The sequence below is a fragment of the Bartonella sp. AA83SXKL genome (genome assembly GCF_042196965.1).
In the GTDB taxonomy this organism is placed as follows: Bacteria; Pseudomonadota; Alphaproteobacteria; order Rhizobiales; family Rhizobiaceae; genus Bartonella.
On sequence record NZ_JBHIRG010000004.1, the window covers coordinates 1 to 57,671 of the forward strand.

The 57,671-nt window shown below is 39.2% G+C and carries 56 protein-coding genes and 6 pseudogenes; 33 read left to right on the forward strand and 29 right to left on the reverse strand.

The window, feature by feature from the left end; translation table 11 throughout:
* Positions 1-340: 340 nt before the first annotated feature.
* Positions 341-919: a biopolymer transporter ExbD gene (locus tag ACFINO_RS02950; protein ID WP_375633394.1), complete on the reverse strand. Its 579-nt coding sequence runs from the start codon at positions 917-919 to the stop codon at positions 341-343.
* On the reverse strand, positions 916-1,800 hold the full coding sequence (locus tag ACFINO_RS02955; RefSeq protein ID WP_375617904.1) for a MotA/TolQ/ExbB proton channel family protein: 885 nt from the start codon (positions 1,798-1,800) through the stop codon (positions 916-918). Before ACFINO_RS02955 ends, ACFINO_RS02950 begins: the two co-directional genes overlap by 4 nt.
* A 997-nt stretch (positions 1,801-2,797) precedes the next feature.
* On the opposite strand from ACFINO_RS02955, the gene ACFINO_RS02960 reads away from it, so the two are divergent.
* Together ACFINO_RS02960 and ACFINO_RS02965 are read left to right on the forward strand one after the other, a co-directional pair.
* Entirely contained in the window at positions 2,798-3,136 is a 339-nt protein-coding gene (locus ACFINO_RS02960; RefSeq protein WP_375633396.1) for a YqjD family protein, read from the forward strand.
* Positions 3,137-3,139: 3 nt separating this feature from the next.
* Positions 3,140-3,583 carry a hypothetical protein gene (locus tag ACFINO_RS02965; RefSeq protein WP_375617902.1) on the forward strand — a complete coding sequence of 148 codons (444 nt, stop codon included), beginning with the start codon at positions 3,140-3,142 and terminating at the stop codon, positions 3,581-3,583.
* 574 nt (positions 3,584-4,157) lie between these two features.
* Here the strand turns inward: ACFINO_RS02965 and ACFINO_RS02970 are convergent.
* Entirely contained in the window at positions 4,158-4,901 is a 744-nt protein-coding gene (locus ACFINO_RS02970; protein ID WP_375642875.1) for a nuclease, read from the reverse strand.
* A 159-nt stretch (positions 4,902-5,060) separates the two neighbouring features.
* Here ACFINO_RS02970 and ACFINO_RS02975 point away from each other — a divergent pair, with 159 nt between their 5' ends.
* The 18 genes and pseudogenes from ACFINO_RS02975 to virB11 all read left to right on the forward strand — a co-directional run bounded on the left by ACFINO_RS02975 (position 5,061) and on the right by virB11 (position 17,097).
* Positions 5,061-5,408 carry a TrbC/VirB2 family protein gene (locus tag ACFINO_RS02975; protein ID WP_375633398.1) on the forward strand — a complete coding sequence of 116 codons (348 nt, stop codon included), beginning with the start codon at positions 5,061-5,063 and terminating at the stop codon, positions 5,406-5,408.
* 22 nt (positions 5,409-5,430) lie between these two features.
* Positions 5,431-5,754 (forward strand): type IV secretion system protein VirB3, encoded by a 324-nt coding sequence (locus tag ACFINO_RS02980; protein WP_375617900.1) that lies wholly within the window; start codon positions 5,431-5,433, stop codon positions 5,752-5,754.
* Positions 5,754-8,114 carry a VirB4 family type IV secretion/conjugal transfer ATPase gene (locus tag ACFINO_RS02985; protein WP_375642876.1) on the forward strand — a complete coding sequence of 787 codons (2,361 nt, stop codon included), beginning with the start codon at positions 5,754-5,756 and terminating at the stop codon, positions 8,112-8,114. The genes ACFINO_RS02980 and ACFINO_RS02985 overlap by 1 nt, the downstream gene beginning before the upstream one ends.
* Positions 8,111-8,875, forward strand: coding sequence for a type IV secretion system protein (locus ACFINO_RS02990; RefSeq protein WP_375655024.1), 765 nt, complete (start codon positions 8,111-8,113; stop codon positions 8,873-8,875). The genes ACFINO_RS02985 and ACFINO_RS02990 overlap by 4 nt, the downstream gene beginning before the upstream one ends.
* A 24-nt stretch (positions 8,876-8,899) precedes the next feature.
* Positions 8,900-9,205 (forward strand): annotated as a pseudogene (locus ACFINO_RS02995) (EexN family lipoprotein); the annotation flags it as partial.
* A 185-nt stretch (positions 9,206-9,390) separates the two neighbouring features.
* A pseudogene (locus ACFINO_RS11680) lies at positions 9,391-9,696 on the forward strand (EexN family lipoprotein); the annotation flags it as partial.
* Positions 9,697-9,884: 188 nt separating this feature from the next.
* Complete coding sequence (locus tag ACFINO_RS03005) at positions 9,885-10,286, forward strand: EexN family lipoprotein (protein WP_375655025.1); 402 nt, start codon at positions 9,885-9,887, stop codon at positions 10,284-10,286.
* Positions 10,286-10,690 carry an EexN family lipoprotein gene (locus tag ACFINO_RS03010; protein ID WP_375655026.1) on the forward strand — a complete coding sequence of 135 codons (405 nt, stop codon included), beginning with the start codon at positions 10,286-10,288 and terminating at the stop codon, positions 10,688-10,690. The genes ACFINO_RS03005 and ACFINO_RS03010 overlap by 1 nt, the downstream gene beginning before the upstream one ends.
* Positions 10,691-10,716: 26 nt before the next feature.
* Positions 10,717-10,890 carry a hypothetical protein gene (locus ACFINO_RS03015; RefSeq protein WP_375655027.1) on the forward strand — a complete coding sequence of 58 codons (174 nt, stop codon included), beginning with the start codon at positions 10,717-10,719 and terminating at the stop codon, positions 10,888-10,890.
* Positions 10,891-10,986: 96 nt separating this feature from the next.
* Positions 10,987-11,388 (forward strand): EexN family lipoprotein, encoded by a 402-nt coding sequence (locus ACFINO_RS03020; RefSeq protein WP_375625285.1) that lies wholly within the window; start codon positions 10,987-10,989, stop codon positions 11,386-11,388.
* Between the two features lie 36 nt (positions 11,389-11,424).
* Entirely contained in the window at positions 11,425-11,667 is a 243-nt protein-coding gene (locus tag ACFINO_RS03025; RefSeq protein ID WP_375655028.1) for a hypothetical protein, read from the forward strand.
* Positions 11,668-11,694: 27 nt separating this feature from the next.
* Positions 11,695-11,994 (forward strand): EexN family lipoprotein, encoded by a 300-nt coding sequence (locus tag ACFINO_RS03030; RefSeq protein WP_375635551.1) that lies wholly within the window; start codon positions 11,695-11,697, stop codon positions 11,992-11,994.
* 63 nt (positions 11,995-12,057) lie between these two features.
* A complete protein-coding gene (locus ACFINO_RS03035; RefSeq protein WP_375638288.1) occupies positions 12,058-13,008 on the forward strand; it encodes a type IV secretion system protein in 951 nt (316 codons plus the stop codon).
* 6 nt (positions 13,009-13,014) lie between these two features.
* Positions 13,015-13,299 carry a type IV secretion protein VblB7 gene (locus ACFINO_RS03040; protein WP_375620968.1) on the forward strand — a complete coding sequence of 95 codons (285 nt, stop codon included), beginning with the start codon at positions 13,015-13,017 and terminating at the stop codon, positions 13,297-13,299.
* Positions 13,296-13,967, forward strand: coding sequence for a virB8 family protein (locus ACFINO_RS03045; RefSeq protein ID WP_375613221.1), 672 nt, complete (start codon positions 13,296-13,298; stop codon positions 13,965-13,967). Before ACFINO_RS03040 ends, ACFINO_RS03045 begins: the two co-directional genes overlap by 4 nt.
* A gap of 2 nt (positions 13,968-13,969) precedes the next feature.
* Positions 13,970-14,821 (forward strand): P-type conjugative transfer protein VirB9, encoded by an 852-nt coding sequence (gene virB9, locus ACFINO_RS03050; protein WP_375655029.1) that lies wholly within the window; start codon positions 13,970-13,972, stop codon positions 14,819-14,821.
* Between the two features lie 27 nt (positions 14,822-14,848).
* On the forward strand, positions 14,849-16,027 hold the full coding sequence (gene virB10, locus ACFINO_RS03055) for a type IV secretion system protein VirB10 (RefSeq protein ID WP_375655030.1): 1,179 nt from the start codon (positions 14,849-14,851) through the stop codon (positions 16,025-16,027).
* 17 nt (positions 16,028-16,044) lie between these two features.
* Complete coding sequence (virB11, locus tag ACFINO_RS03060) at positions 16,045-17,097, forward strand: P-type DNA transfer ATPase VirB11 (protein ID WP_375655031.1); 1,053 nt, start codon at positions 16,045-16,047, stop codon at positions 17,095-17,097.
* Between the two features lie 340 nt (positions 17,098-17,437).
* Here virB11 and vbhT read toward each other — a convergent pair whose 3' ends face one another.
* From vbhT to ACFINO_RS03115, 11 genes and pseudogenes are all read right to left on the reverse strand, one after another.
* On the reverse strand, positions 17,438-18,955 hold the full coding sequence (gene vbhT, locus ACFINO_RS03065) for a type II toxin-antitoxin system protein adenylyltransferase VbhT (RefSeq protein ID WP_375655032.1): 1,518 nt from the start codon (positions 18,953-18,955) through the stop codon (positions 17,438-17,440).
* On the reverse strand, positions 18,942-19,130 hold the full coding sequence (locus ACFINO_RS03070) for an antitoxin VbhA family protein (protein ID WP_375655033.1): 189 nt from the start codon (positions 19,128-19,130) through the stop codon (positions 18,942-18,944). Before ACFINO_RS03070 ends, vbhT begins: the two co-directional genes overlap by 14 nt.
* Positions 19,131-19,300: 170 nt before the next feature.
* Positions 19,301-19,576: pseudogene (locus ACFINO_RS03075) on the reverse strand (HigA family addiction module antitoxin).
* The gene (locus tag ACFINO_RS03080) at positions 19,548-19,709 is read right to left on the reverse strand and encodes a type II toxin-antitoxin system RelE/ParE family toxin (RefSeq protein WP_375633487.1); all 162 of its coding nucleotides are present in this window, start codon (positions 19,707-19,709) and stop codon (positions 19,548-19,550) included. The pseudogene ACFINO_RS03075 and the gene ACFINO_RS03080 overlap by 29 nt, the downstream one beginning before the upstream one ends.
* Positions 19,710-20,491: 782 nt before the next feature.
* Positions 20,492-21,865: a phosphoglucosamine mutase gene (gene glmM, locus ACFINO_RS03085; RefSeq protein WP_375617881.1), complete on the reverse strand. Its 1,374-nt coding sequence runs from the start codon at positions 21,863-21,865 to the stop codon at positions 20,492-20,494.
* A gap of 552 nt (positions 21,866-22,417) precedes the next feature.
* The gene (gene ftsH / locus ACFINO_RS03090; protein WP_375633415.1) at positions 22,418-24,580 is read right to left on the reverse strand and encodes an ATP-dependent zinc metalloprotease FtsH; all 2,163 of its coding nucleotides are present in this window, start codon (positions 24,578-24,580) and stop codon (positions 22,418-22,420) included.
* Positions 24,581-24,694: 114 nt separating this feature from the next.
* Positions 24,695-26,179 carry a tRNA lysidine(34) synthetase TilS gene (tilS, locus tag ACFINO_RS03095; protein ID WP_375655034.1) on the reverse strand — a complete coding sequence of 495 codons (1,485 nt, stop codon included), beginning with the start codon at positions 26,177-26,179 and terminating at the stop codon, positions 24,695-24,697.
* An 18-nt stretch (positions 26,180-26,197) separates the two neighbouring features.
* Entirely contained in the window at positions 26,198-27,841 is a 1,644-nt protein-coding gene (locus ACFINO_RS03100) for a tol-pal system protein (RefSeq protein ID WP_375655035.1), read from the reverse strand.
* Between the two features lie 52 nt (positions 27,842-27,893).
* Entirely contained in the window at positions 27,894-28,415 is a 522-nt protein-coding gene (gene pal, locus ACFINO_RS03105; protein WP_375642889.1) for a peptidoglycan-associated lipoprotein Pal, read from the reverse strand.
* A 52-nt stretch (positions 28,416-28,467) separates the two neighbouring features.
* Positions 28,468-28,611: a hypothetical protein gene (locus ACFINO_RS03110; RefSeq protein WP_375613210.1), complete on the reverse strand. Its 144-nt coding sequence runs from the start codon at positions 28,609-28,611 to the stop codon at positions 28,468-28,470.
* A 6-nt stretch (positions 28,612-28,617) separates the two neighbouring features.
* Positions 28,618-29,313 carry a DUF1013 domain-containing protein gene (locus tag ACFINO_RS03115; RefSeq protein ID WP_375617877.1) on the reverse strand — a complete coding sequence of 232 codons (696 nt, stop codon included), beginning with the start codon at positions 29,311-29,313 and terminating at the stop codon, positions 28,618-28,620.
* 368 nt (positions 29,314-29,681) lie between these two features.
* Between ACFINO_RS03115 and ACFINO_RS03120 the strand changes: the two genes are divergently transcribed.
* Positions 29,682-30,428 (forward strand): YebC/PmpR family DNA-binding transcriptional regulator, encoded by a 747-nt coding sequence (locus ACFINO_RS03120; RefSeq protein WP_375655036.1) that lies wholly within the window; start codon positions 29,682-29,684, stop codon positions 30,426-30,428.
* A gap of 1,065 nt (positions 30,429-31,493) precedes the next feature.
* On the opposite strand, the gene tolB is transcribed toward ACFINO_RS03120, so the two are convergent.
* From tolB to ACFINO_RS03175, 11 genes and pseudogenes are all read right to left on the reverse strand, one after another.
* On the reverse strand, positions 31,494-32,819 hold the full coding sequence (tolB, locus tag ACFINO_RS03125) for a Tol-Pal system beta propeller repeat protein TolB (protein ID WP_375655037.1): 1,326 nt from the start codon (positions 32,817-32,819) through the stop codon (positions 31,494-31,496).
* Positions 32,820-32,857: 38 nt separating this feature from the next.
* Positions 32,858-34,186: a cell envelope biogenesis protein TolA gene (locus ACFINO_RS03130; protein ID WP_375655038.1), complete on the reverse strand. Its 1,329-nt coding sequence runs from the start codon at positions 34,184-34,186 to the stop codon at positions 32,858-32,860.
* A gap of 107 nt (positions 34,187-34,293) precedes the next feature.
* Positions 34,294-34,749, reverse strand: coding sequence for a protein TolR (tolR, locus tag ACFINO_RS03135; RefSeq protein ID WP_375634426.1), 456 nt, complete (start codon positions 34,747-34,749; stop codon positions 34,294-34,296).
* 15 nt (positions 34,750-34,764) lie between these two features.
* Complete coding sequence (gene tolQ, locus ACFINO_RS03140) at positions 34,765-35,478, reverse strand: protein TolQ (RefSeq protein WP_375634425.1); 714 nt, start codon at positions 35,476-35,478, stop codon at positions 34,765-34,767.
* A gap of 1,752 nt (positions 35,479-37,230) precedes the next feature.
* Entirely contained in the window at positions 37,231-37,671 is a 441-nt protein-coding gene (gene ybgC, locus ACFINO_RS03145) for a tol-pal system-associated acyl-CoA thioesterase (RefSeq protein ID WP_375611759.1), read from the reverse strand.
* Positions 37,672-37,882: 211 nt separating this feature from the next.
* Positions 37,883-38,977, reverse strand: coding sequence for a Holliday junction branch migration DNA helicase RuvB (gene ruvB / locus ACFINO_RS03150; RefSeq protein ID WP_375633422.1), 1,095 nt, complete (start codon positions 38,975-38,977; stop codon positions 37,883-37,885).
* A gap of 13 nt (positions 38,978-38,990) precedes the next feature.
* Positions 38,991-39,605: a Holliday junction branch migration protein RuvA gene (gene ruvA / locus ACFINO_RS03155; protein ID WP_375634424.1), complete on the reverse strand. Its 615-nt coding sequence runs from the start codon at positions 39,603-39,605 to the stop codon at positions 38,991-38,993.
* 13 nt (positions 39,606-39,618) lie between these two features.
* The gene (gene ruvC / locus ACFINO_RS03160) at positions 39,619-40,134 is read right to left on the reverse strand and encodes a crossover junction endodeoxyribonuclease RuvC (RefSeq protein ID WP_375633424.1); all 516 of its coding nucleotides are present in this window, start codon (positions 40,132-40,134) and stop codon (positions 39,619-39,621) included.
* Between the two features lie 1,317 nt (positions 40,135-41,451).
* A pseudogene (locus tag ACFINO_RS03165) lies at positions 41,452-41,703 on the reverse strand (DUF1465 family protein); the annotation flags it as partial.
* Between the two features lie 12 nt (positions 41,704-41,715).
* Complete coding sequence (locus ACFINO_RS03170; RefSeq protein WP_208439387.1) at positions 41,716-42,234, reverse strand: DUF1465 family protein; 519 nt, start codon at positions 42,232-42,234, stop codon at positions 41,716-41,718.
* 181 nt (positions 42,235-42,415) lie between these two features.
* Positions 42,416-43,558, reverse strand: coding sequence for an OpgC family protein (locus ACFINO_RS03175; protein WP_375655039.1), 1,143 nt, complete (start codon positions 43,556-43,558; stop codon positions 42,416-42,418).
* A gap of 366 nt (positions 43,559-43,924) precedes the next feature.
* Here ACFINO_RS03175 and ACFINO_RS03180 point away from each other — a divergent pair, with 366 nt between their 5' ends.
* On the forward strand, positions 43,925-44,587 hold the full coding sequence (locus tag ACFINO_RS03180) for a thiamine phosphate synthase (RefSeq protein WP_375655040.1): 663 nt from the start codon (positions 43,925-43,927) through the stop codon (positions 44,585-44,587).
* 310 nt (positions 44,588-44,897) lie between these two features.
* Complete coding sequence (locus ACFINO_RS03185; RefSeq protein ID WP_375655041.1) at positions 44,898-45,674, forward strand: TIR domain-containing protein; 777 nt, start codon at positions 44,898-44,900, stop codon at positions 45,672-45,674.
* 282 nt (positions 45,675-45,956) lie between these two features.
* Here the strand turns inward: ACFINO_RS03185 and ACFINO_RS03190 are convergent, their stop codons facing one another.
* Positions 45,957-46,244, reverse strand: coding sequence for a type II toxin-antitoxin system RelE/ParE family toxin (locus ACFINO_RS03190; RefSeq protein ID WP_375634420.1), 288 nt, complete (start codon positions 46,242-46,244; stop codon positions 45,957-45,959).
* On the reverse strand, positions 46,244-46,492 hold the full coding sequence (locus ACFINO_RS03195) for an antitoxin (protein WP_375636567.1): 249 nt from the start codon (positions 46,490-46,492) through the stop codon (positions 46,244-46,246). Before ACFINO_RS03195 ends, ACFINO_RS03190 begins: the two co-directional genes overlap by 1 nt.
* A 406-nt stretch (positions 46,493-46,898) precedes the next feature.
* Between ACFINO_RS03195 and ACFINO_RS03200 the strand changes: the two genes are divergently transcribed.
* The 10 genes and pseudogenes from ACFINO_RS03200 to ACFINO_RS03245 form a co-directional block, all read left to right on the forward strand.
* Positions 46,899-47,300: a helix-turn-helix domain-containing protein gene (locus tag ACFINO_RS03200; RefSeq protein WP_375634419.1), complete on the forward strand. Its 402-nt coding sequence runs from the start codon at positions 46,899-46,901 to the stop codon at positions 47,298-47,300.
* Positions 47,301-47,668: 368 nt separating this feature from the next.
* Complete coding sequence (locus ACFINO_RS03205) at positions 47,669-48,034, forward strand: helix-turn-helix domain-containing protein (protein ID WP_375633430.1); 366 nt, start codon at positions 47,669-47,671, stop codon at positions 48,032-48,034.
* 342 nt (positions 48,035-48,376) lie between these two features.
* Positions 48,377-49,420: a tetratricopeptide repeat protein gene (locus ACFINO_RS03210; RefSeq protein ID WP_375633431.1), complete on the forward strand. Its 1,044-nt coding sequence runs from the start codon at positions 48,377-48,379 to the stop codon at positions 49,418-49,420.
* 165 nt (positions 49,421-49,585) lie between these two features.
* A complete protein-coding gene (locus ACFINO_RS03215; protein WP_375655042.1) occupies positions 49,586-49,951 on the forward strand; it encodes a helix-turn-helix domain-containing protein in 366 nt (121 codons plus the stop codon).
* Positions 49,952-50,325: 374 nt separating this feature from the next.
* A complete protein-coding gene (locus ACFINO_RS03220; protein ID WP_375638272.1) occupies positions 50,326-50,694 on the forward strand; it encodes a helix-turn-helix domain-containing protein in 369 nt (122 codons plus the stop codon).
* Between the two features lie 631 nt (positions 50,695-51,325).
* Positions 51,326-51,724 carry a hypothetical protein gene (locus ACFINO_RS03225; protein WP_375633434.1) on the forward strand — a complete coding sequence of 133 codons (399 nt, stop codon included), beginning with the start codon at positions 51,326-51,328 and terminating at the stop codon, positions 51,722-51,724.
* 315 nt (positions 51,725-52,039) lie between these two features.
* Positions 52,040-52,458: pseudogene (locus ACFINO_RS03230) on the forward strand (helix-turn-helix domain-containing protein).
* A 430-nt stretch (positions 52,459-52,888) separates the two neighbouring features.
* Positions 52,889-53,464, forward strand: coding sequence for an elongation factor P (gene efp, locus ACFINO_RS03235; RefSeq protein ID WP_015856958.1), 576 nt, complete (start codon positions 52,889-52,891; stop codon positions 53,462-53,464).
* Between the two features lie 11 nt (positions 53,465-53,475).
* Entirely contained in the window at positions 53,476-54,267 is a 792-nt protein-coding gene (locus ACFINO_RS03240; RefSeq protein ID WP_375617860.1) for an inositol monophosphatase family protein, read from the forward strand.
* 8 nt (positions 54,268-54,275) lie between these two features.
* Positions 54,276-54,935, forward strand: a pseudogene (locus tag ACFINO_RS03245) (inositol monophosphatase family protein); the annotation flags it as partial.
* A 511-nt stretch (positions 54,936-55,446) separates the two neighbouring features.
* On the opposite strand, the gene ACFINO_RS03250 reads toward ACFINO_RS03245, so the two are convergent.
* Entirely contained in the window at positions 55,447-55,650 is a 204-nt protein-coding gene (locus ACFINO_RS03250) for a hypothetical protein (protein ID WP_375655043.1), read from the reverse strand.
* A gap of 101 nt (positions 55,651-55,751) precedes the next feature.
* Complete coding sequence (locus ACFINO_RS03255; RefSeq protein WP_375655044.1) at positions 55,752-56,513, reverse strand: hypothetical protein; 762 nt, start codon at positions 56,511-56,513, stop codon at positions 55,752-55,754.
* Positions 56,514-57,671: the final 1,158 nt, after the last annotated feature.

The window sequence follows — 57,671 nt, forward strand, 5'->3', positions numbered from 1 at the left end:
AAACTCAATAGAATCAAGATTCACCTATTCCCCCATATTAGACATAACTATTTTATTTTACTTGCTTTTTATATACCATTTATGAACACCGCCGCAAAAAAGGCTTTAAGATGTATTAAGACACACAACAATCGCCCTTGGCTATTTTTCTTGATCGCACCTCTTGCGGCAAGATGAGTAGAGCTTAATCCTAAAAAAAACGATTCAATATATGAACCCCCTGCATAATATCAAACCCATGCGTATTTGGTTTAATAAATCCACGGAACCCTCATCAATTTCACTCTACGACTTTGAGTAATATGCTTTGCTTCCTGCAACAAAGGCTGTTTTTTTATCACTAATCAGAGACATCGGCTGGAATATTAGCGTTTCCCGCAGGGCTCGTTGTTACGGCATCCACACGCCCCACAACGTTACCACCCGCTCCATCGACAGCAGCATCCGCTACCCCTGTTGTTTTATTATTGATCTCACCTCTTGAGACAAGATTGGTAGAGTTTTGCAATCCTACAAGACCGATTTTATTATATCCAGCCATGCGTATTTGATTTAATAAATCGATGACAGTACCATAATCAATTTCGCTATCCGCTTTGATTAAAATTTTTGCCTCTAAATTTTGCGTAGTTTCCCTCAACAAAGCTTCTCTCAAAGCTGCTTGTTCTACAAGATGATCACCAATGTAAAGAGAACGATCTTTTTGCAACGTAACATAAAGAGGTTCATCAGACTGAACCACTGAAGGTGCTTGAGTTATAGAAGGAAGCTGAACGGAAATGACAGACGTTGCCAAAGGCGCTGCAACCATAAAAACAATAAGCAACACCAATACAACATCAATAAAAGGGGTCACATTGATTTCACTTTGCAACCCACTCTCGTCTATATCCCAATCATTATTAAGGCTTGCTTTCATTTTTTATGACTTTTCTGTTGTCTTTGTCTATCAAGTTCACGGCTCAAGAGCCTTTCAAGAGCAGCAGCGATATCGCCTAAATCACTGCGATAACCACTCAAAGCACGCATAAGGCTATTATACATAACAACGGCGGGAATAGCCACAAAAAGCCCAACAGCCGTTGCGAATAAAGCTTCAGCAATTCCAGGCGCCACCACATCAAGTCGCGTTGTTTGAGACTGAGCAATCCCAATAAAAGAGTTCATAATTCCCCAAACAGTTGCAAAAAGACCAACAAAAGGAGCAATTGCGCCAATAGTTGCAAGAACAGCACTTCCACATGCAACACGGCGTGTAGCAGCCAGCAAGCAGCGTGACAAAAGTGAATGAACCCTTTCTTTTAAACCTTCATGAACATCGCGAACCCTAGCATCACGAACATCGCGGGAAACATCTTCATATTGATTGCTCTCCTCATAAAAGAGAATATCTTCAATCGTTTGTGCCCTTTCCCCTGTACTGGTTTTTTCACCAGAGCTTTCGTTTATCCCTTCAGGAGCAGAAAAATGAACCTGTTGTGCAGAAAGATACACCTCTTTAAGGACTTCTTTGAGAAAAAATACACCAGCCCCTTTGCTTTCTTTCAAGCTAGCTGCCAAACGCGTAAGAGTCTGAGCATTTAGAACCAATTGAAGTTCATGACGTACTCTTCGTTTTACCAAAGTGATCTCAACAATTTTCACAAAAGCAATTGTCCAAGACACAAGTGAAGCAAGTAACAAAATAATGATAACCGCTTTCACCACCCAATCAGCAGCCATAAACATAGAAAGAGGAGAAAAATCATGCGTTGTCACTACAGCAGACATATTATCTAAAGGTACTGTTTCAGATTCCATTTTTATCTCACATTCTTGTGCTCTTATCTTTATTTATGAGCTGGGTCGTCACCCCGCATAGCATCACTGTTCCAAAATGCCACGACCCTTTTAACGTCACTTGTGTATTCCTCTTAAGAAAGAAAACTTGATAAATCAAGTATAGTTTTATTCCACAAGCTCTCTCTTAATTCTAAAGAAATCACTCAAGAAATTTTTCTCTAACAATTCAACAAGTTTATCTTACTCAATCAATTTATTGCATAAATTAGGCAAAATGATAAAGTTACAAGAAATATCGCATATAATATTTTCATTTATAAGAATAATTTATCATCATTCCTGTTAAATGAATTCCTCATATCGCAAAGCTTCTTTCATTTCAGCGGCTCTTTTAAATCCAACAAAATATTTGCTTACATGAAACAAGCAGCAAAAATATCATAAAATCCTCGGAGAAAAGGATATGCACTTCTCTAACAACCAGTGCACTAAAGTACCTTCTATCCAAATAAAAATATACCTTTTTTAAAAAAAGAACTATCGCAATATCTTAAACTGACCAAAAGTATAATGGGAGAGCGCGTGTTGCCCCCAAATACATAGAGAACAAAGAGCCGCAATATCATTTCTTTTTCTTTGCTTCAAAAACATAAAAATGACATTATTTCTGCCGCAAACTCACAATAACCATGTTTTTTACCTGTCACAAGCCTAAAAAATAAACCTCAACACGCTTTTTAAAAACTTTTATAAAAACTGTGCCATGAGAAACTGAAGAATGGTGCTAAATTCTTGCAAAAGCATAAGACAATTTTTAACAAATGCGACCCTTTACAGACAGAGCATATCGTATAGGAAAGATTTATTTTATCAAAAACAGTTTTAAATTCGACAAAATGAAAGGAACCAAAAAAAGCTTTTGGCGTTACTCAAGCAGTGAAAATTTTCACTCCAATGCAAATGATCACTATGAACACACCAATACAAATATAATGAATCAAGAGGGAAAAATACCATGGCCCATAATAAAACAACACAGCACGATAAATCAGCCGTAGAAAAAGACCAACAAAAAGACCTACAAGGACAATTAGAAAAGTTACGCACTGAAATTTCAGGGATTACCTCAACCCTAACAGATCTTGGTGCAAACAAATTCAACGCCGCCAAAGACAAAGCAGAAAAACTATATCACTCAGCGAAAGAAAGTGGTGAAGACATGATGTCTCAAGCAAAAGATAAAATCAGTGATCTTGAACAAACCATGAATCAATGCGTTCGCAAAAATCCTGGCAAAAGCGTTTTGTTTGCCGCAGGGATTGGTTTTATTCTTTCTCAATTACTACGTCGTTAAGCAATGCATAAGTTTATCGCTCCTCTTTTAAACCATCTTGTCGGTGGAGGGCTTAAAAGCACAGTCAAGCAAGTACGCCTTCAAGCAATTTTCTATGGGTTTATTGGCATTTCATTCTTCATGTCTTTGCTTTTTTTATGTACCATCGGTTTTATTGCGTTATGTTCTGTTATGAAGCCTCTTGCCGCCGCTAGTATCATGTTTTTAATTTGTCTTTCTCTTGCGGGATTAGGTCTTATTATCAGTCGCATTCTCAAAACTTATCAACGCTATGACCAACAAAAAAAGACAGAAGAACAACGCCATAAACTCATGACAGATGCGACCGTTTCCAGCCTTGCAGCTCTCAGTCAACATCTCCCTTTTGCCAAATTGAGTGTTCCCATACTCGGACTTGCAACTTATTTTCTGTGGAAAAAAGATAAAAAAGACCGCTTTTCAGAGTAAAATATGTAAAACTGTCATTCTAAATCCCCCCCTCAATGTGCTTTCTTTTATAACAAAAGAAAGCACATTTTTTCCTCATAGCCTCTTTAGCTTCTTCAAAAGCCTGAAAAAATCCCCTTCATTTTGGATAAAAATTCCATAGAACCGCTTCCCTTTCAGATGTCCCCATGTTTCATGAACATAGCAACATGAGGCAAAGCTTGCATTAAAAGTTCTGGTTTGATTTGAAGCAATTGGTTGTTTTTTGAAGGCAAGGTATTTTCAGTTTTACCTTTTCTCTATTTTTTCATAAGCCTTTTTTCATGACCAAAGGTCACATCAGTAGTTTGCATGTGTTCATATTTTCTGAACACTCATGTTTGTTACAATGACTATTTTGTTTAGGGGAAAAAACGCGCTCTCCCATAGCGCTGTAGTGAGCAACCTATATGCGTAAGCGAGCTTTAAACACAACAAATTTCCATAACGAACGTTGTCCACCAAGGAGTGCGTGGATTATAATTAACTTTTTTCTGATAAGATTTGCAGTAGAATATTGTCTTGATTTTTAAATAGCGCTTAAGAGGACGCTTTATCAATAATGGTCAATGGGATTATAGCTCCCATGATCTCTTCGCCAATCTTCTGGTTGTTGAAATTGGCTCGACCATAAACCGTTTTGTGCTTTTTGAGCAGCAGATTGTAGAATTTTATAGTCTGCTGGGGATGGAAAATGATGCTGATCTTTTGTCAACACCATCAACCCTTCTGCCAGCCCCAAACGTGCCAGATCAACCCCATCTACAAAACATTGTGCATAATGAACCTGTTGAATGACACGTGCTTGCCGACAAGTAACATTTTTATCGATTGTTTTTGAGACAAGCCAAGCAGTAACAAAAGCACCACATGGCCACTTAACTCCGTTGCGTGAGGCAAATTGTCGTGTTTCACAGCTTTCCACACCATATAAGCGGATATCACGGATAATCTTTTTTCTCCATCCATCATCCACGAGCGTGATCATTTTAAAGGTCACACCACTTGTGACCTGTATAGCACCGGAATAGACCGGCACATTTTCTTCATAAAATTGTGATGCGATTGGTTCTGGATGCAATACCACATTTTGTTGGCTTGCGTCTTGTTGGTTTGCATAATCTATCAATTGTGACTTCGGATTTTGAACGGGGTTTTCTATTGTCTTTTCTGTTCCTTTTAAAAAAGAATTTTGAGTAAGTTGTTCATTATTTTTAATTAAATAAAAGTATCCTAAAATAATAATAAAAATTAAGACAATATATTTAGGCGCTTCTCGAAGATATTTTAAAAGTATCATTTTGAATATTACTATATTTTTTGTTCATTAAATTAATAAAAGATTAAATATTATTAATTTATCGATAGAAAAATTTATTTTTTTCATTTATATGATTCCTAAATAATATTTTGAATATTAATTTTTCTATCAACTTAAACATAAAGCGGGGAATTTTTCATGAAAAACATGAATAATTTGTTCAGTTGTGAACATACCTTACAAAAAACTATTCTATCCAACACCCAAAAGAAATGGTTAACAACAGCATTGATGCTGTTTATTGCCTTCATCGCACTGAGTGAGCCAGCATTTGCCGCAGGTGACTTTGGTAAAGTTGACGATGCGCTTAAAAAAATAATTGAAGCTTTAACAGGAAACATTGCAAAATCGATTGCGACGATTGCGGTTGCTGGTATTGGGCTTGCATGGATTGCTGGTTATGTTGAAATGCGTAAAGCTTTTTTTGTTTGTGTTGGCATCGGCATTGTTATGGGTGCATCGCAAATCGTATCAATGCTTTCCTAATTAAACTTTGCCTTTCAAAGCCATGAAAGAGCACGATAAGCTAACAGAAGATACGTTATTTCTTGCTTGCACGCGCCCTGCAATGATTGCGGGCGTGACGGTGGAAGCTATGGGATTAAATGGGATAGGAACGATGATATTGTTCATTATGGCGGGCAATATTTTTCTTCTAACCTTTGGTGTGATGCTGCATTTCATATTCAAGGAAATCCTAAAGCATGACCATAACAAATTTCGTATTCTTCTGACATGGCAAAAGACATCTATTTTTGCCAGAAATTCGAGTCTATGGGGTGGGGGAAGTATTTCTCCATTACGATTAATTCGTAATTATGAGGAATTATAATGAATAGAACAGAGCGCAAACGTGAAAAGCAGCCAGAGGCGATCATTCCTTACGTGCGCCATGTCAATAAACACATCATTGCGCTGGATTCACGCGCTCTCATGAGCGTTATTAAACTTGAAGGCATTAACTTTGAGACAGCGGATATTATTGATCTGAATGTGCTTCACGAACAACTCAATAATCTTTTTAAAAACATAGCGGATGAACGGATAGCGCTTTATAGCCATATTATCAGAAAGCGTGAAACGATTTATCCGGATGGGACTTTCAGATCGGCATTTGCCAAGCAATTAGATGATAAATATCGCGAGCGGATGGTTTCACAGGAGCTTTATCGCAATGATCTTTATCTTTCGATTTTGTGGAATCCACACGTTGATCAAACGGATAAATTAGTGGAATTTTTCAAACGTTTAGGCAAAGCCAAGCAAGAAAAGACAGAAGTTGATGCAGAGTCCATTCGCAAGCTTGAAGATATTACCACAGATCTTATTCAAAATTTAGAGCGTTATGGTGCAAAAAGACTGAGCCTTTATGAACATGAAGGTAATATTTATTCGCAGCAAAGTGAGTTTATCCACCAATTGGTGGGAGGTCGTCGTGAACGGATCCCTCTCACATGGGGGACGATAGCTTCGACTGTTTACTCAGACCGTCTCATTTTTGGGAAAGAGATCATAGAAATACGCACCGAGGCGGCACAGCGGTTTGCGGGCATGTTTGGTTGGAAAGAATATCCAGCAAAAACCAGGGTAGGCATGGCGGATGGTTTGCTCACCCTTCCCTTTGAGTTTATTTTCACCCAATCTTTTGTTTTCAAGAGCAAAAACATTGCCAAGCAAATTATGGGGCGCAAACAAAACCAAATGGTCAATGCAGGAGATCGAGCAGGTTCACAAATTATGGAACTGGATGATGCGCTTGATGATCTTGAATCCAATCGTTTTGTTTTAGGGGAGCATCATTTATCATTGGCAGTTTTTGCTGATACGCCGCAAGAGTTAGCGGATAATCTTGCCAAAGCGCGTTCTCGTCTTACAGATGGTGGGGCTGTGATTGCGCGGGAAGACTTAGGGTTAGCAGCAGCTTGGTGGGCACAATTGCCTGGCAATTATGCTTATCGCACCCGCTCTGGTGCAATAACAAGCCGTAATTATGCAGCGCTTTCTCCTTTTCATTCTTTTCCGGTTGGAAAAATAGATGGCAATGTGTGGGGACCAGCGGTAGCCTTGATGAAAACCTCTGCTGGTTCACCGTTTTATTTTAACTTTCACTTTGGAGATTTAGGCAATACGTTTGTTTGTGGTCCCTCTGGTTCTGGGAAAACGGTTATTGTTAATTTTCTTTTAGCACAACTTCAAAAGCATGATCCCAATATGGTCTTTTTTGACAAAGATCGGGGCGCAGAACTTTTTGTCAGAGCGGGTGGCGGCACTTATATGCCCTTGAAGAATGGTAGACCGACAGGCATAGCACCGCTAAAAGGCTTAGACTATAACAATCCAGCAGATAGAGTTTTTTTACGCCAATGGATTATAAAGCTTGTTTCGTCTGAAGATCAAAAGATCAGTGAATCAGAAAGACAAGATATTTCTGCTGCTGTTGACCAACTTGCCTTGTTGCCAAAAGAACAACGGACGATCTCCGCCTTACAAATGTTTTTTGACACCACGCACAGGGAGGGGATAGCGGGTCGTTTAGAAAGATGGTGTAAAGGCAATGCCTTAGGGTGGGTTTTTGACAATCCTGATGACGACATTGGCATTGATGCAAAATTTATTGGTTATGACATGACGGATTTTTTAGATAATAATGAAATTCGTCCACCATTGATGATGTATCTTTTTCATAGGATTTTGTCTCTGATTGATGGGCGTCGTATTATCATTGTCATTGATGAGTTTTGGAAAGCCTTAGAGGATGATTCCTTTAAAGCCTTTGCGCAAGACAGGCTGAAAACTATCCGTAAACAAAATGGTTTGATGTTGTTTGCAACGCAATCTCCCAAAGATGCGATCAATTCGACCATTGCTCACACCATTATAGAGCAATGCCCCACACAAATTTATTTTCCTAATCAAAAGGGCAATCATGGGGATTATGTAGAAGGTTTTAAATTATCGGACAGAGAATTTAACCTGATACAATCAGAATTAAGCCGTGAGTCACGGCGTTTTCTCATCAAACAAGGACAAAGTTCAGTTGTAGCAGAACTAAATTTACGCGGCTTTGATGATGAAATAGCCATTTTAAGTGGCACCACCAAGAATATTGAACTCCTAGAGACCATTATGGATGAAGTTGGACAATCTCCAGAAAAATGGCTTCCTATTTTTCAAGAAAGGTCAAAGCAATGAAAAAACTTTTATTGGCAACAGCCGTCTATGCAGCTTCATTTGGCTTTCAAACAAATGCCTTTGCCATCGTGGTATTTGATCCCACAGCTGTTGGACAAATAATGAAACAAGTCCAGCAAGGCACACAACAACTTAACAAATTGCAAGAACAAATTCAACAAGGCAAACAACAGCTTGACCAATTAAAGAGCCAACTCGATCAAGCGAAACAATTATATAACTCCCTAAATGTCAAGCCTGACATTTCGGGATTGAAAGACATGTTTAACAAGCAAGGGAGCAGTGGCGCCCTCCCTTCTGACTTTAACCACTTTCAACAATCGATGGGCAGCGGTGGCGGCGGCGGCGGCGGCAGCAAAAACACGCAAAAATGGCAAGAAGAACTTAAATACAAAGAGCCCGCGGGGGGCGCAGGATCAAAAGAAGCAGTAGATGCTTTTTACGCACAGGAAGTGAAAAAAGCCGAACAGCGCGTAGTAGGACAAGCAGCCAAAGGACAAGACGTCTACGAAGAAGCCAGTGAAACACAAAAAAACATTACCAAGCTCCTTGACGAACTTGGAAGTACTAAAGATGCGGGTAAAATTCAAGGCATTCAAGCACAATTATCAGCGGTACAAGCAGACCTCCAAGCAAAAATACTCCAAATGCAAGCCGCCATGATGATTCAACAAGCAGAAGAAAAAGCGGCAGAACAACGTGGCTACGAAGAATTTACAGCACGATATAAAGATTTTGCCAAAAAACTCCGTGGTCAATAAACGGGAGAAAAGAGGGGCTTAAATATGAACAAGATCATCATAACAACATTGCTACTTTGCACAGGGCTGATCACCACTGGATGTGAAAAAACCCATAGCGTAGAAGAATTTAAAAAAGATAAAAAATTATTTGAAGAATGGGCTGTGAGATGTGGATGGTCAGGAACTTCAAAAAATTGTGAAAATGTAAGAGTAGCCGATCACGAACTTGCGGCAGAACGCAGGAAAAAGGCTGAAGAAGAAAACCGTAAACGTAGAGAAGAATGGGAAAAAAAGCAAAAAGAAGAAGAAGCTAAAAGAAAAGCTGAACGTGAAAAATGGGAAGCCGAAGCTGGAAAACGGGCAGCTGAATATGAAAAACGGAGAGCTGAAAATGAAGCTAAAGGACGCGCTTATCTTGAAAAACTACAGCGAGAAATAGACGAGAATCTCCGTAAATTATCTGAAGCTGAAGAAAAAGCCGAACGAGAAGCAGAAGAGCGCGCTAAAGCTAAACAACAACAGGACAATAAATAATGAATAAAGTTCTCATAACAACATTGCTACTTTGTACAGGGCTCATCACAGCTGGATGTGAAAAAACCTATAGCGTCGCAGAATTTAAAAAAGATAAAAAATTATTTGAAGAATGGGCTGTGAGATGTGGATGGTCAGGAACTTCAAAAAATTGTGAAAATGTAAGAGTAGCCGATCACGAACTTGCGGCAGAACGCAGGAAAAAGGCTGAAGAAGAAAACCGTAAACGTAGAGAAGAATGGGAAAAAAAGCAAAAAGAAGAAGAAGCTAAAAGAAAAGCTGAACGTGAAAAATGGGAAGCCGAAGCTGGAAAACGGGCAGCTGAATATGAAAAACGGAGAGCTGAAAATGAAGCTAAAGGACGCGCTTATCTTGAAAAACTACAGCGAGAAATAGACGAGAATCTCCGTAAATTATCTGAAGCTGAAGAAAAAGCCGAAAGAGAAGCAGAAGAGCGCGCTAAAGCAAAACAACAACAGGACAGTCATTAATCATGAATAAAGTTCTCATAACAACATTGCTACTTTGCACTGGGCTCATCACAGCTGGTTGTGAAAAAACCTACAGCGTAGAAGAATTTAAAAAAGATGAAAAATTACGCCTAGAGTGGGATGCTAAATGTGGATTTGCAGGAACTTCAAAAAATTGTGAAAACATGCGGTTAGCATTTTTAGAACTTCAAAAAGAATATGAAGCAAAAGCAGCAGAAAGAGAGCGTCAAGCGGAAGAGAACCTTCATGAAGCATTAAAAAAAGCTAGAGCTAAAATAATGTCCGATCTTGAAAAAAGAGAAGCTGAATATCAAAAAAGGCAAGCTGAAGAAGAACAAAAAGCAAAAGAACAAGCCGAAAGAGAAGCAGAAGAGCGCGCTAAACAACAACAGGACAATAAATAATGAATAAAGTTCTCATAACAACATTGCTACTTTGCACAGGGCTCATCACAGCTGGCTGTGAAAAAACTTACAGCGTCGCAGAATTTAAAAAAGATAAAAATTTACACTTCAAGTGGGATGCTAGATGTGGATTTGCAGGAACTTCAAAGAATTGTGAAAACATGCGGTTAGCATTTTTAGAACTTGATAAGGAACGTCAGGCACAAGCAGCAGAAAGAAGTCGTAAAATTGCAGAAGAAAATCGTAAAAGAGAAGAAGAAGATATAGCTGAAATGAGAGCCAGACTAAAAAAAATGGAAGCTAACACTAAAAAAAAATTAGCTGAACAAGAAGCAAAGCGACGTGCTGAGGAAGAACGAAGAGCAAAAGAGCGCGCGGCAGAAGAACAACAGAATAATAATTAAGACATAATGAAGAGCGGAGCATCTCAATGGCAATAGTAACCAAAGGTGTATTTACTTGGATAGATAATACTGTAATGCATTCCCTTACAAAGACAATGGATAGCACCATTACACATCGCTATTGCGCTTTAGCTGCTCAACTTTATAGAACCTTACAGACTATACAATATATTTATGGCAACATTATGTCTGTGCTCTAGATTTATCATCACTGGTTATAAAAACCGATAACACAAGCATAATTTAAAGATTGTGCTCAAAACTTGTAAAACTGAAAGGAAAAAGGGGAAATATCTATGAATAAAGTTCTCATAACAACATTGCTACTTGGCACTGGAATTATCGCTGCTGGATGTGAAAAAACCTATAGCGTCGCAGAATTTAAAAAAGATGAAAAATTACGCCTAGAATGGGATGCTAAATGTGGATTTGCAGGGACTTCAAAAAATTGTGAAAACATGCGGTTAGCATTTTTAGAACTTCAGAAAGAGTATGAAGCAAAAGCAGCAGAAAGAAGTCGTAAAATTGACGAAGAAAATCGCAAATCAATGGAAAAATTGAAAGCTGAAATGAGAGCCAGAATTAAAAAAATGAGAGAAGAGAATCAAAAATTCCTTGCTGAACAAAGAGCAAAAGAGCGTGCTGAGGAAGAACGAAGAGCGAAAGAGCGCGCGGCAGAAGAACAAAATAACAATTAAATTATAAAAATATACAATGAAGAGTGGAGCATCTCAATGGCAGTAGAAAGTAAAGGCATATTTTCTTATATCGACAATATGTTGATAGAGTCCCTTACAAAGACAATGGATAGCACCATTACACATCGCTATTGCGCTTTAGCTGCTCAACTTAAAGAACATTACAGACTATACAATAGATTTATGGCAAGATTATGTCGCTGCCCTAGATTTATCATCACTGGTTATAAAAAACCGATAACACAAGCAGAATTTAAAGATTGTGCTCAAACCTTGTAAAACTGAAAGAAAGAAGGGGAAATATCTATGAATAAAGTTCTCATAACAACATTGCTACTTTGCACAGGGCTCATCACGGCTGGATGTGAAAAAACCTACAGCGTAGCAGAATTTAAAAAAGACGAAAAATTACGTAATGAGTGGACACCTAAATGTATGTGGAAAAAGCCTTCTAAAACAGAATCTCCTCAAAATTGTGAAAACTTAGGAAAAGCACTAGACGAACTTCGTGAAGAATCCTTTCAAAACTATCTAAATAAATATCGTAAAAATGACGATAAGAAAAAAATGAAAGAACAATCTGAAAAGAAAGAGGACAGTAATTAAATCATAAAAATTTGACTCCGTATGGAACACGAACCCCATATGATAAGGAGCGGAGGAAAGACAATGGCAGCGTATGATATATTTACCAAGATAGACAACGGATTGATGGAGCCCCTTACAAGGGTAATGGATAACACCATTGGAAATCTCTCATCGTCTTTATCTACTCCGCTTAAAGCATCTTGTACAATCTACATTATATTTATAGGGTACAATATTATCTATGGGCGTTCTTCCATGCCTTTGTGGGACTTTATAGCAACAATTTTCAAACTTGGCATCATTGTTTCACTCGCCACAAACGCCGCTCTTTATAATGCGTGGGTTAGGGATATATTTTTCAATGATCTGCCGAATGCCATTGCAAATGTCACCCAAGGAGCACACTCGGATAAAAATGTATGGGATAATATGATACAAACTGCTGCTGGACACGTTTTTGATGCAGCAAACAACGAAAATGGATTTACGTTTGTTGTTTACTGGCTTGCTGGCCTTGTCTGCTTAGTAATTTCTGCTTTCTTTTGTGCTATTGGTTTTTTCGTCTCAATATTTGCTAAAATTGGTTTATTTCTCGTTATATCAGTGGGGCCCCTCTTTATAAGCCTTTATATGTTTTCCTCAACAAGAAGGTTTACAGAGGCATGGTTAAATCAAACAGCAAACTTCATCATTTTGCAGGTATTAGTAGTTATAGTTGGTGGTCTATATGTTGATCTTTCAACAACCATCCTTTCAGGTAGTGTTCTAGATATGATAATTTCCTTAGTCCAATTCTTCTCTATTGCCAGTTGCGGCATTTTGATTTTCCTCAAATTACCTGATATAGCATCAGCTTTAGCTTCTGGTGGAGCTTCCCTCACAGGCTCAACAAAATTAGGTGTAGGTGCAGGACAAATTGCTGGAAAAGGAGCTTTCCGTGCCGCTAAAGAAGCTGGTCACCTTGCTAATGTAGGTGGTAAAGCCGCTCTTCATGGTCTACAAAAACTCATCTCGAAAATAAGGGAGCACTAAGTTCAAATGCGGGAATTTAAAAAAATTGGGATTATCTTGCCGTTTCTCTTTCTCAGTGGCTGTGTGTCTTCACCAAACACACTGAAGTCACTCCCAAAGTGTGATGGATATTCTAAACGTCCACTCAACAGATCAATGTGGAATTGGGAAGGGAAAAAACCCACGCCCACACCCATTATCATCAGTAACAACACCCCTTCACCCGTAGAAGGTAAGCTGGAAATGCTTCTGGCACAAAAATTAACGGATGAAGAAATCAAATCTTACAAAAATTGCGGGCAAAAAGCATGAAAGAAAAAGACATAGAACAATACATTGCTGAAGCGCGCTCGTTTGATCAAGATCGCATGCTCGCCTCACGCCGCACCACCCGCGTCTCGCTTGCCATTGCCGGCATCGCCGTTGCTGTTGCAATACTGTCTTCTCTCGCGGTCATCACCCTCACGCCCCTTAAAACCGTGGAACCTTTTGTCATCCGTGTAGACAATTCAACCGGCATCACTGAAGTTGTGGAAGCCTTAAAAGAAGGTCCCACCAATGTCGACGAAGCAATCACACGCTACTTTGCTGCAAAATATGTCCGCTCCCGTGAAGGCTTCACCACAGAAGAAACACAACACAACTTCCAAACCGTCTCCCTCCTCTCTTCTTCTGAAGAACAGGAAAGATTTGCCAGCTGGTATGGAGCAAGAAATCCCCAAAGTCCTCAAATTCTCTATAAACACGCCGCTGTTACAATAACAATAAAATCAATCTCCTTTATCAATGACGATGTTGCCCAAGTGCGTTACTACAGAACCATTCATGACAACGACAACAACAAAGAATTCATCACCCACTGGGTTGCAACACTTACCTTTGAATACATCAATGCCCCTATCTCTGTCCAAAACCGTTTGATAAATCCTCTAGGGTTTATTGTTAGTGAATATAGAACCGATCCGGAAGTGGTCAACTGATCATGACAAAAAAAATTCTTTTTTTCATTCTTAACATCGCTATTACCCTTTCTTTAACGCCTAGCCATGCCAGTATTTTTCCCACTCGTGCGCCAAGCGATAGCCGCATTCGCTTTATCAACTATGATGCCTATAATGTCACAAAAATTATTGGCTCCATACGCTCATCGGTACAAATAGAATTTTCTCCCAATGAAGAAATTGCCCATGTGGCGATTGGCAACAGCGTTGCATGGGAAGTCGCCCCCGCTGGTAATATTCTTTTCCTCAAAGCGCGAGAAGTCCAACCCATTACCAATCTCCAAGTCGTCACCACAAAGCTTGATGGCTCAAAGCGCTCTTATCAATTTGAACTCATGGTCAAAGATGGAGAAATTTCCTCTGGACAAGAAACATATTTCCTTGTGAAATTTCGCTACCCACAAGAGGAAGCAGAACAAAGAAGACTCGCAGCCCTTATGCGACAAGAAAAACAACAAGCCCAGCGTATCGATAATGTCTTCAACGCTTCTGAAACCTATGGACCACGCAATTGGGCTTACACCGCTCAAGGCTCTATCACTCTTGAACCCTCCTCTGTTTATGACAATGGCAAAACAACAACATTTACATTTCCCGACAACCAAGAAATCCCTGCCATTTATATTGTCAGCAATGACGGTACAGAATCACTGGTTCCCAAAACCACAAGAGGCAACATGGTGATTGTCCATGCCATTAGCGCACGCTTCACCCTAAGACAGGGAAAAAATGTCCTATGCGTCTTTAATGAAGCCTACCAACCCAAAGGCGTTAATCCAGAAACCGGAACCACCTCACCATCTGTTGAACGTAAAATTGCATCAGATCTTTAAATAAGCGGGAATTGAAGGGGACAACACATGAGTGATAAATCAATCATCGAAGATCGCGGATCTATTGGGGATGGCAAAAACAATAGCGCCAAAAGCGCTGGCAAAAAAATAGTTGTCGCAATAGCCTGTATAGGAATCTGCGGCTATGTGCTCTGGAACATCTTATCCTCCCCCACAGAACAAAAAGACACCGCAAAAGCTCATAAAAAACAAGAAAAAAGCTTTCACAATTCCCTCGCCCCTTTAGAGCTTGCGCCCTCTGACCCGCGTGCCAACATAGCACCAATAACCTTACCACCCCCACAACCACTCGCACAAGAACCCAAAAAAGATGACCCACTACTTGATGCCGCAAGACGCGCCCCTGTTTTAGCTTTTGCCAAAGGTTCTAAATCTCAATTAAAAGACATCGTCAACACGACTCTCAACCCCCTTGAAAAATTCCATGCCCTTGAAAATCTCGCGAATGCGCAAAATTCTCCTGCCCTTCAAGACACACAAAATTTTGCAACCCTATTAAAGCCTACCAAAACAGAAGAAGCAAAAGCAAAAGCAAAACTCATCGGCAATAGAAACTTTATCATCGCCATGGGAACCTCTATTCCCTGTATCTTAGAAACCGCATTAAACAGTGAGCAACCAGGCTTTGCAAGCTGCATCATCAACCGTGATATCCTCTCTGACAATGGGCGCGTTGTTTTGCTTGATAAAGGAACCCAAGTGATTGGCGAATACCGCGGAGGAATAAAACAAGGTCAATCTCGCCTCTTTGTACTCTGGACAAGAGCAAAAACCCCAACCGGTGTCATCATCGACCTTGCCTCACCCGCAACCGACAGTTTAGGCAGAGCCGGTTTTGATGGCAACATCAACACCCATTGGTGGGAACGCTTTGGCTCTTCCCTTTTACTCACCGTTATTGATGGTGCCACAACAGTTTTAACAAATAAAATAGTAGGCAATTCCAATAAAGAAGGTTCAAACAACTCTGGAGGCGGCGGTTTTGAAGGCGCAAACAACACTGGAAAAGATGCCGCCAGTATTGCTCTTGAAAATCAAATCAACATCCCTCCTACCCTAGAAAAATTTCAAGGCGAACTCGTCAACATCTTTGTAGCAAGAGATCTCGATTTTTCATCTGTCTATAAACTAGTCGTAAAGAGCAAAAGAAACCGCTCTACTCCCAGCTATTCCTTTTTTCATTAAGCCAATAAAGTCACATTATGCCATCAGCAAAAAATGCAGAACGCGCCTCCATCGTCTTAACAAAATTAAAGATCTTAGATGACTTCCTCAATGATGAAAATTTATTTGAAATTGTTATCAATCGCCCTGGCGAAGTAATCGTTGAGGGTCCCAATGGTTGGCAAACCCACATCTTAAAAGAACTAACCTACAGCGAACTAGAAGGGATTGCAAAAGTTGTTGCTGCCTACACAACACAAAAAATCAGTGTAGAAAACCCCGTTCTCTCCGCAACACTGCCAAACAACGAACGCATACAAATTGTTATGCCTCCAGCAGTTGCAGCCAATACCATTAGCATGACCATTCGTAAACCTTCATCACGCACTTTTTCTCTTGAAAGTTTACATGAAAACAATCTGTTTTCTGTCGCCCAAAACACCAGTTTCACACCTACGCAACAAATGACAGAACGGTTATCCGAACTCTCTGATACAGACAAAGAGCTAACAGATCTCTTTATCGCCAAAGATTTTTGCACCTTTTTAGAAAGAGCCGTTATTACACAACAAAATATCTTAATATCGGGCAAAACCGGTTCTGGTAAAACAACCCTCTCCAAAGCTTTGATTGCAAAAATCCCTGACTATGAACGAATTCTCACCATTGAAGACACGCCAGAACTTGTCGTTCCGCACGCCAACAAAGTCCAACTTTTTTATTCAAAAGATAACCAAGGCTTAGCAAAAGCAGGCGCAAAAGAACTGCTTGAATCTGGCTTACGCATGCGCCCCGACAGAATCCTTCTACAAGAGCTGCGTGATGGTACAGCCTTTTACTACATCCGTAATGTCAATTCTGGTCACCCCGGCTCCATTACCACCGTCCACGCCTCAACAGCACTTGCAGCCTTCGAACAAATGACCCTTTTAGTCAAAGAAAGTGACGGTGGTGGTAATTTAGCGCGCGATGATATCCGCGGCTTATTAATCTCGATGATAGATGTCATCATCCAATGCAAACGCCTTGAAGGAAAATTTCGTGTAACAGAAATCTATTACGACCCCTTCAAACGCCGTGATGCCTTTTAAAAACTATCGAAATCACTTAAATAAATCATTCATATCTTTCGCAAAATATACATCTTATCCTTTTGCACTCTTTTCAAAAGTTTTAAGCGTTTCCGCATTAGAAATAGACATATCAAACGGCAATCCTCTTTCATCAACAACTTTTGTCAAAGCAATCCGGATAAATCAGACACCGTAAGTCCTAAACTTGCTAATATTTCACCAGCTTCTTTTTTAATGTCCTATCTATGCGGGCTCGTACAACGTCTTTTGTCACACTCATATTAAACCTCTTTTGATTACCTCTCTTTTACCATATGGCTTAATAGGGCTTATACAGCATAAGGCTTTATTCTTGCCCTTACCGTATCATATCTATTGATCTTGCACGCGCTATTGCGTTGATTTTCTCCTGTTGTCTCTGTTGCAAAAACTTAACTGCCATTTGAAATTCTTTTATGTGTTCTTTATTATAAGACTGTTCTTTGGGGATTGCTTTTGATAAATCAAAGTCTTGTTTATGAATGGCATCCTGTCCAAAACGTTTATCTAAAGCACTTTGTAGCTTTAAAAACTCTTGATTAACCTGCTCTGGTATCTTTGAATAACTATCACGACCAGCTTCAACATTTTTCATAAAAGTCACTGCTTCTTGTGAAAGCGAAGGTACTTCAACTTTCAATCGCTCACGCTCCCGTACAACCCTATTTACATGTGTCTCATAAGAATTCTTATAAAAGGCTTGAAGCTTTTTAATAGAAGAAAGTGCACGAGGAACATGAGAAAGCGCTTCTTTTCGTTCTTTTCCTGTAGATTTGAGTTTATCGATTAAACGATCTGACCCACGCAGTTCACCCGCTCTATCAGGTTCCCTTTCCAAAATATCAGGCAATTTATCGCCTTTACCTGCTAAAATCGTCTGCTCAATCTTGAGTGCGGCAGCTTGCGGATCTTTATAAATAGATGCTAAACGACTGTTTAACTCCTTAAACATATTAACATAAGATTTTTCATTCCTAAGAGCGCTAAGCGCTTTCTGTTCTAAATTAGAATTATCTATATAAGCCGCAAGGTATGGCTCTCGTTCTATTGCTTTTGCAACAACATTCAAATCATTTTGTAATTGTTCAAGTTCTTCTTTTTGACGTTTAGCAAAACTTGTCTTTTCTCTATCCCAAGGAGTTTCAATCTTCTCTTTTTGTTGTTCGAAGCACTCTTTATTAAGATCAACGCCAAAAGCAATATTTTTGCCAATACCTTGAGAAACATCATCCCTTTTATTTTCTGTAAACTTGGTAAGGTTCTTATAGATGAGTGCAGACAGATATTCTGAATTACCAAAATGTGCTTCAATTGACGCACGTGTCATTTCTTGTCGCTCAATACCCTTCCAGTTGATATGATAACCAGCTTCACGAGCCAGTTGCACCATAAATTCACGCTGAGTACGCCCATTCCCCTCTCGAAACGGATGCAACGCATTCAACTCGCCCATGTAATATCCAGCCCTTTGGCTAAAGTCATAAGCGCCAAGACCACGCAGATACTGTTCTTTTGCAAGCTTTTGTGTAATCTTCGGTGCATAACTTTCAATCTGATTATAACTAGCAAATATACTATTACCTTTGGCAATATCCACTAAACGAATTTGTCCCGCCCATTCATATATGTCGCCAAACAGTCTTCTATGGATCTCTTTCATGTAATCCAGATCAAACTTACCACCAATAGGAGTATGTACAAATTCGAAAGATTTTACATAAGTAATAGTAGATTCTACACGCTGCAGTGTGGCTTTGTCTTTAATACCAAGCCGATTATACATCACACCAGTTTCAGGATCAGTATAAGAATCGCCGCTCCCCTTATACTTCTCCACGTTTTACACGCTCCATATAATCTTTGATGATATCACTTATTTCAAGTTCACCTATAATATAACGCTCTACTTGAGCAACAACCAGCGGATCTGGTTCTAATCCCTCTAAACGTTGGCTTGCCAATGCATTTTCAGCAGCAATGCGACGCAGCTTAATTTCCTCTTCACTCAACATATAAAACCCTCATTTGCTTACATTTATTATAGCCAAACAGACTATAGAAACAAGATTTTATTCCTTGTCTTACCCCGCCGTCACATCTTTTGACCTTGTACGCTCATACGCATGATTTAGCTCTTGTATACGTCTCTGTTGCAAAAACTTAACCGCCGTTTGAAACTCTTTTATGCAATCTTTATCATAAGACTGTTGTTAAGGAATTTTTTTGATAGATCATAATTTGTTTGCATAACAAGCCAAGCACGTGCTGTGCTTACACCAAACATTTCAAGCCTAATAGCAAAGATTAACTCTCATAGCGCGGCTTTTTCATTTAAAACTCTAGAAAGTGCTACACGAGATATACCAAGCCACTCTGCTGCTTCATTAAAGGATAAACCAAGCTCTTTGATCACATCTTCACGCAATAATTCACCGGGATGTGAAGGATTCTTCATCATTGTTTAGATCTCCTTTTTGATGATAATCCAGATAATCAACCATTTCGACATCTATGCTATCAAAGCGAAATATTACGCGACAATTTCCATTTACAGTAATTGACCAATAATCCTTGAAATCACCCTTTAGCAGATGTAATCAAAAGGATGGATAACTCAAAATCTTTTGGCGATACATCTACTTCAAGAGCACTTAGAATACGCTTTAATTTTTGAGCATGGGCGGTTCTAATCCCTTCAGTCGTACCAGTATTATAGAAGGCTTCAATCCTTTTATGTTTAAATCTTAAAATGATAAATGAATATAGAGTGTACCCCTCCAAGATACAAAAAATGTTCATTATTTTTACATCACATAGCTTTTTTTACTTTATAAACATTAGAACTATCGTGAAAAAAATTGATCATTCCCATCTCTTTCTCATTATTCTACTAATTATTGGAAAAGTATAAGTTCATAATTAGGAGGAGCTAAACGTAATAGGAGCGTATCATATCTCCAATTGGCAGCGGCACTTAGAAACATCAAGATGATATAACCACAATGACCATTGCTGTTTGATGTTCATGGGGCGCTGCACCCGCTGGATATCCAGTAAAAAGAATGAATAATACTAATAAACTCTCCCCCCTACAAACTCTGTTAAACTAATAACCGGTTTACGAATAAGTAAAAGAAAAAGGAAAATCAAAAAAAGGCATATTTTTCATATCTTACGAAATATAGAGAAATCTATACGCATTGTAGTTATTAGAATTGGACTTTTCCCTTTTTTATTTAATTTGTTCGTAGATAGAGTATCCATTACCGTTATTACATCACTGAGTTAATAATCATACCTTTTGTAATTGCCAAAATCCCACATTATAATAATATCTTTATCAAAAGATGATCTGATAATTTTCTCAAAAAATTCAAGATTCCTCAAGTGCAGTACCCATGCGTACATCATGATGAATAATAACATCCATCAACTCTGTCACAACAGTGTCCAATACTTCTCGTGCATCGCCTTCAGCCATAAGGCGGATAACCGGTTCCGTTCCAGAAGCGCGGATCACCAGCCGTGCCTCTTTTCCCAACCGTTTCTCTGCTTGATCAATGGCCGTTTTGACGGGATTTTTTTTCAGGACATTTTTATTTTTAATCGTTACATTTTTTAAAATTTGCGGTACAGGTTCAAACCGTTTACACAATTGGCTCATAGGGCTTTGACTTTCCTTCATACAGGCTAAAATCTGCAATGCAGCCACCAAACCATCACCCGTTGTACCAAAATCACTGAGCACGATATGGCCAGAAGCCTCACCACCAACATTATATCCCTTTTGGCGCATGGCATCGACAACATAACGATCTCCAACTTTTGTCCTTACAAGGTGCAATCCTTTGCTATTCAAGAAACGCTCTAGTCCAAGATTTGACATAATCGTTGTGACAACACCATTGCACCGTAATCGTCCCATTTTATGCCAATTTTCAGCAATTACAGCAATCAACTGATCTCCATCAACCGTTTGTGCTTTTTCATCAACAATGAGAACACGATCTCCATCTCCATCAAGAGCAATCCCCACATCAGCACGCACTTCATGCACTTTTCGTTTTAAAGAGCTTAAATCGGTTGATCCACATTTTTGATTAATATTGGTCCCATTGGGCTCATCATGAATAGCAAAAACCTCAGCCCCCAATTCCCATAAAGCACGGGGAGCCGCTTTATAAGCAGCCCCATTGGCACAATCCACAACAATACGCACAGTATCTAAGCGAACATCACGCGGCAAAGTTCGTTTGGCATATTCAATATAACGATAAATATCTCCCTCAACCCGTTTTGCATAACCAATTTCGGCAGAACTTGCTAAAGACTTTGAAAGATCTGTATCGATCAATTGTTCAATTTTCGCTTCCATATCATCTGAAAGTTTAAAACCATCAGGACCAAAAAGTTTAATTCCATTATCATAGAACGGATTATGAGAAGCAGAAATCATCACCCCAAGATCTGCGCGCAAAGAGCGGCAAAGCATTGCAACAGCAGGTGTTGGCACTGGACCCAATAAAAAAGCTTCCATCCCCGCAGCAGTCAATCCTGAAACCAAAGCGTTTTCCAACATATAGCCAGATAATCGTGTATCCTTGCCAATCACCACACGATGAGATTGATGTTGTGAGCGAAATAAAACCCCTACCGCCATCCCCACCTTCATGGCAAAATCGGGTGTCATAGGAAATGAATTGGCTTTCCCCCGAATTCCATCTGTACCAAAATATTTTTGCACCATGCCTCTTTCCTTTAATATATAATTCTTCCCTTGGCTTTTCCTTAAAACCCTAACAAGCCCCCTTGGTACAATAGTCCTCCTCTCCCCGTATAAAATCAGATCATTGATCTTAAACCTTCATGCATTTAGACAATCAAGCCCCCTATTCACCATCTACACATCTAAACCACTCTCAAGCAATTATGTTTACACCCTTACACATAAAAGCAATATTATCTCCTCAAAATGCTCTATACATCCCTTTAACACAACCAACGGATAATCTCACACACTTGCTAAATCCGTAAAGAAACCCAGCACCAAACCTCATACCCTACCAAATCAGCAAGGAAATCTATCGCCTAACCTTACAACCCCTACCACATTAGAAAAGCAACAGTCCACCTCGCCTTGTAGCATGCTAAAGCCGTCATCATACAACGGCTTTGCTTAATTTTTTGCTTCCATATTTTTGCAAATATTACAAGAAAAGCGCAAACAAAACTTGCGCCTTTCTCAAAGAATTTAGAAGTTTTCCTAAAACATCGTCACTCAAGCGATATTAAACAGTTCTTATTTTTCTTTATCATGTCCCGCAGTATTGGACTTCTTTTCAGCATTACTTTTAGAGCGGTTGACTGATTTTGTGGTACCTTTTGTGCTTTGCGCTTTTTTCTCAGTCTCATCCGATTGCACTTCTTTAGACTGAGCCTCCTTAGGCTCAACATTACCGGATTTTGCTGTTTTTTTCCCAACAGCTACCTCTGCTTTACCTGCCTTGCCTTTATCGGTCTCTTCTTTATGAGGCACTGTTTTAGGGGCTGCTTCAGCATCTTTTTCATCTACCACTGTTATCTCTGCTCTGACCGTTCCAGTTTTTGGAACAGAAGCCCCCCGTGGCGCAGCACCCTCATCTTTCTGTGTGCGTGAAGGAGGCTTTCCTGCAATAACTTCGTTAATTTCAGCTCCCGTTAAAGTCTCATATTCCAACAAACCTTGTGCCAAAGCAAACCATTCTTTTCTTTTTGTTTTCAAAATGTTTGTCGCATTTTTATAGGCATCATCAATAAGCTTACGCACTTCCATATCAATCATGCGCGCTGTTTCTTCAGAAACATTTTGTGTTCGCGCAACAGAATGACCCAAAAAGACTTCATCTTGGTTATCGCCATAAGCTACATTTCCAAGCAGATCAGAAAATCCCCACCGTGTGATCATCGCGCGTGCTAATTTCGTCGCTTGCTCAATATCAGAAGAAGCACCGGAGGTGATATTTTCCTTTCCAAACTTTAATTCTTCAGCCACACGTCCACCCATCATAATGGCCAGACGAGAAATCATCCAGCGATAACTCATAGAATAGCGATCGCCTTCAGGCAATTGCATCACCATTCCCAATGCTCTTCCCCTTGGAACGATTGTTGCTTTGTGGACAGGATCAGCAACCGGCACATTAAGAGCCACAATAGCATGTCCTGCTTCATGATAAGCAGTGAGTTCTTTTTCCTCTTGTGTCATAGCGGTTGAACGACGTTCAGCCCCCATCATCACCTTATCTTTGGCATCTTCAAATTCTTGCATCGTGACAACTCTTTTATTACGGCTTGCAGCCATAAGAGCAGCTTCATTGACCAGATTCATCAGGTCCGCACCAGAAAATCCTGGTGTTCCTCTTGCCAAAATTTTCAAATCAACGTTGGGGGCTAAAGGCACATTGCGCACATGCACTTTCAAGATTTGTTCACGCCCAGAAACATCAGGGTTTGGCACAACAACTTGTCGGTCAAAACGCCCTGGTCTTAACAAAGCGGGATCAAGCACATCGGGACGGTTTGTTGCGGCAATAAGAATAATACTTTCATTGGGCTCAAACCCATCCATTTCGACAAGCAACTGGTTTAAGGTCTGTTCACGTTCATCGTTTCCACCGCCAAGACCAGCCCCCCTATGGCGTCCAACAGCATCAATTTCATCGATAAAGATAATACAAGGTGCATTTTTTTTAGCCTGTTCGAACATATCGCGCACACGGCTTGCCCCAACACCAACGAACATTTCAACAAAATCAGACCCTGAAATGGTAAAGAATGGCACATTGGCTTCACCGGCCACAGAACGTGCTAGCAAAGTTTTACCGGTTCCTGGAGGACCAACAAGCAAAACACCGCGTGGGATACGCCCCCCTAAGCGTTGAAATTTTTGTGGTTCGCGTAAAAATTCAACAATTTCTTGAAGATCTTGCTTTGCTTCTTCAACGCCAGCAACATCTTTAAAGGTAATACGTCCTTGCGCTTCATTAAGCAATCTTGCTTTCGATTTCCCAAATCCCATTGCACCGCGTGACCCATTTTGCATTTGCCGCATAAAAAAGACCCACGCCCCCACGATAATAATAACAGGCAATAAGGAAAAGAGGAGATTGAGGAAAATGCTATTTCCAGAGCTTTCAGGAATAGCTTTAACATTAACGTTTTTGCTTTCCAATTTTTGTATCAAACCTGGATCGCGAGGAGCATAGGTTGAAATAGCTCTATGTTCAATGGTTTTTCCTGTTAATTTTTGACCTTGAATGGTCACAGATTTCAACTCATTATTCTCAACTTTTTGCAAAAATTCAGAATAGGAGACTTCTCCACCACCAGAACGTTGGCTATCTCCATTAAAGAGAGAAAACGACACAATCAAAATCAAGGCAATAACTCCCCAAATAAGGAGAGAGCGGTAATTGGAATTCATATTCAGCCCACTTAATCAAATATAGATTTCAAACAGTTCCCCTTAACATATAACCTTGTCAGCCCCTTGCCAAGGGATGAGAAGCTGTTTATTTTCTTTTAAAGTAATTTTCCTTTATCTTTTCACCTCAATATTAAAAAAAGGTTCCACAACATTCACCAAGGCAGCATCTTCTCGTGAGGAAAGCCAATCGAAAGGTGCCATAATCCGCTTGACGATAACATGTTTATGAACAACTGCTTGAGAAAGCAACTCTGGAATATCATACCCTTTATGATTTGAGATCATCAGCAGCGATTGTAAAGAGGGAAAATGAGGCTTTTCAAGCTCAAAATCGCTATTTTTTAATAAAAATTTCAGCTGTTCTAAATTTGCGGCTCCAACCTTTATAGCCTCATATCCATGATTTGTGATATGATAGCGCCCATCCCATATAAAAGTTTTATCTGGCTCAATGATAGCCTCTTTCATATTTCGCCCTTCACGCCACAAAGAAATTCCCTGCTTGTTATATTCAATAACAGAGCCCGCATAAGTAAAACGCTTCTTTTCTGGAGAATCGAGACAGAGTTTTTGAACAAGCATGCTTAATTTCTGATTGGGGAGCAAATAAAATCCCCCTCCCATCAGCACAGCAAAGAGCCCCACCACGAAAGGAAAACTGGAATGTTTCTGTAAAAATAGCGCAGGCTTTGCTATGAAACAACGCCCATGTTGGACAGTAATATCCAGCGCTAAGATCAAATCAGCAATATTTTTTGCTTGTTGACGACGCTGCAATGCGGCTTCATTTATTTTTTGAACAATATAAGCCAATTTTTGTGAAGAAAGAGATTGACGCACGCGCACACGTTCAAAATTGCGATCTTCATTGGTTGGATCATCAATCCATGTTTGTCCTTGTAAACGTAAATAATTCCGTAATGTTTGGCGTTTTACACCAAGGAGTGGACGAATCAAACGCACTTTTCTATGCAACAACGCCTCACGCGGAATACAAGATAAACCACGTTCATAGAGGGGACCATAGTTTTTTTCGGCAATATTTTTTCTTGTTTGTCTGGTATGATCCTCATCACGTATACCCTCGGCTTCACCGCGCAAAAAACCGGCAAAACCGCCCGCAGAAACTCCATCACGCATAACAGCTTCACTATATAAAGCACCTCTATTCTTTTGGAGACGTTGATACCGCATTTGATAGGTTTCAACCTGATCATTGAGTGTATGGCCCGTCATAATAACTGATGCGCCATGTTTTTGTGCTTCTTTAACCAAGAGATTATAGCGTGCAACACGCGCGCTAGAAGCAATATGCGTCTTTGGCTTTTCGCCTTCCCATCGCACAGTGATATGTTGAATATCATGGACACGACAAATTTTCGCAACAGTTTCTGCCTCACGCATCGATTCTTTACGCAATTGATGATCAACCGTGACAACAATCATTTCTGGAGGAAATACGAGAGTTTCCAAATGCTCTTTGACCAAAAACATCAAAGCCAAAGAATCACTTCCCCCTGAGACGGCAAGAATCAACTTCTGACATTGAATAAAATCCGATGTTTTAAAGAGATTTCTTGCCAGTCTAACGCACACCGAAAACGACCTCGCTGTTTATTTTGCAGGTTTACAAAAAACAGATGCTAATGTTTGTTGACGTTTTGATTTTTTCACAAAATGAGCACAATCGTCTTTATTTGGCTCAAGAGCGACCATACTTCTTGCTAATTTCAGCAAAATCTCGGAGGTATAGAGCTTCTTTTTATCTGCATACCATGCGGTAAGATAAACTTGTGCTGCTTCATGATAGCGTTTTTGCCCCAACAAAGATTCAGCCAACCAAAATAAAGCGTCATCACTCAAAGAATCTTTTTTGTAACGATTTTGAAAAGCGCAAAAGCTTTTTTCAGCATCAACATAGTTAGCAGAACGAATAAAATCATACCCTTCCTTATACAAAGCTTTAGAAGAAGAAAGATTGTCACTCTGATGTGCTTCAATTGGAGCACTTACTTCATGCGCTTTGTTAAAAGGTTGACTGTTTTCATGGTCATGGCTCTCCACCTTAGCTTCTACAGCAGCAACCTTTGTCTGATCACCTGTACTATGGTCCTGCTCCATCTCTTCTTTTACAGTCTGAGATTTTTCATCTACAGCAGACTTTTCAAAAGAACAAGAATAAACAGAAGAGGCTTCTGTATCAAAAAGCTCGTGAAACTGCTTGTTAACATTTTTTAAACTGTTATGCTCAAGCACCATTCGTATCTTATGCAAAAGCTTATCTAAATCATAATCTTTAAATAAAGCCTGTTGATTCTCTAAAATAATCCCTTGGTGCTCCGCAACACTAGTAGCTTTTTCCACCACATCAGATGCTTCTTTATCGGCTGCTTCAGGTGCTTTCTTCATAGCATCGACAGCCTTATTAACAGCGTCAGTGGCTTTTTCCGCTGCATCAGATGCTGCTTTATCGGCTGCTTCAGGTGCTTCCTTCACAGCATCGACAGCCTTATTAACAGCGTCAGTGGCTTTTTCCGCTGCATCAGATGCTGCTTTATCAGCTGCTTCAGGTGCTTCCTTCACAGCATCGACAGCCTTATTAACAGCGTCAGTGGCTTTTTCCGCTGCATCAGATGCTGCTTTATCGGCTGCTTCAGGTGCTTTCTTCACAGCATCGACAGCCTTATTAACAGCGTCAGTGGCTTTTTCCGCTGCATCAGATGCTGCTTTATCAGCTGCTTCAGGTGCTTCCTTCACAGCATCGACAGCCTTATTAACAGCGTCAGTGGCTTTTTCCGCTGCATCAGATGCTGCTTTATCAGCTGCTTCAGGTGCTTCCTTCACAGCATCGACAGCCTTATTAACAGCGTCAGTGGCTTTTTCCGCTGCATCAGATGCTGCTTTATCGGCTGCTTCAGGTGCTTTCTTCACAGCATCGACAGCCTTATTAACAGCGTCAGTGGCTTTTTCCGCTGCATCAGATGCTGCTTTATCAGCTGCTTCAGGTGCTTCCTTCACAGCATCGACAGCCTTATCAACAGCGTCAGTGGCTTTTTCCACCACGCTAGACGCTGCTTTATCGGCTGCTTCAGGTGCTTTCTTCACGTCATCAGTTGCCTTATCAACTGCATCAACTTTATCCGTATCATGTGTAGGATATTCGGAAGCCTTTCGTGCCGCACTTTGAACAAGTGAAGTAGAACAAGCTATGAAAACCCCCATATAAAAGAGTGTTTTCCAATTGATTTTACGATACATTCTTTTTTCCCCTTAAGAGCTTATTGAATAGTTGAAACAAACAATCTTCTTTTTAATGACTATTCATGTCACTCAACGTTGTCACAGCACGTCGATTTTGATTCCAACAGGAAATATCATCACATACTGCTACAGGTCTTTCTTTTCCGTAAGAAATTGTTTGAATCCGTTGTGCGGACACACCAAGAGACACCAAATAGTTTCGCACAGCAACAGCACGGCGCTGTCCAAGTGCCAAGTTATATTCACGTGTTCCCCTCTCATCAGCATGACCTTCGATCATAATAGAATAATAAGGATAATGAAGCAACCATTCTGCTTGGCGCGTTAAAATACGTTCAGCATCAGCATCAAGTGAAGAAGAATCGAGACTAAAAAACACGCGATCACCCACATTAACCGTAAATTCTTGTCCTGAGCCTGGTGACACCTGATTCAAACCAGCATCATTCATATAAGCGCCATTCATACCGTTAAGTGCACCAACATTTTTTTTGCCACACCCACCCAGGCATAGTGAGAAAAGAAAGAGGATAGCTAAGGAATGAGAGATGGTTTTTTTGGTAGAGCGCATAATCCGTTTCTCCTTGAATTTCGTAAAGAAGGGTCAATTCTTAAAAATATTTTTAAGAATAACCGTTAATTCCTAATGAAGAAGAAATTTTTTCTGTTTTTTCGTCCTCATTTTTACTTTTAAGTCTCTGCCAATTTTTCTTCTCTTCAGCCATTCCTCTAACATTTCCATAAGAAATGTTTCCCTTATGCGTCATGGCTTTTTATGCATCATCTTGATCTTGACGATTTTTTTGCAGCGCGTTCAGCTTTGCAAAAACTTTATCAGCGTCAAAAGTCTTATGCAGATTGTCTTCACTCTCATTTTCCTCTAGAGCAGCGTTTTCCGTCACAGAAGCGGGAAGCAACGACCTATCTTCTTCTGCAGCAACAGGGCGATTTTTCGCCGCACGCTGGAGCTCAAAATCTAAATCGATTTGCGAACACAAACCAAGCCCTACAGGATCAAGAGGAACCAAATTTGCACTATTCCAATGGGTTCTAAGGCGGATTTGTTCAATTGTCGCTTTTGTTGTCCCAATCAACCGTGCAATTTGTGCATCTTTCAACTCGGGATGGTTTGTAACCAACCATAGGATACCATTGGGACGATCTTGGCGTCGAGAAAGAGGGATATAGCGCGCCCCTTTACGTTTTTTTTCAGGAATATGCACCCTCGATTGAGAAATTTTCAAGCGTGCGTTTTGATCAGCCTCCACCCGTGCAATTTCACTGCGCGTCAATTGCCCAGAACTAATCGGATCTAAACCTTTAATACCATAAGCCGCATCACCATCGGCAATAGCTTTTACTTCCAAGACATGCAATTTACAAAATTCTGCAATCTGATCAAAAGAAAGAGCTGTATTATCAACCAACCAAACAGCTGTTGCTTTGGGCATCAAAAGTTGCGTTGCCATTTTTATAAATCCTCTTCTGCGCCTCTTCTATGAGGCAGGTTACCGCCCACTCAAGAGCACTGGAACTTTTTTATATATTTAGGTCTCTCCAACCACTCCTAAAACAAAGCGCGGCATGGAATAAACCATTTTGCTATGAGCTTACATTCTGTTATAGCGTTATTTTTGCTTAACGACAAGAGATCTCTCTTGTAATGATCCTCAACTAAGGTGTCTTTACCTTTAAGATGAATTTTCTTATAAAGGGTTTATTCGATTATTTCACCTCATGCTGTGGCACATTTATTCTGGTGGGATGCGTGCTTTATCGCCTTAAATTCTAAAGAGTATCCAACTGGCAAAAAAGCCCTCAAATAGGAAGGAAAACTATGGCAGGACATTCACAATTTAAAAATATTATGCACCGTAAAGGGCGTCAAGATGCAATGCGCTCGAAAATATTTTCTAAGCTTGCGCGCGAAATTACCGTAGCAGCAAAACAAGGTGCTCCTGATCCAGCCATGAATCCACGTTTAAGGCTGGCTGTTCAAAATGCCAAAGCACAATCGATGCCGAAAGATAATATTGAACGCGCAATTAAAAAAGCGTCAGGCGCCGATGTCGAAAATTATGATGAAGTACGCTATGAGGGCTATGGACCAGGCGGCGTTGCCGTCATTGTTGAAGCTTTAACTGATAACCGCAACCGCACCGCTTCAAATGTGCGCGCCGCCTTCACAAAATCAGGAGGAGCCTTAGGGGAAACAGGATCGGTCAGTTTCATGTTTAATCGGATTGGTGAAATAATCTATAAGCCAGAAGCAGGAAAAGCCGATAACATCATGGATGCAGCAATTGAAGCCGGTGCCGAAGATGTGCAATCAGAAGAAACCGGACATCATATTACCTGCGCATTTGAAGATATTGGTGAAGTTTCCAAAACACTTGAAGCAAAACTTGGTGAAGCAGAATCGATTAAAACGATTTGGAAAGCCACCACCCTTGCACCAATAGATGAAGAAAAAGCTTTGTCCGTTTTACGACTAATTTCAACATTAGAAGAAGATGATGATGTGCAAAATGTTTATGCAAATTTTGATGTCAGTGATGAGATTTTGGCAAAATTGTCTGTATAATTCCCATCATTTGCATAAGCCCTCTCTTCATTCATGAGGGCTTCAAAAGCATCTGTCACCCCTCCTCTTTATCCGCACATATAAAAGCCCCGCATCAATCGCGGGGTAAGCCATTGATGCAACAAAAAACCACAATCAATCGCAGAAAACATAATCCCAAAAAGAAAGCATACAAAACTCTGTAGCCTTACGCCTTTCTTACATGCCCCAAAGATTATCCCTATATTCCTCTCTATTTGATCTTTTTGTTCTTTAAGATTAACCTCCTCTCCCCACCCTCAAGTAATGAAATGATCTAGCCTCTAAACAATTGGGGTTTTCTTGACGTATTCCTATGACGAATCACTCATGAAATTCACTTGAAACTTAAGGCTCAACAAACATGCATTCCCCTAAATATTCGCTACGCACTTAAAAAACACTTAGAATATATCAAGGAGGTTTATACGCCCTATATCCCCACACCTCAAAGGGCAGTGTTTTTACAACATCACAGAATAAAAATAAGCAAATGGAAAGCCAGAGCTGATTTTTTAGCAAAGTATTGTACAAAAAGCCGGTACATCTCTCTAATCCGTTGCAGATAAATTTTTGACTTTATGGCATTAACTTTATGGCATCGTATATTTCTAAAATAACGTCATTTATCTTAAAAATCTGTCCTTTTGCTCTTACCGATCAATCAATATTCAGACCTAAAACAACCGCGTACTTGAATAAAACACATCAGAGAGCAACAGCCCCCCCTGACAAGAGTCCGGACTCTTCACAAACAAAATCGAAGAGGAAGTTTAAAAAAATATAGCGACACTTTGAATAAAAAGTTGAACTCTAGAGACCTCAGAATTTTCGACTCTATTTTTCAAGGTCTTATTTTGAATTTTTTTAAGCATTTTCCCCAAGGAAATTCCATTATCGATCAACAACCATAGATGATAGATGAAATCTACATAACTCCCCATGCCCATTATAATCAATTCCTTCTTTTAAATAATTTAAAAACTATTGAGATTGTGTAAACTTGAGACTGTATTCCTTCTATATTCTGTTTTTAAGCATTTTGTTTTACTGTACATTGAGCAAAGGCGACCATGCTGGATCTGAAGCATCATTGGGGGTAGGGAGTTGTCGTTCATTGCGTCCCGTAATATCAATCGTATAAATTTTTGGTCCCATACCGGGATTTTTGCGAAAGAACATCAGTACACGACCATTGGGGGCCCACGTTGGTCCTTCATTGTGAAACCCTGTGGTTAAAATTCGTTCTCCTTGTCCATCAGGGCGCATAACACCGATAGAAAATTGTCCGCTTAATTGTTTTGTAAAGGCGATATAGTCACCCCGTGGAGACCAAATAGGTGTTGAATAACTCCCATCGTTTGAAGAAATACGTTGAATATCACTCCCATCCGCATTCATTTTATAGATTTGCGGCTTTCCACTACGATCTGAAGAAAAGACAATTTGTTTTCCATCCGGTGAATAAGAAGCAGAAGTATCAATAGCAGAAGTTGTTGTAAGTCGCGTCATCGTACGGGTTCGTAAATCCATAGTGTAAAGATTGGCACTCCCATCATTTTGTAACAAACTCATGATAACTTTTTGTCCATCAGAAGAAAAACGTGGAGCAATTGTCATGTTATTAAACGTTCCGATCAACTCTCTTTGCCCCATTTCAATTTGTTGGAGATAAACATGAGGTACTTGATTGTCCTCATAAGCCATATAGGTCATTTCTTGTCTTTTTGGGGAAAAACGCGGTGTAAGCACCAATTCACTTCCATCAGACATATAAATCAAATTTGCGCCATCTTGATCCATCATTGCTAAGCGTTTAATGCGTGCATTTTGGGGGCCTGTTTCATCGATAAAAACAATTCGTGTATCAAAATAACCACTTTCTCCTGTCATTTCACTATAGATCTCATCTGCGATCATATGTGCCACACGCCGCCAACGTTCTGTCGCGGTATAAAAACGCCGTCCTTTCAATTGTCTTTGTCCAAACACATCCCATAAACGAAAATCGACCCTCAAACGTCCATCGATTTCTCTCATGACTTGCCCAGTAACTAAACCTTGTGCTTTTATTTTCTGCCAAGAAGCAAAATGCGGTTGTTTATTAGGATTAGAAATGTTTTCAAAAAAATTTGCTTTATCAAGCGGTAAAAAAAGCCCCGACCGTTCAAGATCGGCTGTCACCACAGCAGATATTTTCAACCCAATCGAATCATTGGAAATAAAGTCTGTAATTGCAATGGGAATGGGATTAAAATCAGCGCTCGAAATAGTTCCTTTCAATTGCGCATAACCCGATGAAATATTTGAAAGCCACAACCCACAAGTGACAATAAACCAAGCAAAAACTTTATGTCTCGTTATAGTCATCATGGAATGTGTCCTTTCGTTAAGCGCTTTTTTCTCGTTTATCATCTTATTTCTTGGAGGGGATCAACATTAAAGTCAAAACCTTGCCCCCATAGATCATATTGATCACGTGGGAGATCTGCATAAGGTTGGCATGAAAAGACAGCAGCATACACCTGCCTTATCATAATAGCTTGTTGACTCTCAAGGCCGCTTACGGGATCAATGATAGGGTCGCCCACAACCATCCCTTCACGGTCTAAGTAAAATCGCAACCGCACGACCGGACGATTTTTTAAATCGCCGCCAAGCGCCACAAGTTTAAGCTTCTGTTGAATACATCCCCCCGCAATATTGACCAATGTTTGTGCCATTTTTGTGGTATCATTAATATTTTTTCTTGCACCCAAAGCTTCTGGTATATGAGAACGTTTTGCTCCCCCTCCTTGTGACCGCGCACGATTGAGCAAATTATTTTCCTCCAGAGCTAAAATATCTTCAATGGTCTGTTTCTCTTGGTTTTTCTTGTTAAGCTTTGGCGTCTTTTGATTCAGTGCAGCCTCATTCTTCTTTGGAAATTCTCCGTCAAACTTTGGTTTAAACTGTGGAAGAAGAGATTTTTCTGGAAGTACAATTTTGGGCGCTTGATGAACAATCTGCTCTGCTGGTACTTTTGGGACCGTTGGAGCCAATTCTTTTGGCGATATCATTTCTTCATTTTTGTGCGCAGGCTTGAGCGCAACCTTAGAGGCATCCTCCGGTGCCTCCAAAGGCATCTCAGGCACAACCTTGGGCGCATCCTCCGGTGCCTCCAAAGGCATCTCAGGCGCAACCTTAGGCGCATCCTCCGGCGCTCTCAAAGGCGTCTCAGGCACAACCTTGGGTGCATCCTCCGGTGCCTCCAAAGGCATCTCAGGCACAACCTTGGGTGCATCCTCCGGTGCCTCCAAAGGCATCTCAGGTGCAACCTTGGGTGCATCCTCTGTTTTTGCTTCTAATAATTCTGGTTTTGTAAGTTCGGGTGCAAATGTTTCTGATGTGTTCTCGCTTGATGGTGGCGATGCTGTTTCAACGGGACGCAGCTTTTCCTTTGGTTGAAACGGTGCCAGACTATCTATTTGTCCCTCTCCAATATGGCGTGCATCTTCTTTCTCTTGTGGTTGCATAGTTGGTTTTATGGCAGGGATTGCACGGATAGGAGCCTTCACGGCTCCTTGTTGAGAAGAAAACTCGCCCACTAAAGGAGCAAGAGTGATGGGAATTGCTTCCAATGGTTGTGGTAAAGAGACAGAGCTTGTAAACTGAATAGCTCCCCAACTGAGAAAAATGACATGGACCACAAGGGATAAAGCCAAGCCTCGTTTCATACTATGATAAGAGTCTTTGTTCATTCTTTATGCCTTACTTATGCCTTACATTTTTTCATTTTTAATCACTCTATGCTCTTTTAAAAACATCTTAAAAACAACCGTTTATGCACAATTTTATTACTTATTATTTATTGTTCTAAACTTGCTAACGCAACTTGAGAAAACCCCGCTTTTTGAATATCCGCCAGCAGTTTTAATACTTGTTGATATTCAACAGTTTTGGCAACCCGCACAAAAACCCGTTGATCTTTTTGTGTAGCATCTGCTTCCAGAAGAGTTTTCAGGTGTGCAATCAGTGCCTGTGACGTTTCATAATAATCTTGATTAATGGCAAAGCGCCCTTGCGCGTCAAGTGAAACCGTAAGGGGTGTTTTTTGAGCTCGTACGGGACCCGCTTGACTACGAGGCAAATCTAGAGGAACACCGTTCACTAAAAGGGGAGCAGAGACCATAAAAATAATCAACAAGACCAGCATGACATCCACAAAAGGAGTGACATTGATCTCACTCATCAGTTGGCTTCGTGAATGATGCCGCCTACGTGTATTTTTGCGAGAAGAAGAAGAAGCAACAGAAACGCCCATGGGATAAGATCCTTTTTATAAAGAGGAAGGTGCTGTGCGTGTTTCATCAATACGCCGCGATACAATTGTTGAAAATTCATCGGCAAAATTTTCTATTTGTGCAATGATGCGCGCACTTTCATGAGTCAACTTGTTATAAGCAATAACAGCTGGAATTGCTGCAAACAAACCAATAGCGGTTGCCAAAAGCGCTTCTGCAATCCCTGGCGCGACAATAGCAAGTGATGTATTTTGAGAAGCTGAAATAGAAAGAAAAGACTCCATAATACCAATAACTGTTCCAAAAAGTCCGATAAAAGGTCCCGCAGATCCTAGTGTCGCAAGAAAACTTAATTTTGATTCTATTTTTTCACTTTCACGTCCCAGCGTCAAATCCATAGCCTTATCAATTCTGCTCTGCAAACTTTTCGATGTATGGGTCCCTTTTTCAAGAGATTTTTTCCATTCAACCATTGCTGCCATAAAAACTGCGGATATACTATTGGTACGTTGACTTTTGCATGATGCATAAAGATCTTCTAGCGCTTTGCCAGACCAAAATGTGCGTTCAAACTGCTTTATTTCACGCCGTATTCTCCGATACGTAAAAATTTTATCAAAAATAATTGCCCAACTCCAGATAGAAGCGAGCAGCAACCCGATCATAACACCTTTCACGATCCAACTCGCTTGCATAAACAAATGCAACATTCCAATTGTTTCTGGATTCGTTAGTTCTACATGCGGCATAATTTTTGTCCCTCTAAATGAAAGATGCATTTTTTAAAATTTTATAAAACAGATTATTTTATAGTTTCTAAATTTAAGTAAAGACTCTAGTCTCACATAAATCCATGCGCTAAAACAAGACTTGTTTCTTAAATTTCCTTAAAAAGTGATGACGAGAGACATCCCTCAATGCACGCCCCCCTCATTTCACAACAGCATTTATGAAAAATATAACGATAAGGACTTATCCATAAATGCTATAAAAATAAAAGATATAAAAATGCATAATATAAAATCTATTATGCACCACCATCTTTACGTTTCTGAAAAGAACGCTAAATCATCATACGCGTTTCTAGCTTAAAATGCTGCAATAAGTCTTAGCACTTGAAAAGATTCGTAAGAGGTATTTTATTCCTTTCTTAAGTGTTTTTGTATCCACTCACCAACTCCGCTTGTGACATGTAAGAAAATGTTTTTGATTAATTCGCGGCAATAGAGCTTGAAAAGAAAAAGTTTTACAAGTTTCAGAATTATCTGAAAGTGACAACGCAATGAATTATCATTGTAAATAAATATGTTATCATCATAAAAGATGACGCTTTGCCTCAAGCTATTATTTCTCTCATTTTCCATCGAATTGAATACGAGGTACACCATCGGGCACAAAAAACGACAATAAACCACCATAAAATGCCTCACAACAATGCGCCTCACCCATACACCCCTATTATAAGTCCTATATAATCTAGTGTAAGTCTCATGTAATCTCATTGTGTTGTGAATTTACCCCTTTCAATCCCTATCATCTCTCTGGCATCATGGTGTAACGTACAAGCTTCTGTGATATGAAAAAAGCCTTTTCACATCTTTACTTTATGAAAACCGGCTTCTTCGCTCTCTTTGCTCACTTGCGATATTTGATCGTTATTGCATTGAGAATGATCCATAAGGAACATTTTTACAATTTTTTTCAATAATTTATATTGCTCTCTTATGATGTGTAAGCAAATGATTTTAATTGTTTCAACATGAACAGATTTGAAATGAAAGTATTTTATTCTATTCCTCTATTAGGGTTTGTGCCCGTAAGAAGTGATAATTTATCTTTCTAAGTCAATATATTATATAGAATAATATGCTTTTGAAACTTTAAATGCAAGAATGCATTTCTGCTTTGCATACATTGATCTCTCACTCATTCACTACGTTTAGAAGCGCACATAAATCGCGCATTATAGCACATAAAGTCATGCATGATGGATAGAAATGGATGAAACACGCGCTTTTGTGATGCCAAATGATAATCCAGTAAAAAAACAAATCAAATTGCTTAAAAACACCCTTTAGGTGTTTTGAGACAATTTTCGACCTAATAGCTTATTATCACTTTATTGCAATATTGTGCTGGGTATGTGCATTTTTATAAAAATAAATCTTAATCCATTTTTATTTTTTTATATTTTGTACTTTTTCGCTGCTTTCTGATACCAAAAAACCTTTCTTCAAAAGAAAGAAAAATATCTTGAGTTTATAGCAGAAAATGGATGAGGCGACATTGATTTTGAATCATAACATGGATAAGGCGTGTTTAATTTTGTGAGATATCATCTTCAATTTATTGTAGTTATTGTAGCAGAGGTGCTTTCTTTTGCTGTATCGTGTAACCTTATTGGAAAACATTTAGGCTATGATAAATGTATAATCTTAGATTGTAGATTACTTTATATCTGCTGATCTTTCCTGAAACTGCTAATTCAATGAATAACACTTTTAACCAAGCATTTTTGCAAAAAGTTCTTTGGGTAAACGTCGCGGTTTTGCCTCCTCATTAATCAGAGCAATTTCAACTTTGGCTGTTACCAACGTGGTCATCTCATGCAAAATAGATTGCTCCATAAAAAAGCGGGCCCCTTGGATATGAGTAACACGTGTTTTAACGACTAAAAGATGATCAATTTTAGCTGGTCTTGAAAAATTAATTTCCATATGACGAACAACAAAAAACAGTTTTTCCCCCTCACCCCCTGCTGCTAACATCTTATTATTAAAACCGGTATCCCGTAAAAACTCTGAACGTCCTCGTTCAAAAAACTCAAGATAACGCGCATGATAAACTACACCGGAAAAATCTGTATCCGCAACATAAACGCGGACCTGAAAATTATGAAAAGCGTTTGTATGATTGCTCTTAAAAGGTGTTATTTCTGTCATCGACTTCATATCCCATAAAATCATCTAATATAGCAAATTATCTATCAATCAAAAGATTGAACACATTTTTGTGTTGAAGTTGTGAAAAGCAAAAAATTTTTAATAGTGCCAAACCTTTTTAGCCAGAATATGCTAAAAGAAGGCACGTCTCTTGTATTTTATGACCTTGCTATAAAATATTCACATAGTTTCTTTTAATAAAGAGAATGTCTTAATCATCTTCCCCATCCCATAAAGATGTCTGAAATGATGAATTCTCTTGAGCCTCAGAAAGTTGAGAACGCCTTTGTATAGACGTTGTAGAGGCTGGAGCAGAAAGCCCTAAATGGCTCCAAGCCTTTTCAGTTAGAATGCGTCCACGAGCGGTTCTATGAATAAACCCTTGTTGGAGCAAATACGGTTCAACAATATCTTCAATGGCATCGCGTGGTTCTGATAAAGCAGCAGCAATTGTTTCAATCCCCACCGGTCCCCCTAAAAAAGTTTCCGCAATCAGGAGCAAGTAGCGACGATCAAGCGGATCAAGACCAAGATGATCAACCTCAAGGCGCGAAAGCGCTTCATCGGCGATTTTTTGGTCAATTTGTTTTGCTTGTTTAACCAAAGCAAAATCACAAACACGCCGTAAAAGCCGTCCGGCAATACGAGGGGTCCCCCGTGCTCGGCGTGCAATTTCATGAGCACCATCATCACTGATCTTGACGGCAAAAAGTCGTGCATTACGCTGCACAATATATTCCAATTCTTCTATAGTATAAAAATTGAGACGAATTGGGATGCCAAAACGGTCTCTCAGCGGCGTGGTCAAAAGCCCCAAACGTGTGGTTGCCGCTACCAAAGTAAATTTAGCCAGATCAATTTTCACCGAGCGTGCGGCCGGCCCCTCCCCAATGATCAAATCAAGTTGATAATCTTCCATGGCTGGATAAAGAATTTCCTCAATCGCCGGATTTAAGCGATGAATTTCATCAATAAACAAGACATCACGTTCTTCAAGATTGGTCAAGAGAGCGGCTAAATCCCCTGCTTTAGCGATGACCGGCCCTGAAGTAGAGCGAAAATTAACGCCTAATTCTTTTGCCATAATCTGTGAAAGCGTTGTTTTTCCTAACCCCGGTGGTCCTACAAACAAAACGTGATCCAGCGCTTCTTGCCGTGTTTTTGCTGCTTCAATAAATATTTTTAAATTAGCCCGTGCCGCTTCTTGACCAATAAAGTCATCGAGAACTTGTGGCCTCAAGGAACGATCTGGATCGTTAGGAAGGGGGGCGGAACCCAGAAGGCGTTTATCTTCATCTTTATGCATTGTTACCTTGATTTTAAGTAGGAGAAGAAAGCAATTTGAGACTATGGCGGATCAGCAGGGCAGAAGAAACAGTTTCCCCCTCAAGAGCATTCATCGCAAGAGCAAGAGCACGGGATGCATGTTCCCGTTCAAACCCTAGCTTCATCAACGCGGAAAGCGCATCATGCGCAGGTTGATTGGTCATATCACGCTGAGGCACCGAAACAGTCTTGACCACTTGTTCAAAGGGGAGTGTTTTACTTTTCAGTTCACCCACAATTCTTTCACTGACTTTTTTACCAACGCCTGGCGCTCGACTAATCATCGCAACATCATTTAAAGCAATAGCCTGTGCAAGTTCATCTGGCGATAAAGTACCCAAAATTGCCAAAGCAACCTTTGCCCCTACTCCAGGAACATTTTGTAGAAGACAAAACCACTCCTGTTCAGCTCTTGTAGCAAAACCAAAAAGGCGGATTGCATCTTCCCGAACATGCGTTTCAATAAAAAGGCTTAACGCCTCTCCAACCGAGGGTAAAGAAGGACGCAGACGATTTGACACAAAAACAACATACCCCACACCGTGAACATCAAGAAGGATATGATCATCAAAGATATGTTCAAGAGTGCCCTTTAATTTGCCAATCATGCTTTCACCCCAATCATATCGCCATCCTTGCCTGATAAGATCGGTCAACACTCTTACGATGCATACTATGACAAAGAGCAAGAGCAAGAGCATCAGCTGCATCACTGCTATCAAATTCAGCCCGTGGGAGGAGAACTTTGACCATCATATGGATTTGTTCTTTAGCCCCATGTCCAACACCAATAACCGATTTTTTCACTTTGTTGGGCGCATATTCAAAAACAGGAAGAGTTGCTTGCGCAGGAACCAGCAATGCAATTGCACGCGCTTGCCCAAGTTTTAAAGTTGCTGTAGCATCTTTGTTGACAAACACATGTTCTACAGCAGCTTCATGGGGCATAAATTGATGCACAACCTCTGAAAGACCTTTGTGGATCTGACATAGCCTGGAAGCCAGCTCACACTGTACATCAGAAGAAACCGTCCCTGCTGCAATAAACTGAAGACGATTACCCACAACATCGATAACGCCCCACCCTGTACGCCGTAATCCGGGATCAATGCCTATAATACGAATCGTCTCTGCCATAAACTACAGTCTATACACTTTTCCCCCTTATGAATAAAGATGTGAATAAAGACAAGACCACAAAGAAAACAACAACCCAAGACAAAACCAGTAAAAAGATAATCATACCCCCAAATTTATACAATTATAACACACAACGAACAGCATCTTTATGGAATACACTTTATGAAGCATAACTGAAATCAATCAAAACCATTCACACATTACAAGCAAACACCCTCTAAAGCATAAAAATTCCCTTTCTATATCATACTAATGCCATAACGGTTAAACATCGCAAGCGAGCAAATAGAGAGTGCTGGATTGTACATTCATTAAGTGTAAAGAGGCTATGCAATGGATGGTACACACTTTGCGAAAACTTTTTACATTATAGCATGACGCTAGCATTATAAATCAACGCATTGGTTTATAAAGATAATTAATTATTTTGTATGTTGCATAAGAATCCCGAATATCCTAAGATTTTCTCATTACAAATCTGTTTATCTTGAAGCAATCAAAACCATTCTCTTACATATGAAACGTGGGATTGCCGTATAGAGTGAAACTGTACAAGAAAGGACTAAAAATGCCTCTAATGAATTGACTCAAGTGCCAAAGGCTGTTGCAACATTGGGGACTGGCAAAGATGATGATAGTGCCGGCTTTCTCCTTTGCAAACGTAAAGATGAGGAGAGCTCAACGGATATGAATAAGAACTGAGAAGTGTTTTTGAATATACCCATCACACCACAATGACATTACGTAAAGAGGAACATTGCATAGAGAGGGACATTGCATGGGGGTACAAGGAACCCATGGGACATTCATTATATGGCACTTTGATTTTGGATATTTTATTTTACGCGAGGGAAATAACTTCCATTCAAAACAAAAGAAGCCCCAAAACTGCAACAATGTGTATTATCCTCATTAACACACACTTTACAGCAGCTTTATAGGCATAAATTATAGAGCATAAATAAATTGATGTACAAGCCCCAGCTCTATCTAGCGCCTGATCATTATCATAGCCAAAACAAAATCACACGATATATCAACAGAAAGTGTTCCAGCTGCAATCAACCAAAGCCGATTTCCACAAGACCAACCATACCCTATTCCATGCCATAATTCGAAATCAATACCTCTCAGCTATAAGCTCAAGATATTTCCTACGCTCAAATAGAAATTAGGCAGAAAAAAGCACTCTAAATTGGTTTTAGTTGTGACATTTTGGTCGTAAAAAATGGGTAGATTGCTCTAAATATCGCAAGAAAGAAGCAAGGAGCTATTTTTCTCAGAACGCCCAAAAGCTGTTTTCAGTAATTCGATTTATTTTCCCACTGGATTATCATCGTTCAAAATATAGCCGCCGCTTATTGACCAAAGCGCTTAAACTACAGCAGCATCTCTAAATGAAACAAAATGCACGCTTCTAAACGTAATGAATGAGAACAAATTGACGGAAAATTTCTGGCAATTCATGCCAATGAGGGGGTTCAAGTTCCAATGTCGGTGTATGAAGTGACACTTTTACAATTGCTTTTTTATTTGTTCTGATGACATTTCCCCTTCGCGCAAAGCAAGGGAATACCTCTAAGAACGCCCAAAGGCTGTTTTGAGCAATTCGATTTGTTTTCCTACAGGGTTATCATCTTCTAAGGCACAAGAGGCTGCAGTTTCCCACCCAGCACGCATATACTGTATCCGCGCTTCTAAACGCAATGAATGAGAAACAAATTGGCGAAAAATTTCTGGCAATTCATGCCAATGAGGGGTTTCAAGTTCCAATGTCGGTGTATGAAGTGACACTTTTACAATTTCTTTTTTTATTTGTTCTGATGACATTTCCCCTTCACGCTCTGCGCGAAGAAGAAGGAGTTGAGAAGCGATTTGCATAAGTCGTGTACTTAAATACATAGCCTCTTTCGCATAGACTGCAGAAACCTCTGCCGAAAGAGAGCGTGCCACTAATTTCCCTTCTGAGTCAATATACGCTGCGGTTTTTTCAATCAGCGCCATTGTTTCTTCGTAGAGACGATTAAAAGCATTTTCAAAAGCATTATGCTCAATCATGATAATAGGTTCATCATATGGACGTTTATGTACACTCACGCTTTTATACTCCAAGTATCAGCACAAAATCATACCCCTCAACGAACAGAGTATTAAAAAGTTTCTTTTGTTGCTGTATAGAACGCTTTTTTTTTAAAACTGCTACCTCTTTTAATTTTTTTGCGCAACGCACTTTTTATACTAAGGTTAACGTGCCCAACAAACACTATAGGAATGTTTTTTATAAACGGATCATTTTCCTTGAAAAGGACCACTGCCAAGATTGCCGTTTTTCACAATAATAAGCGACTCCAAATTGCAAAGCAATACCCGTTATTATTAAGAAGGTATCGGAAAAAACCGTTTCTGTCATCACTGTTTTTATAATTTGTCCAAACATCGCAAAAATGGTTCCCGTTACAAAGACCGGTAAACTATGTTTTCCTAAAATTGCTAAAGGATGTTTCTGAGAAACATAAAACCATTTATTGACATGCGGCAAAGAAAGAATGAGAAAGGCTAATGCAAGAACATGGAGTAAACGTGGCAAGCTTAAAAAGGTTTTATTAAAGTTCACCAACGGGGAAGACCAGCCAAGCCACCCCAAAATGCCCCACCAGTTTAAGCGAACCCATAACAGCGCCAACAAGAGATACGCTGCCGCACAAACAATCCAAAAAGACTGAAAAGCGATTTTTTTTCCTTGTTTAAGCGCTAAAGTACTGGTCAATCCTATGACGAATAAGAATTGCCAAGACAAAGGGTTTAAAAACCACTTTCCCTCTAAAGGATAAGAAGGAGGAGCAATTTTATAAAATCCGCAGATAAGATACAGTGTAAAGGAGCCCAAAAGCAGCCATTTTGTCTGCTTACAACTCAAATAAAGGATAAAAGGCGCAAAAAACATCAAAACGATATAAAGAGGAAGAATATTATTATATCCCAATTGATGCCCAAAGCTTAAGGTACTCAAAAATGCGATACCAGGCTCTTTAAAAAAGAGTCCTACATTGTTCATTGATAAAAGTTTTTCTGTTCGCCATAAGAAAAATGCCCCTAAAAAAAGGCTTAACGTGACAAAAGTCGTAAAAAGATATGCACCATAGAGCTGCAGAGCTCTGTACCAAAGTTTTCGGATAATAAAAGCAAAGGATTTTTGCTGTAACCGCGCATGAAAGCTTAACCCAAGAGCAATCCCTGAAAGCAAAACAAATACTTCTGCACAATCAGAAAAACCGAAATTTCTATGAGTAAAAGACTCATAGAGAGTTCCGGGAATATGGTTGATGAAAATCGTCAATAAGGCTAAAGAACGAAAAACATCAATACGTGTATCACGATGAGAAGGTTGAGTATTATGCTCAAGAATACCTTGGTATTTCATCAGTGGACTCCCACACGTCACAAACCCCTTGAAGTCCCATAAAAATGGTGCTTACCCTTATTGCCAACAAGCATGAACAAGATGAAATTTTAATTTTTTAAGTGTCAAGTTTCATTTTAAGCGTTTATTTTTTTAAAAGCAAAAGTTTTTTAAAGGCAAAAGAACGAAAAGCATCCATACGTGTATCACAACAAAAAGGCGACATATTATGCTTAAAAACACTCTCATTTCTCATAAACAGGCTTCCACACACCCACAAATCCTTTAAATTAGGTGAAAATGGTGGTCAGTTTCATCGCAAATAAGCATAATAGAATGAAACTTTAATTTTTAAGCGTTATTTTTTCTAAGAAACAGGGATTTGACATGACACAACAAAAAAATAAACCAATTGATCCACCTCTTTTCCCTCAGTTGATTTTAACACTTGATGTTCGGCGCAACACCCCACACGCATTATTGCAGCAAATTTTGCAAACAAAGTCTTTTGCATGCGTCATCCTCTATGATTCTGAAAAATTGAAAGATGATAGCTCTTTTTTACAACAACAAGCGCAAACTTACGCAGAAGATATTCAACATCATGACGCAGCCCTTCTCATCGCTGATGACAGCCGCATTGCTGGGCGCATAAAGGCTGATGGATTGCACATAGAAGATGATCTTAACGCTCTTGAAAGCTTCAAAAATCAGCAAAAGGAACAAAAAATCATAGGCTTTGGCAATCTACGCAATCGCCATAGTGCTATGCTTGCAGCGGAAACAGGTGTTGATTACCTGTTCTTTGGAAAACTCGGTGCTGATAAAAAAAACCAAGCGCACCCCCGCAATCTCCAGTTAGCAACATGGTGGGCAGAAATTATGGAAATCCCTGCTGTTGTGCAAGCAGGAAGCGATTTTTCAACCTTTGATGAAGTCTTAAAGACTGGATGTGAATTCATTGCTGTAGAAGAAGTCATTTTGGGAAACGACAACCCCTTAATACTGCTTAAAACAATGCAAGAAAAATGTGAAAACACCCCCTTGTAATACAGGAGGAGAATTTATAAATAAAGCGTTAATAAAAATCCAAATACTCACCACTATATTACTTATATAGAACACACAATAACAGATAAAGAGGATACCTCGAAACTCAATAAAATTGCTTAATAATTCAATCAAATTGATGAAAAATCTATCGTCTTGTTTTCATATAATATATAGAAAAAAGGATCATAAAAACTTTCTCGTTCGATGTCTTATAAAGACAAAGCATTATGATTGGGGAAAATGGTCATTTTCAATATTGGTACTGAATACCAATAGCTGACGATACAAATATGCAGGGGACATAAAAATGCAATATAGCGGAACACTTGAAGATCTTACAAACATAATTTGCAAAGCTGGATATCAAATCATAGAAAGTAAATTACTAAAACATGATTCCCCTGAAATATATCAGATCAAAACCTCCGAAGGAGGCATTATTAATTGGTATAAAAGCACAAGAAAACTTCAAGTTCAAGGCAAAGAAAACATAAAACAAAAGTTAATAGAAGATTTAGCAAAGCATATAGAAGAAACATCAACGATTCCTTCCTCAAAAACTGCCTCCAATACCTCAAATAAAAAAATCTTTATCGTTCATGGTCATGATTGTTATGCCTTAAAGGAGCTTGAAAATGCTCTTCTCAAGCTTGATCTCGAACCATACATTTTACAAAATACGAGTGGTAATGGTTTAACCATCATTCAAACTTTGAAAAAAGAAATTTGTAACGGTTCTATAAAATTTGGTATTGTACTCCTCACGCATGATGACATGGGTTATGCTATATCTCAAGATGAAGAAAAAATTCAACCCCGTGCACGACAAAAGGTTGAAGAAAAAATTCAACCCCGTGCACGACAAAACGTTATTTTCGAAATGGGCATGTTAGCTGCCGCGCTTCCTCTTGAGAGGATTGCTATTCTACAAAAAGAAGGCATTGAAATGCCTTCAGATGTTGGTGGAGTTTACTACCTTTCTTTTAAAGAGCAGGTAAAAGAAACATTTCCCAAACTTATTAAGCGCTTACAAGAAGCTGATTTCTCTTTTAATATAAATGAAATTACTCATGCATTAAATTAAATTTGAATAATGCTTCCCTTTAACTTTTAAAGCGCACGCCCAAAACCAAAAGACACCCCACCACATTCCACAGACACACACATCCTATAGGCTCAAAGAAACGATCCACCCCCCACCCTTCTTCAAACAGCAAGCGATTGTGCAAATTTTAGTGAAGAGACCGCGTGTGTATTCATTACCGTGAAAGAAATCATTTTAGTCCCTTTAATAAACACGGGGATGTTGTCATGATTTTGGTAATCGTTCCAGAAAGGTTTAAGAGGCAGATAGCCTCTGATTAGATTAAAGAAAAATAGGAAATTCACGTCGGGCATGTACTACAGCTACAATTTCGATTTGATTTGCAGCTACTTGATACAATATAAGGTAATTTGGATGCGCTACAATTTCTCGTAATCCTAATACCTTCTCACTCTGTCTGTATAAATATAGATGTTCAGCCAATGGCAGTACGGATGCTTCCAAAAACCTTTTCATTCGGCGCGCAGCAGATGGATTTTCGCGAGCAATATAAGTTAAAATCTGACGCAAATCGTCGCGCGCCGAAGACAACCAAACAACCGGAAGCATCACTTTTCCTGTTCAGCTTCAAGCTGACTGATTATAACTTCCATTTCAGCCATAACCTCATCATGCGGAATAGGAGGATATGGATTTGCAAGACTGCTCGCTACCTTATCGCGCAGCCATGCAGTGTAGCTGCTTTCCTGTTCAATGGTTTCGAACTCTGAAATTAGCAGAGAAAGGGTGATCTTTATAACATATGTCCTTTCTATTCCTGAATATTGAAGATAATTACTCTTGGCTATGTTGTCAATACTAGCGAATTGAAAATGTTTAACTTTTAAGCGTCCAAAGTTCTTTTGATCTTAAAACTTAAGGCTTTTTAACCCTCTCAAAAAACACGGGGGCTGTTGTCATGATTTTGGTAATCATTCCAGAGAGGTTTAAGAGGCAGATAGCCTCTCATTAAAAAACAAATTTTGTAAGTAAAAAACTATTTTTATTGTAAATTTCCTGAAATTACTTTATGAATTAAAAGATGTTTTGGTCGCATACGCAACGACCAAGAGGGTCTTGAAAGCCCGAAAATCTAAACATGAATTTACCCCACTTTGTGGGTATCCCGGAATTCCGGGAGTTTTTGCTATGTCCAGGTGCTTTAAGCACTAAAAGCAAAAAAAGCTGATTAGATTTCAGTACTTTCAAGCTCCCGGAATACTCATGCGAGGGCGCTCGCGACCGGCGGGGGGCTTTAAAATGCAAACCAAAGATCTTGATAACGACATTTTCATTGGCAAAAAAATTCGTTTGAGACGAAAAATGTTGAAGATGTCTCAAAAAACATTAGGTCAGCACTTAGGTGTCACTTTCCAACAAATCCAGAAATATGAAAACGGCTTAAATCGTGTCAGCGCAGGGCGTTTAATGGAAATTTCTGATATTTTGAATGTTCCCATTGCCTTTTTTTATGCCGATATCATTACAAAACAACAGCCCGCATACCACCATGATGAAATCGCATCAAGCACAGAGGAATATCTGCTGCTCAAAAGATTTAGAACTCTCACAACGGTAAAAAAGAAAGCCTTTTTACAACTGATCTCTGAAGAGAATGCAAGCTAATATAACGCGATAGCGTGCACTATTCAAAGTCCCCTTTGTAACACTTTATTGCTTGAATGCAAAACATACCACCCCTCCATTTTAAAAAACGACACGTTAAGAGACACTATTTTAATTTTTATTGTAAATTTTTTGAAATTACTTTATGAATTAAAAGATGTTTTGGTCGCATACGCAACGACCAATAGGGATTAAAAGCCTGAAAAACTCAAACATGAATTTACCCACTCCTGTGGGTATCCCGGAATTCCGGGAGATTTTGCTATGTCCAAGTGCTTCTCAGCACTAAAAGCAAAATGCTGATTTGAGTTCAGTGCTTTTAACTCCCGGAATACTCATGCGAGGGCGCTCGCAACCGGCGGGGAAAAATGCAATCTCAAAATCTTAATATTGATCTTTTTATTGGCAAAAAAATTCGTTTGAGACGAAAAATGCTAAAAATGTCTCAAAAAACATTGGGTCAACATTTAGGTGTTACTTTCCAACAAATCCAGAAATATGAAAACGGCTTAAATCGTGTCAGCGCAGGGCGATTAAAAGAAATTTCTGATATCTTGAATGTTCCACTTTCCTTTTTTTATGCCGATATCTTAACAAAACAACAGCCCGCATACCTTCATGATGAAATCGCATCAAGCACAGAGGAATACCTGCTGCTCAAAAGATTTAGAACTCTCACAACGGTAAAAAAGAAAGCCTTTTTACAGCTGATCTCTGATGAGAATGCAAGCTAACATCACACGGATAGCGCACTATTCATAAGCATTCATACGTATTTTAAAAAGCAACCTCCATTGTAAGCATTTTTTCATTTTAAGAGGAGAAGCCCTTGATATAATAGAAGATAAGCATCTTTATATACGATAACCCTTCATCATTATTATTTTTAACAGAACTATTTTAAACAGTCTGTCTCTCGTCGACATTTATGCTACTTTTTTAACTTACCCAACCCTACCTTGAACCAAGACGAAAAACTGAGAGATAAAAAGTAATATAGAAATGAAATTCTTATACGGCTTGTAATGATGAAAAAAAAATGTGAAAATTCTGATCGGTAATGAGGAGAAAACACCATGATCAAGAGAAGCGTGAAGCTGCTTATCTTAGGCGTGATTGGGCTTGCAAGTTCTGCTGTAAGTTCAGCGGGAAACACTGAAGAAATCTCAAATTCTGAAAGCTCTTTCAATACGATTCAAGAAGCTTCAAACACTCAAGAACCTTTTCAGCCCTTAAAAGCTGGAGACTATGACCAAGCCTATGACTATTACATCCAAGGTTATTATTTAAAAGCTTTTCGTGAAGCACTCCGACGTGCTGAAAAAAATGATCCTTTTGCACAAACTCTTCTTGCCCGAATTTATATGGAAGGATGTGCTGTTCCTATTGACGGTGCGCGTGCTGCTTTATGGTTTGAACGCGCCGCAAAACAGGGGGAACCCCAAGCACAACTACGCTATGGACTTATGTTGTTTGATGGTCACTTTATAAAACAAAATCAAGAACTTGGTGCGCAATTCATTCAAAAAGCTGTCAAAGCAGGCGTCAAGGAAGCCTATTTTTATTATGGACAACTGCTTCTTTATAAAGCCTCACAGGAAAAACAAGCTCTCCCTGGTGTTTCTTCCCAAAGTCGTGAAAATGAAGCAATAGAGCAAGCCTTAAAATGGTACTTAAAAGGTGCTGCTCTTGGGGATGCTGAAGCGGCTTTTTCTGCTGCAAAAATTCTTTCCTTAGGCACATTAAAACGACCAAAAGATGATCACAATGCCCGCAAGCTCATGGAAGTAGCAGCTCAAAACAACCACTTAAAAGCTCAACTTCATTTAGCACAATGGCTTGTACAAGGGCGTGGAGGAGAAACAGATTTTCAGCGTGCTTTTCATTTACTTCACAGAAATGCCGTCAACATGATTGCACCAGCACAGATTTCCCTTGCAAGGCTTTATCGAGATGGCACAGGAACAAAAGGCGATATAATAATGGCAGCGGCATGGTATATGCTTGCAAAGGAGGCAAAAATGCAAGCTCCTGATCTTGAAATAATGCTCCAAGGCATGGACAAGACACAACTAGAAAAAGCGCACAAAGAAGCAATAAAGCTCCTTCCTGTTTTTTAAAATACTCCTCTCTGCTTCAAAAAGATAAAATTTATAGAAATTCCGGGAGATTTTGCTCTGTCCAGGTGCTTTAAGCACTAAAAGCAAAAAGGCTGATTCGGACTCAGTGTTTTTAACTCCCGGAATACCAACGCGAGGGCGCTCGCAACCGGCGGGGGCTTTAAAATGCGAGCCAAAAATCTTGATAACGACATTTTCATTGGCAAAAAAATTCGTTTGAGACGAAAAATGCTAAAAATGTCTCAAAAAACATTAGGTCAACATTTAGGTGTTACTTTCCAACAAATCCAGAAATATGAAAACGGCTTAAATCGTGTCAGCGCAGGGCGTTTAAAAGAAATTGCCGATATCTTAAATGTTCCACTTGTCTTTTTCTATGCGGACACCTCAGCAAAACAACAGCCCCCATACCCTCATGATGAAATCGCATCAAGTACAGAAGAATACCTGCTGCTCAAAAGATTTAGAGTTCTAACCTCGATAAAACAGAAAGCCTTTTTACAGCTGATCTCTGATGAGAATGCAAGCTAACATCACGCGATAGCGTACGCTATTCAAAGCCCCCTTGTGAACACTTTATTGCTTAAATGCAAAACATGCCACCCCTCCATTTTAAGAAACGACACGTTAAGAGACGCTATTTTAATTTTTATTGTAAATTTCCTGAAATTACTTTATGAATTAAAAGATGTTTTGGTCGCATACGCAACGACCAAAAGGGGCCTTGAAAACCCTAAGTTCTAGCGTAAAGATGAACCCACTTTGTGGGTATCCCGGAATTCCGGGAGATTTTGCTATGTCCAGGTGCTTTCAGCACTAAAAGCAAAAAGGCTGACTAGAACTCAGTATTTTCAAGCTCCCGGAATACTCATGCGAGGGCGCTCGCAACCGGCGGCGGCTTTAAAATGCGAGCCAAAAATCTTGATAATGACATTTTCATTGGCAAAAAGATTCGTTTGAGACGAAAAATGCTAAAAATGTCTCAAAAAACATTAGGTCAACATTTAGGTGTTACTTTCCAACAAATCCAGAAATATGAAAACGGCTTAAATCGTGTCAGCGCAGGGCGTTTAAAAGAAATTGCCGATATCTTAAATGTTCCACTTGTCTTTTTCTATGCGGATATCTTAACAAAACAACAGCCCCCGTACTCTCATGATGAAATCGCATCAAGTACAGAGGAATACCTACTGCTCAAAAGATTTAGAGTTCTAACCTCGATAAAACAAAGAGCCATTTTACAATTACTCTCTGATCAAAATGAAAGCTTTTAACATCATAATATAGGGCGCTACACTCTCTATTCTTGACTTGCCTCCCACCCCTCAAAGGACAGAAGCCCCTTCCCTATCCAGTTGGGAAACAATCCGTCTTCTCAGAACAGAACTCTTTTAGCTTCCCATTTTATGTGGTTCATTTCACAAGATTATCCGGACAAACTCTCCCTCAAATATTCACCACACACTCTCATAAAAACATCACATGTACAAAATTTGATGCCTTACAAACACCACACCTCAAACGATAGTATTTAAAAAAACAGAATAAACATTCATACGTATTTAAAAAAAGATAGCCCTTAAAAAGCAATGCTTGAAAATTTTTTTGGTCGATCTGGAACAGCACCTAACGCATCATTTTATAATAGTGATCGAGGATATGATCTTAACATGCAAACGCAAAAAATTGCTTTTTTATCATAATCACTAAAAGCAGCTGTTTATTAAAATATACGCCACCAGAAGCACTTCAAGCAGCCTTTACAGCTGAAACCATTATTCATCGATTAATTAACCGATTGATTAGATACCGATATGTTGTTAATGTGCTATAAGTAAAGTTGCTCTTATTTCTGGAAGAGGAGCTTCGCAAATAAAGAGCAACAATAAGTAAGGGGAATTAAAGATGTTAAAATATTTATTGCTGTCACCGGTTGTGTTGGTGGCTGGTTGCGCATCTGTAGGCAATTATTCATCAAATTATGTTGATCAAAGTCTTACAAAGCGTCAGGCACAATTAGTTGCTAACAAATTTATTAGCGGTAACAAAGGGTTTTTACCACCAGCTACAACCACACTTCTTATAAAGAAAAATAATACAGCAGATAACTTTACTCCTTTATTTATCAATCTGTTGCGACGGAATGGATATAATGTGATCTATACAGATCAACCTCAAAAGCAACAAAACATGGGTGTGAATTTGAGTTATAGAATAAGATTAAATAGTAGCACTATAGTGTCTCTTTTTCAGTATAGTGTGAACGGAGAGCCGCGTTCTTATATAAATACTCAGCCCAGATGAACCCGCTATTTAATGTAAACATACTCTATATTTTACACGTAAAGACTTAAAAGCTCTTGCGAAAGGCAAAGAGATTTGCACCTCAATAAAAAACCTCATTTTTAGCCAGAGTGGATAAATTTTATTATAGATTGTGACAATACAAAATAGTGTAAATTATAGCTTTGAGATTTAAGAAAAGAAGAATACTAAAAATAATGAAAATGCCCCATACCCTAGTGAATTGTTACGCGAAGATGTAAATGCAAAACTTGGACTATCTGTGATTGAAGCAGCTGAATAGCTTTCTATATCCCGTGTAGCATTTTCTAGGGTATTGGTAAAAATCCTTATAACGACATTTTCAATGGCAAATTCATTGGCAAAAAAATTCGTTTGAGACGAAAAATGCTTAAAATGTCTTACAAAACATTAGGTCAACATTTAAGTGCCACTTTCCAACAAATCCAGAAATATGAAAACGGATTAAATCGTGTCAGCGCAGGGCGTTTAAAATAAATTGCCGCTATCTCAAATGTTCCACTTCTCTTTTTCTATGCTGATATCTTAACAAAACAACTGCCCCCGTACTCTCATGATGAAATCGCATCAAGTACAGAAAAATACCTGCTGCTCAAAAGATTTAGAGTTCTAACCTCGATAAAAAAGCCTTTTTACAGCTGATCTCTGATGAGAATACAAACGAACACCCTGTGACAACACACACCACGCTCTCTCCCATGAGACACTCATAATAAACTCCGTATTCACATATTCTTAATTAAAAACATCTCATGGTTTTAGGGAACTTATATCATTGCCATCAATTATATTATTGCCATCAATGATGATATTTTACGACACAACGGGATAAATTTCCCCAAAAATTCTAAAAAATTTTTGTGCAAATTTTTAAAAAGCTTGCGTCTGAGCGCTTTTTATGGTCTTGCAAAGAACTGAAAAGCAAAAATACATAAAGGTCCTTTTTTACTTAAGCTTTTCTCTTTGCAAAAAGCAGGAGAAAGCCCATAAAGAGCACACAGGACCATGAGAGAGCCGCAAGGTTAATCAAAGGGATTTTAGCCCGAAAATAACAAAAGAGCTTGACCGTTAAAGGCAGCAAAGAAAAGCGCCATAAAGACAACAAGAGAGTTCTTTTTGCAAGAATAGAATTGGATAGAAACGATGAAAATTAATGGCAATGAAATTCGCCCTGGTAATGTGATCGAACATCAAGGAAGCTTATGGGTTGCTGTTAAATGCAACGCTGTAAAACCAGGAAAAGGTGGTGCATTTAACCAAGTTGAAATGAAAAATTTGATTGATGGTACAAAACTTAATGAGCGATTTCGCGCTGCTGAGACGGTTGAACGCGTGCGCCTTGAACAAAAAGATTTCACCTTTCTTTATCAACAAGGGGATGCTTTGGTCTTTATGGATTCAGAATCTTATGAACAACTAGAACTTCAAAAGGATTTTGTTGGTGAACGTGCTGCTTTTCTCCAAGATGGGATGACAGTCACAGTTGAACTTTATCAAGAAAAGCCTATTGGCATCTCACTTCCTGATCAAGTTGCTGTCACGATTGCGGAAGCCGATCCTGCCATCAAAGGACAAACGGTTACCTCCTCTTATAAACCCGCCATTCTTGAAAACGGGATTCGTATTCTTGTTCCCCCCTTTATGAATGCTGGTGAACGTATCATTGTAGACACCAATGAGTTGATTTATTTGCGTCGCGCAAATGAAAAAGATAAATAAAGGAATAAAAAATGGCCCATTCTGCAGTCATGAATGTCATGGTGCAAGCTGCAATGAAAGCAGGACGCTCGTTGGTACGTGATTACGGTGAAGTGCAAAATTTGCAAGTGTCTTTGAAAGGACCAGCAGATTATGTCAGCCAAGCAGATCGCAAAGCGGAAAAAATTATTTTCAATGAATTAAGCAAAGCGCGCCCCAAATTTGGTTTTCTGATGGAAGAGTCAGAAGAAATCATTGGAGAAGATTCACAACACCGTTTTATTGTTGACCCTTTAGATGGCACCACAAATTTTCTCCATGGCATTCCTTTTTTTGCTGTTTCCATTGCCTTAGAAAGCCAAGGAAAAATCGTTGGTGGTGTCATTTACAATCCCGTGAGTGATGAACTCTTCACCGCAGAACGCGGGTGTGGTGCTTTTTTTAATGACCGCCGCTGTCGCGTTTCTGCTCGACGCAGACTAGAAGATTGTGTCATTGCCACAGGAATGCCTCATTTTGGTCGCCCAAATCATGGAACCTACCTTATTGAATTACGTAATGTGATGGCAGAGGTTGCCGGACTTCGCCGTTTTGGTGCTGCTGCTCTTGATTTAGCTTATGTGGCTGCTGGAAGAACCGATGGCTTTTGGGAAGATAACCTGCAAATTTGGGATATGGCTGCTGGAATACTGATGGTTCGTGAAGCCGGTGGTTTTGTCACCGATAAAGAAGGCGGCAACAATATATTTCGCAAAAAAAATATCATTGCCGGCAATGAACACATTCGCCTAAAATTAGAAAAAACCCTCAAAAAAGGCATTTAGACCTCAGAAAAAATCCAGCAGATGACCTCAGCCAAGCAGATCGCAAAGCGGAAAAAATTATTTTCAATGAATTAAGCAAAGCGCACCCCAAATTTGGTTTTCTGATGGAAGAGTCAGAAGAAATCATTGGAGAAGATTCACAACACCGTTTTATTGTTGACCCTTTAGATGGCACCACAAATTTTCTCCATGGCATTCCTTTTTTTGCTGTTTCCATTGCCTTAGAAAGCCAAGGAAAAATCGTTGGTGGTGTCATTTACAATCCCGTGAGTGATGAACTCTTCACCGCAGAACGCAGGTATGGTGCTTTTTTCAATAACCGCCGCTGTCGCGTTTCTGCTCGACGCAGACTAGAAGATTGTGTCATTGCTACAAGCATGCCTCATTTTGGTCGTCCAAATCATGGAGCCTATCTTATTGAATTACGCAATATAATGATGGAAGTTACTGGACTGCACTGTCTTAGCGCTGCTCTTGAGTTTATCTTATGGTACCGCGGGAAAAACCGATGGCTTTTGGGAAGACAATCTACAAATTTTTGATAGAACTACCGGCATACTAATGGTTCGCAAAACGGTGGTTTTGTCACCGATAAAGAAGGCGGCAGCGATATATTTCGCAAAAAAAATATCATTGCCGGCAATGAACATATTCGCATTAAACTATAAAAAAACTTCAAAAAAGGTATTTAACTCTTACAGTTTTTTACAAAACCTTTAGAACCTTAAACAAACACATAAAGAAAGAGTTTTTAATTTTCTTTACAGAAAACGATAGGAAATAACTGATTAGATAGTGACAAAAAACATCACCACGAACAAAAAATGTACTTGCTATAAGCCCCCACAAAAGCAATCCCCAATAGCTTACCTTATTGACGTTTCTGTTATTCAAATTCCCCTGCAAACAAACTGCAAAAGGCAATAAACACAAATCCCATCATAACCAAACGCCCCAAAAAGCAATTATCGCACCCAAAGCAAGAACACAATCCATTCCCTCTCTCAATATATGCTCTTTACAGTGCGCTATCCATTGATCGAAAAAACTCTCCTCTCTCATAAAAGCTGCCGCATATGTTTAAGAGTTTTCACGTCTTTTCCACCACTGCATAATAGCAGAGATTTCAGAAAAACCACTGATTCATAGGGCTGTTCTCTACCCCTTTATTCAACCGTTTTACAAATAGTTTATCAAATGCCGACGACATTTATAATAATGAAAGTCTTTGTTTTCCAAAATTGCTTTCTGCATTTCACTTGCAAGCTGTTCTTTATCTTTTTCAACAGCCTCTTTCAGTGCCTTTACCTTCTTATCCCCAAAAATAACTTTTAATTTTTCTTTTAACTTTTTTTCCTCAACAAGCTTCTCCCAAAAGATCAACCGGTTATCGCATTTCTCATTTGCCGCTTTTATCCATTCTCTGGCTCCTAATTTATAAATTTTTTCAAATGTTGGATTCCCTTCAGCAATGGAAAGATCTTTTACTTTGTGTCATTCTCTTTTAAAATATTGATTACATCTCTAACTGTGAAATAATGGCAACCATTATCAAAGGCAACATAGCCTTTTTTCACTGTTTTAATAAGCTTCTTATAGTAAATGAAAGTTTCTCTCGCCACTTCATAATGACTGGAAAAATCACATAACAACAACAACACTTTCTTTTTACAATATAATAATAAAGTACACTCACCAGACCAAGATTCCGAAAGCTTTAGCATTTCCTCTATCTCTTCATGTTCTATACTTATAGATATGTTGTCCCACAAAGTATCTGTAAATTTTTTCTTTTCATCCTCCCCTTTAGAGTTTTCCTTTTGGTGCTGTTTGCATTCAGCTATAATCATATCATCAAGAACATATAACCACCAATGAAGTAATAACATCGTAGGTTGAATCCGTTTTTTGTTCGTAAGAGGATCTACAAACTTTTGCAGAGTTATTCCATTCTTTCTCATTAATCGCACTGCTTTTACAAAAAATTTCCTAAAATACGAGGTATCCAAGAGACTACATATTTTTTTGTAATGTTCATAAGTAAGTTTTTTTCCAAGTGCTTGCTTGTACAATAAACGCACTTTGTGATCCCCTCGAACACAAATATCCTTTACCAATGGAAGCCGATCTCCACTGAATTTCATATCTTCCCTAGGATTTTTTATCCCCAGTACGTCTCTTTCCCATAGCCTTACTCCCTCATCCCATTGTTTCAACCATTCTTGCGATATTTTGAGTTTTTGCAAAAAGCCTCTGTTCCCCTTGTGCAATAATATCTTTATGTTCAGCGCACTCTTACTCTTTTTGCTCAAGTTGTTTAGTTAAATGCTTGTTCTGATAAATTGCCAATGCAAGCATTAAGCTTCCCCCACAACACACTATCATTGCAAACCCAAACAAAAATCTACTGAGTATCCCAAATACCACGACTTCCCCATCAATATGATGCAGAAAATCATAACGCCGAATCTCACACTCCCACATTCTTTCCCTCATTTCCAAATGACCTTAATTGTAGCTATTATGAAAGCTATTGCCCATTTTATGTCTTCTTCCATTCTTGCTCTCTTTTATTCTCACCAACATTTAACGCAGCTCTTTTATCGATTTCTCGATGTTGTATCATTATGTGTATATCTGATTTGAAAATCACTACATATTATATTTTAATAAAAACAATGCACAAAATATAGATATTTTTGTTGGCAAAAATAAAACAATTTGTATTTAATAGTGCTGTTTTAGTGATTTATGTACTTTAAAGAAAAACCTTATAAGCCCTCAAAATGCATGATCCATGAAATATTGATTTCCAAAGTAATAAAAACCTTAACTCAACCAAACAGCAAAACATGGCTGCGTGCTTACCTTGTTTTGTAAAATTGATAAAAAGCGTCTTTCTACTCATTTATCGGCTCTTTTTTAGTAAAGCGACATCATCATACACTTTCCTAACCCCTAATGTTACTACAGCCCCTAAAACTTGAGACGCTTCATGAGGTGGACTTATTCTTTCTAAAGTGTTTTATTCACGTGGGCTCTCTCTGCTTGCCACATACAAGAGACATAGTTTTGATTGATTTAATATAACTACATTTGGCATGAGAAAATCCTATGGTATTCATGTTCTCTCATATAAAACAATGAATTATCCTTATAAATCAACGTGACAGTGCTGTTATGAAGAGAACTCCTTGCTCATCTTAATAGTCCATAGCGATTTAACTGGGTATTATTTTATATTCTGTACACAGAAGTGTCTTTATAAAAATACTTCATCTCAGGCAAAAAAAGAACAGCCCGTTAAAAAAGAAAAACATCTCAATGCTTGCCTTTCTTTTTTCCATGAGAGTTTCAAATTGCTAAGCCTGTTTGAAAAGAGTGCTGTTTATGCCCTTAAAGAT

Excerpts from the sequence above, each read along its gene's own strand:
- ACFINO_RS03035 (WP_375638288.1), top strand. The coding sequence starts at position 12,058 with ATGGCAGCGTATGATATATTTACCAAGATAGACAACGGATTGATGGAG.
- ACFINO_RS03225 (WP_375633434.1), top strand. The coding sequence starts at position 51,326 with ATGTTAAAATATTTATTGCTGTCACCGGTTGTGTTGGTGGCTGGTTGC.
- ybgC (WP_375611759.1), bottom strand. The coding sequence starts at position 37,671 with ATGACAGAAATAACACCTTTTAAGAGCAATCATACAAACGCTTTTCAT.
- ruvB (WP_375633422.1), bottom strand. The coding sequence starts at position 38,977 with ATGCATAAAGATGAAGATAAACGCCTTCTGGGTTCCGCCCCCCTTCCT.
- ACFINO_RS03020 (WP_375625285.1), top strand. The coding sequence starts at position 10,987 with ATGAATAAAGTTCTCATAACAACATTGCTACTTGGCACTGGAATTATC.
- ACFINO_RS03100 (WP_375655035.1), bottom strand. The coding sequence starts at position 27,841 with ATGTATCGTAAAATCAATTGGAAAACACTCTTTTATATGGGGGTTTTC.
- ACFINO_RS02985 (WP_375642876.1), top strand. The coding sequence starts at position 5,754 with ATGAATAGAACAGAGCGCAAACGTGAAAAGCAGCCAGAGGCGATCATT.
- ACFINO_RS02950 (WP_375633394.1), bottom strand. The coding sequence starts at position 919 with ATGAAAGCAAGCCTTAATAATGATTGGGATATAGACGAGAGTGGGTTG.
- efp (WP_015856958.1), top strand. The coding sequence starts at position 52,889 with ATGAAAATTAATGGCAATGAAATTCGCCCTGGTAATGTGATCGAACAT.
- virB9 (WP_375655029.1), top strand. The coding sequence starts at position 13,970 with ATGACAAAAAAAATTCTTTTTTTCATTCTTAACATCGCTATTACCCTT.
- ACFINO_RS03200 (WP_375634419.1), top strand. The coding sequence starts at position 46,899 with ATGCGAGGGCGCTCGCGACCGGCGGGGGGCTTTAAAATGCAAACCAAA.
- ACFINO_RS03025 (WP_375655028.1), top strand. The coding sequence starts at position 11,425 with ATGGCAGTAGAAAGTAAAGGCATATTTTCTTATATCGACAATATGTTG.
- tolB (WP_375655037.1), bottom strand. The coding sequence starts at position 32,819 with ATGATGACTATAACGAGACATAAAGTTTTTGCTTGGTTTATTGTCACT.
- pal (WP_375642889.1), bottom strand. The coding sequence starts at position 28,415 with ATGCGCTCTACCAAAAAAACCATCTCTCATTCCTTAGCTATCCTCTTT.
- ACFINO_RS03190 (WP_375634420.1), bottom strand. The coding sequence starts at position 46,244 with ATGCTTCCGGTTGTTTGGTTGTCTTCGGCGCGCGACGATTTGCGTCAG.
- ACFINO_RS03015 (WP_375655027.1), top strand. The coding sequence starts at position 10,717 with ATGGCAATAGTAACCAAAGGTGTATTTACTTGGATAGATAATACTGTA.
- ACFINO_RS03175 (WP_375655039.1), bottom strand. The coding sequence starts at position 43,558 with ATGAAATACCAAGGTATTCTTGAGCATAATACTCAACCTTCTCATCGT.
- ACFINO_RS02990 (WP_375655024.1), top strand. The coding sequence starts at position 8,111 with ATGAAAAAACTTTTATTGGCAACAGCCGTCTATGCAGCTTCATTTGGC.
- ruvA (WP_375634424.1), bottom strand. The coding sequence starts at position 39,605 with ATGATTGGCAAATTAAAGGGCACTCTTGAACATATCTTTGATGATCAT.
- ACFINO_RS03030 (WP_375635551.1), top strand. The coding sequence starts at position 11,695 with ATGAATAAAGTTCTCATAACAACATTGCTACTTTGCACAGGGCTCATC.
- ACFINO_RS03130 (WP_375655038.1), bottom strand. The coding sequence starts at position 34,186 with ATGAACAAAGACTCTTATCATAGTATGAAACGAGGCTTGGCTTTATCC.
- ACFINO_RS03215 (WP_375655042.1), top strand. The coding sequence starts at position 49,586 with ATGCGAGCCAAAAATCTTGATAACGACATTTTCATTGGCAAAAAAATT.
- glmM (WP_375617881.1), bottom strand. The coding sequence starts at position 21,865 with ATGGTGCAAAAATATTTTGGTACAGATGGAATTCGGGGGAAAGCCAAT.
- ACFINO_RS03205 (WP_375633430.1), top strand. The coding sequence starts at position 47,669 with ATGCAATCTCAAAATCTTAATATTGATCTTTTTATTGGCAAAAAAATT.
- ACFINO_RS02960 (WP_375633396.1), top strand. The coding sequence starts at position 2,798 with ATGGCCCATAATAAAACAACACAGCACGATAAATCAGCCGTAGAAAAA.
- ACFINO_RS03005 (WP_375655025.1), top strand. The coding sequence starts at position 9,885 with ATGAATAAAGTTCTCATAACAACATTGCTACTTTGCACTGGGCTCATC.
- ACFINO_RS03120 (WP_375655036.1), top strand. The coding sequence starts at position 29,682 with ATGGCAGGACATTCACAATTTAAAAATATTATGCACCGTAAAGGGCGT.
- ACFINO_RS03115 (WP_375617877.1), bottom strand. The coding sequence starts at position 29,313 with ATGGCAACGCAACTTTTGATGCCCAAAGCAACAGCTGTTTGGTTGGTT.
- ACFINO_RS03210 (WP_375633431.1), top strand. The coding sequence starts at position 48,377 with ATGATCAAGAGAAGCGTGAAGCTGCTTATCTTAGGCGTGATTGGGCTT.
- virB10 (WP_375655030.1), top strand. The coding sequence starts at position 14,849 with ATGAGTGATAAATCAATCATCGAAGATCGCGGATCTATTGGGGATGGC.
- ACFINO_RS02980 (WP_375617900.1), top strand. The coding sequence starts at position 5,431 with ATGAAAGAGCACGATAAGCTAACAGAAGATACGTTATTTCTTGCTTGC.
- ruvC (WP_375633424.1), bottom strand. The coding sequence starts at position 40,134 with ATGGCAGAGACGATTCGTATTATAGGCATTGATCCCGGATTACGGCGT.
- ACFINO_RS03070 (WP_375655033.1), bottom strand. The coding sequence starts at position 19,130 with ATGTTGAGTGAAGAGGAAATTAAGCTGCGTCGCATTGCTGCTGAAAAT.
- ACFINO_RS03010 (WP_375655026.1), top strand. The coding sequence starts at position 10,286 with ATGAATAAAGTTCTCATAACAACATTGCTACTTTGCACAGGGCTCATC.
- virB11 (WP_375655031.1), top strand. The coding sequence starts at position 16,045 with ATGCCATCAGCAAAAAATGCAGAACGCGCCTCCATCGTCTTAACAAAA.
- ACFINO_RS03185 (WP_375655041.1), top strand. The coding sequence starts at position 44,898 with ATGCAATATAGCGGAACACTTGAAGATCTTACAAACATAATTTGCAAA.
- ACFINO_RS02965 (WP_375617902.1), top strand. The coding sequence starts at position 3,140 with ATGCATAAGTTTATCGCTCCTCTTTTAAACCATCTTGTCGGTGGAGGG.
- ftsH (WP_375633415.1), bottom strand. The coding sequence starts at position 24,580 with ATGAATTCCAATTACCGCTCTCTCCTTATTTGGGGAGTTATTGCCTTG.
- tolQ (WP_375634425.1), bottom strand. The coding sequence starts at position 35,478 with ATGCCGCATGTAGAACTAACGAATCCAGAAACAATTGGAATGTTGCAT.
- ACFINO_RS03045 (WP_375613221.1), top strand. The coding sequence starts at position 13,296 with ATGAAAGAAAAAGACATAGAACAATACATTGCTGAAGCGCGCTCGTTT.
- tolR (WP_375634426.1), bottom strand. The coding sequence starts at position 34,749 with ATGGGCGTTTCTGTTGCTTCTTCTTCTTCTCGCAAAAATACACGTAGG.
- ACFINO_RS02975 (WP_375633398.1), top strand. The coding sequence starts at position 5,061 with ATGAAAAACATGAATAATTTGTTCAGTTGTGAACATACCTTACAAAAA.
- ACFINO_RS02970 (WP_375642875.1), bottom strand. The coding sequence starts at position 4,901 with ATGATACTTTTAAAATATCTTCGAGAAGCGCCTAAATATATTGTCTTA.
- ACFINO_RS03180 (WP_375655040.1), top strand. The coding sequence starts at position 43,925 with ATGACACAACAAAAAAATAAACCAATTGATCCACCTCTTTTCCCTCAG.
- ACFINO_RS03110 (WP_375613210.1), bottom strand. The coding sequence starts at position 28,611 with ATGACGCATAAGGGAAACATTTCTTATGGAAATGTTAGAGGAATGGCT.
- ACFINO_RS03240 (WP_375617860.1), top strand. The coding sequence starts at position 53,476 with ATGGCCCATTCTGCAGTCATGAATGTCATGGTGCAAGCTGCAATGAAA.
- ACFINO_RS03040 (WP_375620968.1), top strand. The coding sequence starts at position 13,015 with ATGCGGGAATTTAAAAAAATTGGGATTATCTTGCCGTTTCTCTTTCTC.
- ACFINO_RS02955 (WP_375617904.1), bottom strand. The coding sequence starts at position 1,800 with ATGGAATCTGAAACAGTACCTTTAGATAATATGTCTGCTGTAGTGACA.
- ACFINO_RS03220 (WP_375638272.1), top strand. The coding sequence starts at position 50,326 with ATGCGAGCCAAAAATCTTGATAATGACATTTTCATTGGCAAAAAGATT.